The following is a 57,671-nucleotide window of genomic DNA, read 5'->3' on the forward strand; positions in this document are numbered from 1 at the left end:
GATAAAGTTGTTCCGCCTGCTCGTAGTTTTTGCACAGTAATACTTTCTCATGATCGATACCCATAATTGGTGGCACAATAACTGATGAACCAGTTGCCATAATCAGCTTATCATAAGTGTCATCAAAGACTTCGCCAGTCTGCATATTGGCGACCTGCACCGTTTTATGGCCCGTATCAATTCGTAAAACATTATGGCGGGTCTTAACTTGAGCGCCTAACTGCTTCAAGTCAGACGGCGAGGTGTAAAACATGTCTTCCAGGTGTTGGATGACACCCGTTAAGTACAAATAAATCCCACTCGAAACAAACGAAACGTTATCATTCCGCTCGTAAATCGTCACCGCCGTCTCCGGATGACGTGTTAAAATTTCGCGTGCCGCTGCCGTACCAGCGTGGGTACTACCGATGATCATTACTTTCATCTTACCGGATCTTCCATTCTTCCAGATTTGCCACGTAATTAGTAAGTGGGCTCAACATTAACCACTGTTCAATTAATTATATCGCGCACCAAATCATTTGTATATGTGTTGATGAAAACAAACCTAGTTGGCCCCTCGTTCAAACAGCCTAGCTTTACAACCACTGATTAGCTTTCGCCACACGAATCGCTTCTAATCGATTGTGAACCCCCAATTTGCTAAAAATGGCGGATAAGTAATTACGGGTCGTCCCCGCTGACAAGTATAAATTGGCCGCAATCGTCTTCGTGGGCAACCCCTTCTCAGCTTCGACCAAAACTGCTAGTTCCCGTTCGGTCAATGGATTGTTGTCTGCTGACAACATATTCGTGACTAGCTCGGGCGCATAGATGGTGCGGCCGGTCATCACAGCTCGAATTGCATCAATTAGGTCATCACTCGGACTATCTTTTAACAAATATCCCGCGACATTGGCTTTAACTGCTCGTTCAAAATAACGGCGTTGCGCAAAAGTCGTCAAAACTATTACTTTCGTGGCTAGCTGCGAACTGTCCAATAGATCAGCAACATCCAAGCCGGTTATCCCTGGCATTTCGATATCCAGAATTGCGACATCCGGTTGCAGTTCTTGCAACTCCTGCCAGGCGTTTATGCCGTCTACTGCGCTACCCACCACGTGTAGATCATCTTCTAATTCCAGTAATTGGGTCAAGGCAGAATTCAACATGCTTTGGTCTTCTGCTAAGTATAAAGTTATCATGCTGACTCACTACTCCTTTGGTAAAGTTAAGATCAACTGGGTGCCGCGCCGACTACTCGTGATGGCAAAGGTGCCCTGTTTAGCTTGCAAGCGGGTTCGCATCCCGGCAATCCCGTTGGCGCCCTGACGAATCAAGGTTCCACCTTTACCGTCATCTTTCAGCTTAATCTGATAAATTTTTGCCGTCTCGACAAAATCAATCCGCACCTCGTGCGCGTGTGCGTGGCGCATCACATTGGTCATGGCTTCAACTAACACCGCCGCAAAACAACTTTGGACCGTTGTCGGCCACTTGGTTGCCTGTGTCTCACCAGTGGTCGTCGTCCAGACACCAACCGCTGCTAGATTACGAGTTTGGGCCAATAGGACTTCTGTGAGCGATTGTTCATGCAAATTATTGACGATTTCGCGAACTAACTGTAAATTTTGGCGACTGGTTTGTTCGATTTCGTCCAATTCTGGTGCCACTTTCTCCGGTGCTTTGACGAGTAATTTTTTAGCTAATTCCGTTTTGAGTGTAATCATTGAAAAGCTTTGTCCAAGGGTATCGTGCAAGTCACGCGCGATTCGTTCACGCTCGTTACGTTCCACAATTGTTTTTAATCGGCGGTTAGTTTGGTTGAGTTGGCGCTGTCGTTCAACTGACCACGAAAAGGTATACGCGAGTATGGGTGATAACAATGGAAAAACTAAGCCCATCACGTCACCATTATGCCACCCAAACACACCAGGATATTGTAAATAGTCTCGTATACAGCCACCAATTAAAAAGGCATAATACCCTAAAGCAAAACCATAAAATTCTCGTTTAGGACGACGACCAAGTAAAAAGCTCACTTGCCAGCCGGGAAAGATGATCATAAAATTGTTAGCCGCAAATACCGCAAACAGTCCCGTCACAACTAACTCCGCTGGCATCGTCACTGCACGCCAATGTGGCTTCTCGACAACCAAGATGTACAACACAAGAAAACCACCAACAAGCAATAGCCAAAGCCAATCATGCCAAGATTTAACGGGTATGTAAGCCGCAATTGTATACGGCAAATAGGCGAGCCACACGTAGCTCGTCCATTCAATCGTCTTCAATTTATTTTTATGATGCGTCAACAACGCCATTCCCCCGTTTAAGTCCCCGCTGAATCACCCAACTAACAATCACTAATAGGCCGCACACCCACAGCCCGATACCAAGCAAATCGATTAATTTTAGTGTACCATGGGTGCCCCAGTTGACCAACAAATCGTTCACATAATATGTTGGCAGTCGTTTACCAATCACCTGTAGCCAGCTTGGTAATAGGCTAATGGGCCACCATAGACCACTAATAATGGCCATTGGAAAGGTAATTAAATTACTAGCGACACTCAACGTTTCGGCACGATTCAAAAATGAGAGTCCAACGCCCATAAGCAATGTCGGTAATTGACCAATCAGAGCAATTCCAAGTATCCCTAGCCATTGAACCACGGTTAAATCAACGTGGTTCACAACGACCGCAATCGCACCTAAAATAACGACCGTTAACGCATTCATTCCCAAACTCATCATGCCAATCGAACGATAGTACGGTACTACCCCGTGTGGCGTTAACCGTAGCCACCGTAATAGTCCCCGTTCCCGATCATGCATTAGAATCTGGGCAATACTGAACAGCGTACTGATCGTCCCACTATAAACGATCATACTGCCCATATAAGACCGATTAAAAAGTGCGATTTGAGCCGTTGTGCCACCGGTAACCATTACTTTTGTAAATAACAAGTAAAAAGCTGCTGGCATCACCAAGGCAAAAAACTGAAACGCTGCGTTTCGAATAATCAAACGCCGTGCATCAAATCTCAGTTGAGCCATTAAAATTTTCATGCTGAGACTCCCTTCGTCAGATGAACAAAAATATCCGTCAATGATTCACGACTAATTGAGACTTGATGCAACTCACTGATTATGGGCATCATCGCTTGCAGCGTAGCGTCACCGTCTTCACTACTCATGCGTAGTTCGTCGCCTTGCTTAGTAACCGCAGTTACTGCCGTTAAATTTGTAAACCGATCCGCTGGCAGTCTCGTTTGGCAACGAATCTCCACTTGTTGGTATTGTTTTTGCAACACGGCAAACGAGCCTTGAAAGACAAAGCGCCCGTCCTTCAGCAACATAATTCGATCAGCGATGGCTTCAATCTCCGGTAGGTAATGACTGGTAATGATAATGGTTTTACCAGCGGCCTTCAAGCGCCTAATCTGTTGCCAAAATGTCTGTTGCGCATTGGTATCCATGCCAACGGTCGGCTCGTCTAAAAATAACAAATCGGGATCACCTACCAGTGCCAAAGCAAAGGTGACTCGTCGTAACTGTCCTCCAGATAACGCCGTCAAGCGTTGCTGGGCTATGTCTTGTAGTTTCAAGGTGGCTAATAATGCTTGCCAATCAAATTCAGGCAGACGTTGTGCCGCAGCTAGCCTTAACATATCACGCACCGTCACGCCTTGAATTGTCATATCACCCTGCATCATTGACCCAATCTTTAATCGCGCCGCCAGGCTACCGGCCGCTTGCCCGAACACCTTGAGATGGCCCTGCTGAACTCGTTTGATTCCTAATAACAAATTTAACAACGTCGTTTTGCCGGCCCCATTTTCACCAATCAAGCCAACAATCTCGCCCGGCATGATCGTCATATTAATATCAGTCAAAACTGACTGTTGACCATAACTAAATGCGACCTTAGTTGCTTCAATCAACGGTGTCATTATCCCCGCCTCCTTTAATGACTATAGTGTACGCCAACGTAATCGGGTCGAGTAGTCGCGTTTGTCATAATGATCAGGTGACAAATGTCATTATTTCAACAGTATTGATAAGCTAGCATAATTCTTTAGAAAATAACCCAGACAAAAAGTGAGCTTCTGGATTTACATCAAAAGCTCATTTGAATCACAATTAATAACGCTAGTTACCGTGCTTTCAATACCCAATGTGCCAATTGCGAAACGATAATGATTCCAATAACACCAATGATACGCAAACTCAATGGCAGTGTTCGACCATAAATGAGCCAGGCAGCTAACACCAGTAATTCACCGCCAAAAATTACAAATTTCATTCCAACACATCCAATCCACTTTTCGCTAGTATACGAGCCAGCCAATACAATGTCGATTGATCTGCCATTCCTAACTGAGGGTGGTCGCTGATTAACTGTGATTTCACTTCGTTTAGTTGTTACTCGCCTACGTATGTATGTCTTTAATCCGCCATTCTCCAGTTGGAAAATGATTAGTCCATCAAAAGTTCAATACATTCAAAGGTCATTCCAACCGTTAAATTAGTTTTGGCACTGACACCGGCTCTTATGTTAAACTTAATCAATCACAACGAAAATAAGGAGGTCGACCATTGTTAATTAAGTCTTTCCCGCCTGCCGAGCGAACTCCGCAATTGATTAGCCAATTAACTCAACTCTGGCGACAGTCCGTCGACGCCAGTCACCACTTTCTAACGCCCGCTGAAATCACAACCATTGAGCACGAAGTCCCCACAGCATTACGAACCGTTCCACAACTGCTCGTTGCAGTGGATGATCAAAATACCCCAACTGGTTTCATCGGTATTGATGGTTCACTAGTAGCCATGCTTTTTATCGCCCCAGCCGCTAGTGGCGCTGGTATTGGAACCGCCTTACTGCAAACTAGTATTCAGGATTATGGTGCCACAACGCTTACAGTGAATGAACAAAACCCACGGGCGCGTCAATTTTATGAACACCGTGGTTTCCAAGTCACTAATCGCCAACCAACTGATGATCAGGGCCGTCCATATCCACTATTAACTATGACTTACAACTGTGACCCATTAAACGACTGACTTGACAAGGTCGTTTTTTTTATAAATAATAGACTTGTCCACTATTTATAAAAAAGGAGTGCTGACTATCGAATATTTTAGTCTAACTAAATATATTGCGGGTATTTACCGCGAATCCAAAAACAGCATCAACACCCAACTACAGGCGCTGAACATTCGGGCGACCGAAAGTGACTTATTACTGGTTGTTTACGATCACCCGGCCCAAACTCAAAAGGACTTGGCTGCCAGTCTGATGCTCGATCCTAGTTTATTAGCTCGAACTGTTCGTCAACTTGAGCAACGCCAACTCGTCATCCGGTTTCGTGATCCTGCCGATCAGCGTAGTCTACGAATTAACTTGACACCGGCTGGTGAACAAATTGCTATCGCCATTAAGAAAACATTGATTGACTGGTGGCATGACTTCTTCACTGCTCATCCAGAAGTCAACGAGCAAGTGTTTACGAACCAATTACAACAAGTTTACCTCGCCTTACAAGAGAAAAGAGATTGAAATCGTCATTGAAAAAATTCATTAAACACTTTGGAGTCCTCGTAATTGGTATCCTGTGCATGTCAGCTGGCGTCGCACTCTCTAAATTATCCTTATTAGGAACGTCCCCAATTTCAAGTATTCCGAATGTCATTAGCAATATTACGGCAATTCCAATTGGCCAGTTGACAATTGCTTTTATTTTCATTTTAGTTCTACTAGAAGCCATCGTTTTGCGCCGGCAGTTCTCCTGGCAAAACTTATTGCAATTAATTCCGGGTAGCCTGTTCGGTTGGTTCATCGATGCTTTTGTGCGGTTTTTCCATAGTCTTCCTAATCAAACATACATCGAGCAACTCGGACTTGTCTTAATGGGAACGGTGCTCTTATCGTTAGGTGTCTTTTTAGAAGTCAATTCACACGCCATTATCATGCCTGGTGAAGGACTTCCGAACGCCATCGCACTGATGCATCAACTCAAGTTTGCCAAAGTCAAAGTTTATAATGATTTCATTCTGATTGGCATTTCACTAGTCCTGGCACTCAGCTTTACTCATTCTTTAGCGGGGGTTCGGGAAGGTACCCTCATTGCAGCCTTTTTAACTGGGCGACTCGTAAATTTCTTTACCGAACATGCAAATCGATTTGTTGCTTGGATGACACCAGCCGCTGACGCGAACAACTAATTTCCAGAATTATCAAATAAAAACACGGTCACTGGCTAGTGATCGTGTTTTTTGGCTTGTGTTCACGCCAATTCGTTAGTCTGCCAGTGCCCGAATTCTTTCAGCCACTAATGCAGGTGAACATCGGCTATCCGTTAATTATTCTCCTAATTGATTTACTTTGGACCCACATGCTCGTTATTACATGTTGTAGTAATTGTCGATCATTTTCATCGCTACCAAACGCCACTTAGCGCTGGATCCCCAGTCGTTACAGGCGGACCATTTATTGACCCTAATAGCAATCAAATCAAGATTACCTTCTGTGGTATGCTGAACAGTCATCAACATCTCAGTTGCCAGCAGTTAAGTACTTAAGCGCATACTCTGCATCTTCATCAACCCTCAATAAGATAACTTTAATCACTTCATCCAATTTCGGCAGTCCAACTCTTTGTGGCAAGTGTCGAGAATCAAGCTGGTTGAAAATCGACTTGAGCCGCACAATCTCAGCAGCCATCCGCAATATAACTCAATCGCTAGCAACCATCTCAGTCACGAGCTGTAAATCATGCGACCGTATTGATGCAACTGGTTTGATTTGCCGATTATCTGCAATTAACGCCCCATTGGCACCAATCAGTAGTCCGTCCTCAAAGCCCGGAATCATTGGTATCAAATCTCGAAGCGGTTCAAAACTGATTGATTTTATTTTGATGCTGTCAAAAAACACTCACTTAACTAAAATTAGCTAAGTGAGTGTCTCGTCAACTAATGGCCACGATGTTGAGCACGATGTTTTGCCAACCGCTTTGCTCGTATCAACCGAGCATGGTCATGTCGGGCACGACGCTGCTGCCGCTTCTTCATTACCAAGTTACGCTGATGTTCTAACTTCAACATTTGCATTGCTCTAGTCGGTTTGAATCGAACGTGATGTTGACGACATTGTCGTGCCGCACGACGATACTCGCGAACCAATTGCTGCTGAGCAACCGCACTAGCCGTCGTCCATTGCAGCGTTGACCACCGATCTTGAATTAACAACCTAATCTGGGGTTCACTAGGATTCTGCGTCCCAAAGGTCACTCGGGCGACTTGATACCCGTCCGTCGACCAACGTTCAAAAACACCCTGATAAAATTGTTGATCAAAAAACACCGTTAATTTGCATCGGTTAATCAAATTAACCCCTCCTTAATTTCACTAACGAAATTCGGACAACCAAGGAAGGCAGGTTACTGACAGCCGTTGCTGCGTCTGGACTACCGACCAGACCGTGTTTTTAATTTCGCTAATAATTAGTATGTCAGATTAAGTCAGTTTGTCAAATTAGCACTTATGTATCAATGGAATAATTAATGCACTTAGTTAATCCGACATGAATCATGATTAAAACGTGACAGTCAATCAGACTCCTGCTCGTCAGCTTGGGCTACTGAGCACTGTCACCCTGCCGCTCCCATCGGTCAACCACTCGAATGGCTGATAATTATGCCTCCAGTTAGCGTGGTAAGAATCCACCGAAAATTGGTGCAAACTCAAACTGTTTCCGGTTGATCCAAGCTGGCAGTTGCTGAATTTTAAAATCAAGACGTTTTAACCATAGTTATTGCTAAATAATAACGAGTACAACAAGTAATAATTAAGATTATATTAAATAGCGTAATACTACACTATTACACTGTGATTAATAGTATACTTTGTTTGTAAAATACCTTGAAGTGGTTATTATTAGCCGCTTAAGGTTTAGGGGGATTCCAATATGAACACACCACTACTGACCGTCACGCAATTAAATCAATACTTCAGTCACCAGCACATTTTAAAAGCCCTGACCTTCACCATTCAAAAGGGGCATATCGTCGCCTTAGTTGGTGCAAATGGTGCCGGCAAAACGACACTGATGAAATCAATCTTAGGGCTCACTTCCTTTACTGGTCAGATTTATTTAAATGGTCAGTCAATTACGCCATGCCATCACCAAGCTTTAAGCGCTGTGGGCGCCCTAATTGAATATCCCGGACTCTACCCATTCTTGACTGGCCGGCAACAACTCTCACTGTTCGCAACCGGTGCCAATCGTACAGCACGCGTTACCAAAATCATTGAAGCACTTAGCATGCAAGCATTTGCCGATATACTAACGAAACACTACTCACTCGGTATGCGGCAAAAATTGGGTGTAGCCTTGGCTTTGCTCAATCAGCCCTCACTAGTCATCTTAGATGAACCCATGAATGGTCTTGATCCACAGGCCACAAAAGAATTACGCGATTTAATTTTATGGGCGCAAGCTCAAGGCACCACCTTTTTAATTTCAAGTCATCTCCTGAGTGAACTGCAACGGGTCGCCAATGACGTCTTAGTTCTTGATCACGGGCAACTGATCGCCAATATGAGCATGCCAGCGTTTCTTGCCCAACAGCGCCCCACTTATGAATTAGTAACTAATCAAGATCAACGGGCTTATCAGCTATTGCGTTCTGCTGGATACCACCTAGTTGCAGCAACACCAATTCGTGTCTTAATAACGCCCGGATTTCAGCTTAATCCATTACTGCAACTACTTTTGACCAATCAGATTCAGTTACAGCGGATTCAACCCCACACTGAAGACTTAGAATCATCCTTATTAACCATGCTGAAAACGGTCAACCACTAAGGAGGTCAATCTAATGTTCACATTGTTACGACAAGAAAATCGAAAATTAATGCACCATCGTGTGATTCAACTGTTTATTCCATTTATAATGATTTTTCAATTCATAATTGCGATATATGCCGCTCACTACCCACAGCTACTAACGCCATATGATGCATTTGTAAACAACGACTACGGCTTTATTCCGCTACTATTTTTGGCAATCACAATTGGCAGCACTTATTTAACGAATGAACGGCAAAATGGCACGTTACGAGCGCTACTTTATCGCAGTTATTCGCGGACCCAAGTCTTAGTCAGCAAATGGCTCACGATACTCGGTCTGATGATTGGCTTATCTGGCTTTAGCACCCTCATGAGTCTCGGACTGAAGTTGAGCTTCTTTCGGCGGTTACCTAATTACGGTACAATTTGGCACACTTGGGGTCTGAACATGCTATCAACAGGACTGACCCTACTATTTTTAATGAGTGTCGTCTTACTATTGGGCACCCTATTCACCAGTTCAACACCAGCCATTCTGACCGGCATCATTGGGTACTTTATTGTGACCATTTTCAATCAACTTTGTTTTTATTTATACGCCAAAGTCAGCTGGTTAAAGTGGAATCCGCTCAACATGATCAATCTAGGCGAGCAAATCCAAACACCACAACTACAACAATTAACCCGACTAAATCTATCCACGCTGGCGATTGGTTATATCGCCTATCTACTGTTATTCTTAACGCTTGCCAACTATTCTTTTCAAACCCGTAACGTTTAAAAGCATCCAGCCGGTCAAATAAGATTACTGACCGGCTGGATGCTTTATCGATTAATTGTTAATTTCATCATATTAGCGTAACTGTCGCACAACTTGCCAAAAGTAGCGACTCCAGCGCGGTTGATAAATCCAAGCAATCAGACCAATTAATGTTGCTGACCAAACTACTGCTACATATGACCAACTCGTCTGTGGTGCCAGCATAACGTCGGTAATCAATTTAGTCAGTATGATGCTCAACCCTATCAGCATTGGTACCCGCCAAGCCGGTAACAAAATCGCTTGGTGGTCACGCTCCGTGATTTGCTGGGCGCTCAAATACCGACCAAGTATCCCGCCCAAGCCCCAGACTAGACATCCAATTGCGATACCCAACAACCAGTGTTGATTGAGGAACGCCAACAAATAATTACCAGGTTGACCGAATGACCGTATCAATACAAACCAACTGATTGGTTTAACGACTGCATAGCCGACGAGCATTGCCATTACCAGGTTAGGCGTGACCAATAACACTAATGCAGAAGCGGTCATCAAAATCAGTGCAACGAGCGTGGTACTGATTACATTGCCGCCCCAGACCCACCAATTGAATTGCGCGAAATAAATTCCGGGAATATTCTGTACCAGCACCAGCAGAACCATTAATTTCGCCAAACTATACGCAATGATCGTCGTTAAACTATAGCTCAAAAACGTCGCACCAAAAATAGCTGCTCGGCGAAATCCTAAGCTCTGTAACCACTCATTCTGATGCCGGTAACGTGGAATGGCAATGAGTGCTATGCCCACTAAAATACTGATTCCCCATAGAAAATCATTTGGTTCAACATTACTCCCAACGCGCAAATTCGCCAATAATCCCCGCCGATCAGCATGATAAACTTGTAAATATTGATTCAAGTACTGCTGTTTCGAAGGTGCTACTAAGCCATCTACATCCTGATACTGTTGCCGCCGGTGGTCGTATTTAAGACCTGAAATTAGCATGTCATGATTCTGATCTAGCATTTGCCAGTGTTGATTCATTCTGAAGCCAGTCCACGCCCCCAGTGCTATAAACAAAATCAGCATACCAATGAGAAGTGGCGCATGCTGCCAAATAATCAAGTGCCCCAATTTTTTATTCATCTCACAACTTCCCCCAGTTGATGGTAACGACGGCCAACACGATAGACGAGCAGTGCCATCATAGTCAGCACGATTCCGACCAATTCATACCACGGCGCAATTGTTCCCATCAAAGGCAGTAGTAGGATGTCCCCAAGTGTTGAGCCAATACTCAAACTAATCAAAGCACTGGCGATAACCCCATTAAATAGCGATTGTTGCCGCAATGTGGTGATATCCGCTGACCATTGACGACAGGCCACCCAAGTTAATCCTAGTAGCATCAGCAAGCCCACTAATGCCATGATTGCCGCTACCCCGTAGTGAACATGTAACCAGATACTAGGCAACGACTGAATGTGAAACCACCGCAACCACATATTTGTCCGCGTTAACATTCCCGACGCCCAACGCCAGGTCAGAGTGCTGATCAGGATTGCTAACCATAACCGCTGATTAAAGCTCCCCACCAGCCAAGCAAGCATAATTAGGCACCCACTGACCATCGTCACTGCCACACTACTTCCCAAGAGGGCGGCCCCGTTACGGTATTGCTGATAAACTTGGGGGATTGCAGCCGTGATCCAGCCATAATAAATCACTTGACTTACAAAAACGGTGACCATTAATAGCAGCCCGAGCCGCAGCTGTTGCCACCAAATTTGCCAACGCGTAACACCTAAACCAGCCATAAACTCGAAGCGGTGTGTGCGACGACCCCAGAATGCAAGCAGCAAACCGCTGACGAGTCCCAAAACATAATACAAACGGTTGGGTTGTTGGGCCCGCACTGCCTGATTGGGATCCGTAGAAGTGTATTCGCCAGGCCAAAAAAAGCTGGTCAAGATGTTCATAATAAACATGCAGGCTAACCGCCGGACGACCGGCAACTTTATAGTCTTTCGGGTGTTTAACAAAATCCGCAGCGTTGATCCGTTCACCACGTACACTCCGGGCATGTTCCACCTGCCAAGTATGTGTCACATTAATTGCCATTAATAAGCTCACTAACAGACACGTTGCCGTCACAAGTCGCACCCAAGGCCGATTTTGTTGCCACCATAACCGTCTCAATTTTACAGTTGCCATTCTACACACCACCCCAAACAGCTTGCCGGTCGCCCAATTTAACTCGGAAAACATCTGTAATGGTCAACGGCTGGACGGCCATCATCAATGGTTGAGTTTGTTGGAGCGCTGTCTCAATTGTCGGCGTGTAGTCCGCAAAGTACACTTCTAAGACCCGACCGTAAACTTTAATCAGCTGCCCATGCTCTTTCACAACCGCTGGTATATGCTTATCTGCAAAAACAAGCTGAAACTTGCGGGCCGTTGCTCGTAAACTTTCTAGGTCGTAATCAGCAACTAATTCATGATGTTGCAAAAACAGCACTTGGTCGCATAAACCGTCAAGTTCATCAAGATTATGTGATGAAATCAAGAAACTGACGCCGTGTTCGGCGACCTCCTCAACCATATAGGCTACAATCCGCTCGCGCACGATGATATCCAAACCATCAAACGGCTCATCCAAAATAATATATGGCACGTGACTCGCTAACGCTAGCAAGATTTGAAATAACATCTGCTGACCCTTTGATAACCGCTGGTAGTAGCTTTTGGTTGATAAATGCTCGGCCACTAATAACGCTGTTAGTTGCGATTGGTCAAAGTCATCGTAAGCCAACGCGTATGTCGTTATGATCTGTCGCAACCGTTGACCACCAAAAAAGTGACGTTGTGTATCAATATAAAATAATTTTTGCCGACAGTATGGTTGCTGCAAAGTCGACTGCCCCTCAATCACTAATTCGCCTTCGTCCGCCAAATAGTGATCAGCCATCGTCCGAAAGAGCGTCGTCTTTCCAACGCCGTTCCGCCCGACCAACCCAACGATTCGACCTGGCTGCCAAGTAAAAGTAATCCCCCTTAATATTTCACGATTATCAATCCGCTTACTTAATGCTTTAACTTGGATACTCATCCCGTGACTCCCCCTTTTGATAAGCCGTGGTCACCCACGCCTGAACTTGCTGCGCACTGATTCCTAAAAATTGTGCTTCCGTTAACAGTGATTGTAAGCGCGTCTGAAGATCATCAACCGCATTCGAATCAGTTGCAATCTGACTCGATTCACTCACAAACGTCCCCCGACCTTTTACAGTATACACGGCTCGCTGATGCTCCAAGATTTGATAAGCCTTACTGACCGTGTTCGGATTAAGGTGCATTTCTGACGCCATTGCTCGAATTGAAGGCAATTGATCCCCTGGTCGTAAGACTTCCTGAACGATCTGCTGCTTAATCTGCATAACTAACTGTTCGTAATACGGTGCCCCATTAGTTGCAAACGGCATTTTATCACCTCGGTATTGTGTACTACGTGTATTACTACAATTAGTACACTAACATACTAATTTGAGTTTGACAACTCAACAATCATATTCCTGGCACAAAATGATTACCTCAAACGTGAGTGCGACATCATTACAGTATGCCAAATTACTGAAAAGAGTCTTAAATTTGGTTGCCAGTTCATCAGTGCTTGTTCATCCTATTCCGACCTCCGGGAACCCTGCTCGCATGACAGATGAACGGCCACTCAACTTAGTGCAATTGGTCGCCGAATTCAATTACTGCTTGGAACATTGAACAAACGTTAATGTGGTCTCAGTTGTTTGGAATCTCAGTCATAATATGGTGACTGAGAATTAATGAACGAATCACAGTTCGATTATCAAACTGACAGTTACTGATAAAATTGCTGTCTCTAAAATAGCAACGACCAAGCCAGCAAAAGTTGGGGACATCCCTGTCAGCCATTCGAATACCTTCCCAACTGGAAGGCATTTCGGCCAATGCTCAGCACTGCCAAAGTGTGTGGTTCAGACGGCTTGAGACTGAGGATTAGCCCAACTAAGGTGTTAAGCGGTAAACTCATCGCGTCGCTACCCGGAAGGCTCATCGGACCCGAACACGTTTCGTCAATATGGCATTAAGACGTGGGTTGCGGCTTAAATCAGTGTCCACCACGTTTTAACATCTACATAAGCAAAAAAAACGCCTGACCAATCAGCACCTTTAGCTGGTTAGTCAGACGTCATCATCTGGTGATTATTCCAAGAAATCTTTTAACTGTTTACTACGTGATGGGTGGCGTAACTTCCGTAGCGCCTTGGCTTCGATTTGGCGGATCCGTTCACGGGTCACACCGAAGACTTTTCCAACTTCTTCCAGTGTCCGGGTCCGACCATCATCAAGTCCGAACCGTAAGCGTAAGACGTTTTCTTCCCGGTCCGTCAAGGTATCAAGGACACCTTCCAGTTGTTCTTTCAACAATTCATAAGCCGCGGCATCCGCTGGTGAGGTTGCGTCTTGGTCTTCGATGAAGTCACCTAAGTGTGAATCGTCCTCTTCACCAATTGGCGTTTCCAATGAAACGGGTTCTTGTGCGATCTTCAAGATTTCACGAACCTTTTCCGTTGGCATGTCCATTTCAGCCCCAATTTCTTCAGGAGTTGGTTCGCGCCCTAAATCTTGTAACAGTTGCCGTTGAATTCGAATTAATTTGTTAATAGTTTCGACCATGTGCACTGGAATCCGAATGGTCCGCGCTTGGTCGGCAATTGCCCGCGTAATTGCTTGGCGAATCCACCAAGTCGCGTACGTTGAGAACTTGAATCCTTTACGGTAATCAAACTTTTCAACGGCCTTCATTAGCCCCATGTTACCTTCTTGAATCAAATCAAGGAATTGCATTCCCCGACCCACGTAACGTTTGGCAATCGAAACGACCAACCGTAAGTTGGCTTCGGCTAATTCTTGCTTGGCAGATTCATCACCTTGTTCGATTCGGAGTGCTAAAGCGACTTCTTCGTCAGCCGTTAACAAGTCGACACGACCAATTTCTTTCAAATACATCCGCACGGGATCATTGATTTTAATTCCAGAAGCCGAGCCAGCGTCACTAAGTTCCTTCTTAGAAACTTTTTTGACACTTTTGACCGCTCGAGCATCAGGATCACCTTTTTCATCAACAACACTAATCCCAGCATCTTCAACCTTTTGTAATAATTTATCAATGCCACTAGCATCTAGTTTGTAAGGCGCTGCTAATTTATCTGATAATTCATCATATTGAATGCTACCAGTTTTCTTATATTCCTTAATTAATGCTTTAACGGCTTTGTCGTATTCCGTCGTTGCTTTTGCCTTTGCCATGTAGTAGCCTCCTATTTAGTATGCATCTACCAGCTGATCGGTTGCAATACCGAGCCAACCTTAAGTATATCATTTTCACGCCTAGTTATCAGCTCGTTGGACCTGCTGTTGTTGCCGATATAGGTCAATTAATGCCAACGTTAACTGCTGAACCAAATCACGATTACCGATCTGCTTGGCTGCCATTAACTCGGCCTTCTTACTGTTGATTTGTTCTACCAGCGGCTGTTGATTCATGATCACGTTGACTAGATCAGCAATCTCTTCCTTGGAAGATTCATTGGCAACGTCCATAAATTCCAAACTCGTGACGACAGGCTGTAAATCTGAATCCGTCATAAAATCCGTAAAGTTGCCCAAATCAAATTGATTATGCGTTTTAAAATAAGCCTCCGCATACACCAAGATTTGTTGATACGAATCATGAACAAAATGAAAACCAGCAATCGCCATCACTCGTAACCAAACATCGTGGTCATTCAACAAACGGTACAGTAACAACCGCTCCGCTTTCTCTACCCGACTTAACGGGCCACTGTTCGTACTGCCATCCACCGTGGCTGGGGGTGGCCCTAGCGGCGCAGGTGCTGGTGGCGGAGCTACTTGCGTTTCATCCGAGTGACCACCACCACGTCGAACGGCCTGCTGACCGACCAGTGATCGTAACTGTTGCTTTAAATCATCCTTATCAAGATCAAACTCCGCCACTAATTGGTTTAAATATAAATCCTGTTCGACACTAGAGGACAGTTGTGCTAATTGTTGCAAAACCGCCTGTAAATAAGTCAATTGATCGGGCGTGTTTTGCAAGTTCAAATCATGTTTTAAATACTGCATTTCAAATGCAGTGGGCGTTTGCTTACCGTCTTCAAATACTTGGACAAACTTCTCCTGCCCCTGAGCACGCAAATACTCGTCGGGATCCATCCCATCAGGCATTTGGATCACACCCAGATTAAGGCGACTGTTACCACCTAGCAATTTCAGAGCACGATCAGTCGCCTTTTGCCCCGGCATATCGCTATCGTAACAGACATATAAGGTGTCGGTAACGCGCTCAAGCATGTAAATCTGCTCATCAGTTAAGCTCGTCCCCATTGATGCGACCCCGTTCTGAATACCAGAACGATAAGCCGCAATCACATCCATAAAGCCTTCAAACAGCACCACCGACTTTTGTTGTCGAATGGGGCCCCGTGCTAAGTCAAAGTTAAATAATACTGAACGCTTGTTGAACAGCTTCGTTTCCGGACTATTCAAATACTTAGGTTCATTAGGTGACTTTTTGAGGATTCGACCTGAGAAAGCAATCACCCGACCACTCGCGTCTTTAATCGGAAACAAGACCCGGTCAACGAAGCGATCACGTAAGTCACCCGCTTGATTTTCAATGAACAGTCCCGACTGCCGTAGTAGTTGGTAGTCGGTCTGGTGTTCTTTAAAAAAATCTAACAAGAGCTGATTAGCAGGTGCATAGCCGATACCAAACGTTTTAATCGTCTCATCATCCAGCCCGCGCTCGTGCAAGTACTTAAGCGCCGGTTCACCCAGTTCAGTATTCACTAAAATATGTTGATACATCTTAGCACTATCCGCGTACAACTTTAACAGATCGGCTTGTTGCTGATCCTTAGGTGCGGCCGGTTGTGACTGCGCCGTATAGCTCGCCGGCAAGTCAATGTGCCCAAAATCGGCCACCTTGACGACTGCTTCCGGAAAAGACAAGTTTTCGAGATCCATAATGAAGCTGAACACGTTGCCCCCACGGCCACAGCTAAAACAGTGAAAAATCTGCTTTTGCTCATTGACCGAAAAGGATGGCGTGCGCTCTTCGTGAAAGGGACACAGGCCAAATAAATTCTTACCAGCCTTCTTCAACTGAACGTATTTTCCAATAAAATCCGCAATGTTGACTGCTGAGCGGACTTGCTCAACCTTTTCCTCGGGAATTCGATTGGCCACTTTGCCACCCCATTTCTACTAACTAAAGTCTGACAAACCAACCAAATCATTGCCACAATCAAAAGCCGCATCACGAAATTTGGATGCGACTTTGTGCGTGCAAACTCTTACAGAATATATATTACCACAAGTTTGACAGCAGTGCAATAATAAGTTGCCCTTATTAGACACATTTGTCAAATTTGTTTGTCAGCAAGCTAAAAAAGAAGCTACAGCGCGCTTGCTGTAACTTCTTTTGATTATCCACAGTCCGTGCTTATTTAACGATTAATTGATTCAAGTCACCCATCACGTTGATCATTTGGGCGATCGTCAAGAGTTGCTTTAAGTGATTATCCCGCACCTTTTCATCCTTACTCATCACCATCGTCTGTTCAAAGTAATCGACGATCAATGGTCGTAAGGCGGCCAGGGCTTTGAAACGGTCCTCCATGCTCATCGCTGGGGTAAATTGCTTTTGCAATTCAAGAACAGCATCGTACAAGTGTTGTTCCGCTTCATTTTCAAATAAACTTGGATCAACAGTCAAATCACCGGCTGCCAGCTTAGCTTTCGCCGTGATCCGCAACAGACGAGTAAAGGCTTCAATTGTGTCCTTAAACTGCGGATCATCTTGATGCGCATTCAGCACATCGGCTGCTTTGAACATTTCACGGATATCCTGACGACTCCCTTTGATAACCGTATCGACGATATCGTAGCGAATCTTACGGTTGTTAAACCATTGTTTGACGCGATCCGTTAAGAAATCAGCAACTGGTGCCGTTTGCTTTTCGAAGTCTAAGTTGTACGTAGCATCATGGGCCACTAATTCCTTTTGAATATCGGCCTCGAGTTGACGAATTGGGAAATCCCAACCTTGTTCCCGTACGATCCGTACGATTCCAAACGCTTGACGACGCAAAGCAAACGGATCATTAGAGCCACTAGGAGTCAAGCCAACGGCAAAGAAGCTCGTAATGGAATCAACTTTGTCCGCAATAGCTAACACCGCGCCGACCTTGGACTTAGGTAAGTCGCCATCAGCGCTGATTGGCATGTAATGCTCACGAATAGCTTTACCGACTGCTGGATCTTCACCCTTCAAGACAGCATACTTGTCACCCATGACCCCTTGTAATTCAGGGAATTCGCCAACCATCCCTGTCACTAAATCAAATTTATAGATTTGCGCTGCCCGGTGGAGTTGGTTCTTTTCAGTCTCAGTCAAACCAAACCGATCAGCCAAAAAATCACTGATAACCATGACCCGCTGCATCTTCTCATACATCGTCCCGATTTTATCATGGAAGCTAACCTTTTTGAGTCGTTCCACATATTCTTGAATCGAGTGTTGTTGATCTTCATGATAGAAGAAAGCTGCATCTTCTAAGCGTGCCGTCAATACTTTTTGATTACCTAAAGCCACGTTTTCCAAGTGATCCGTGTTCCCGTTTCGAACGGAAACAAAGTGTGGTAATAAGTTATCCTCGGCATCCGTTACGTAGAAGAACCGTTGATGATCACGCATCGAAGTAATCAAGACTTCATCCGGGATCGTTAAGTATTTGGTATCAAAATCTCCCGCAAATGCAGTTGGATATTCCACCAAGTTATTAACTTCTTCCAACAAGTCTTCATTAACTTTGATTTGCCAGTCGCGTTCATTCGCCAAGGCCGCGATCTGTTCACGAATCGTTGCCTTACGCTTAGCGGCATCCGCAATAACTTGAACACTAGCTAAGTCAGCTTCATAGTCCGCAGCAGTAGCAATTTCAACGTCATGGCCCAAGAAACGGTGGCCCCGTGAAACACGGCCAGCCGCAACGTCCAGAATTTGAACCGGCACAACCTCGTCATCTAATAATGACACGATCCAACGAATCGGCCGAATATACTTGAAACTGTACGTCGACCACTTCATCATCGTTGGGAAATTCATCTTGGTGATGACATCCTTGATTCCGCCCGTCAATACTTCGGCCGCCGTTTTACCAGCCGTAAAGGTTTGTACAAAGACATACGGGGTACCCTTAACATCTTTAAAGACGATGTCATCAGTTGACGCCCCTTGGCCCTTAGAAAAACCAATCGCTGCCTTTGTCCAGTTGCCATCCGCATCCTGAGCAATCTTCTTAGCTGGACCCCGAACTTCTTTTTTCACATCAGCCTGCTTGTCAGCTAAGCCTAACACCTGAACCGTTAACCGGCGTGGTGTTGAGAAGGTTTTAACATCTTCAAAATCAAGCCGGGCATCCTTTAAGAACTTGATCATTCGTTCTTTAAGTTGTAACACACTCGGTGTAACGACGTGGGCCGGCATTTCTTCCAAACCAATTTCAAGTAAATAAGTTTTCGCCATTATTTCGTCTCCTCCTGTGCGTGTTTTAATAACGGGAAGCCACGTTTTTCACGTTGCGCCACGAATTCCTTGGCAATCGACTTCGCCATGTTTCGGATTCGATCTAAATAGCCGGCACGTTCCGTGACTGAAACCATACCGCGAGCATCCATCAAGTTGAAGGTATGACTACATTTAAGACAGTAGTCGTACGCGGGGTGAACTAAGCCGTTCTTAATTTGCCGCTTGGCTTCCTTTTCATATTCATCAAATAACATTAATAATAATTCTTCGTTGCTATCTTCAAAAGCGTACTTAGAATTTTCAAATTCTGGTTCCAAGAAGATGTCGCCATACTTCACGCCATCGCCCCATTCAAGGTCAAATACGGAATTTACATCCTGAATGTAAGATGAGAGTCGTTCCAAACCATAGGTGATTTCAGAAGTGACGGGATCAACTTCAAGACCACCAACTTGTTGGAAGTACGTGAATTGGCTGATTTCCATCCCGTCGAGCCAAACTTCCCAACCAACACCGGCACAACCCATTGATGGGTTTTCCCAGTTATCTTCCACGAAACGAATATCGTGTTCTAGCGGGTTAATGCCAAGTTTTTCCAAACTTTGTAAGTATAAATCCTGCACGTTTTCTGGTGAGGGTTTCATGACCACTTGGAATTGGTGGTGTTGGTACAACCGGTTGGGGTTCTCACCATACCGACCATCGGCAGGCCGACGTGAAGGTTCAACGTACGCCGCGTTCCATGGTTCGGGACCGATTGCCCGTAAGAACGTGTAGGGGCTCATCGTTCCGGCCCCTTTTTCTGTATCATATGATTGCATTAACATACAACCTTGATCCGACCAAAACTTTTGCAAGGTTAAGATAATCTCTTGCACTGATAACTTTTTGCTCATTAGTATCCTCCCAAAATTAGTGACTGAACGGCTGATGGCTTTGAAACGGGGGCATCGCTATTCCCAGACTTATGGCACAAAAAAAGTCCCCTGTCGTCGACAATAACGACATAGGGACGATTGGTTTCGCGGTTCCACCCTACTTCTGAGTAACCTCAGCAGCTTAATTACACGGTATTAAAGCTCCGAAAGCGCCAATTAACAACTTTGACTGACCGTTTTTCACCATCACGGTCTCACTGTAAGTCGAATCCGTTAACCTTCTCTCATCAACACTTAACTATTCAGTTCTTCATCATCATAGCTGATGGTCGTTCGTTTGTCAATCCTCATTCTTCCGGGGCGCCAACGGTTGGTACCAACTGCCCATCTGATCGATGAAGCGTTTAGATTTCAATCGAACGCCCACTGAGTTCTGATAGATTTCATCCAAAATCCGGCGTAACTCCGCCGCTGTCCGCGGTTTGACCTTGATCGAATGAACCTTAGCCAAATCCAACACGGAAAACTGACGTAGATAAAAGATCGCTGCTGGACTAGCATGCAAGCGGTGGGGATCCAAATGCCAGTGCTGTTGACAGAGCAAACCGCCGTAACTTTCAGAATAATCTAACGGTAAATCACTTCGACCGCAAACCGTACACCAACGCAACTCTGGGGCCACCCCAAACGGTTGCAGTAACTGAATTTCGACCACGTTAGCCACCAATGCGGGGGCCACATCTTGATCAATCAGTTGCAGCGCACTGGTCAACTGTTGGTACCACCGCCCCACCGGTTGATTATCTGGAAAAGCGACGTCCATTAAGTTCATAACGTACGTGGCATAAGCGTTCAAAGCAATGTCTTGACTAATATGTTCAAGATACTGTACTGACTTGACACTATTAATATACGAGAGACCTTGATCACGTAAATCACCAACGTATTCCCCCATCGTGAACGGCAATAACTCCGCCGCCATTTTGAAGCCACGCCGACGCGCACCGCGGATAAAAAACATCTTCTTGCCATACTCGGCAGTTAAAAACTTGATTAGCATATCGCGTTCCCGGTAGTCCCGGCGAAAGAGCAAAATGCCGTTAAAATTCGTGACCATTTGTTGGGCCATCCGGATCACCTAGCGATTCTAATAGTCATCTTGCCGATAGCCATAGCTGGCTAGCAAGTCTTGACGGTCCTTCCAGTTCTCTTGGACTTTTACCCAGAGCTCAAGGTAGACCTTATCCCCAAGTAAGTGTTCAATATCACGCCGAGCTAACGAGCCAATCTTCTTGAGCATGCTACCACCCTTACCGATGATGATGCCCTTTTGCGAAGACCGTTCAATAATAATCGTGGCCTGAACGTGAATTTTTTCTTCATCTTGACGTTTGATCGAATCAATCACGACCGCCGTTGAATGGGGAACTTCTTGACGAGTCAATTCAAGAACCTTTTCACGAATCAATTCAGAAATGATAAACCGCTCTGGATGATCCGTAATTTGGTCGGACGGATAATACTGCGGTCCTTCCGGCAATTGGCCCTTCAAGGTCGTCAGTAGTTCATCAACGTTATTTCCTTCAAGCGCGGAAATTGGATAAACTTCCTTCCACGGCAAAGCGTCTTTATACTGATCCATAATCTCCAAGAGATGATCTGGATGGACTTGATCAATTTTATTAATCACTAAATAAATCGGTTGTTTAACCGTTTTAAGACGATCGATAATAAAGTTATCCCCGGCACCACGCCGTTCGTCCGCATTAATCATGAATAGTACGGCATCCACTTCACCCAAAGTTGACAAGGCGGACTTGACCATAAAGTCACCTAATCGACTATGCGGTTTGTGAATCCCAGGGGTATCAATGAAGACCATCTGCGTATCCGCAGTGGTATAAATCCCCTGGATACGGTTCCGCGTCGTTTGGGCTTTGTCAGACATAATGGCGACTTTTTGCCCAACGACCCGATTCAATAGTGTTGATTTACCGACATTGGGACGACCAATAATCGCCACAAAGCCGGAATGAAATGCTTGTTGTTCTGCCATAATTAATTCCTTTCAATCTTGTCCAATCGTTAACCAATTACTAGTTTAACCAACTGACAATTAAGTTCCAAATTTTAGGTGCAAACAACACTAACCCAACTAAGACGGCAAAGGCCGCGGCAAACACTACCGCACCAGCCGCAATGTCCTTAATTTTTTTAGCTAGGGGACTGAAATTAGGCCCAGTGATCATATCGGACAGGTTTTCTGCAATCGTATTGTTAATTTCACATAAGATGACCAGAAAAATCGCTAATGCTAGCCACAGCCATTCGTTAACGCTCAAGTGAACCCACCAGCCAGCAAACAAGGCCACCGCCCCCAGTACAAGGTGTGTTCGCATATTACGTTCTTCAATCACAACCGTTTTAAGCCCAGTCCACGCGTGTAGCCAGGACTGCCAAAACGAGTGATTTTTGCCAACCTGTAGCCGATCTGGTCTATTTTTCGAGGCCATAAGCGTCCAAAATCTGGCGTTGCAATGTAAACATTTCGGTTTCATCCGCTGGCTGAAGATGATCATACCCATTTAAATGTAAAAAGCCGTGAACGACCAAGTAACCTAGCTCGCGCGCCTCCGAATGGTTCAAAAAAGCGGCTTGTTCGCTAACCTTATCAACTGATATCATAATATCCCCGAGATTTAGTGGCATTTCCGCCGCCATCTCCGGATCCATCACAATCAAATCATCCTCGTCATCGTCGTGCATCGCAAAACTAATAACATCAGTTGGACGATCGACACCCCGATACTGTTCATTGATTTTTTGAATAGCATCGTTATTCATCAGGGTCACCGAGACCTCGGTATCATCCCGTAACTTTAACGTCTGACCAGCAAGATCAATTAAATCCCGAATCAATTGCAACTGTTCTGGCTGCGCTCCCGTTGTTGTTTGGTCGTATAATTCTAAATCCATAAGTGCCCCCTAGCGTTGTTCCACACGATCGTACGCCGTAATAATCTTGGCAACGACCGGATTTCTGACCACATCATCCGCCGTAAACTTAACGAACGCGACATTGCTAATGCCGCCCAAAATCTGTTCGGCTTGAATCAAGCCACTCTTAGTATGGTGTGGTAGATCAATTTGTGAGATATCACCATTAACAATCATCTTGGCACCGAAACCTAGCCGCGTCAAAAACATCTTCATCTGGGCATTCGTCGTATTCTGTGCTTCATCCAAGATGACGAACGCATGGTCAAGCGTCCGTCCCCGCATATAAGCCAGCGGTGCGATTTCGATGATACCACGATCCATTAAGCGCTGCGTATGTTCAGCGCCATAAATATCGTACAACGCATCATAAATTGGCCGCAGGTACGGATCGACTTTTTCCTTTAAATCACCAGGTAGAAAGCCAAGACTCTCACCAGCTTCAACCGCTGGCCGCGTCAAAATCAGCTTCTCGACATCGCCCCGTTTTAAGGCTGCAATTGCCATCACAACGGCAAGATAGGTCTTCCCAGTCCCGGCTGGACCAATACCAAACGTAATATCACTTTTAGCAACGGCTTGCACATACTGCCGCTGACCAAAGTTTTTGACACGAATGGGCCGTCCACGATTGTCCTTAATTAAGGTCTCTGAATAGAGGTCTTTAAAGTAATCCAAAGTCCCCCGGTTGACCATCTTAATAGCGCTAATAACATCTGGCGCCCCAATCTGAATACCTTGTTTAATTAAACTCGTTAAATTATCTAGTACTGCTTGCGTATTATGAACAGCAACCTCGTCATCACTGCTGATCGTCATTTGATCCCCAAACACGTGCAATTGAACGTGTAACCCATCCTCAAGCAAAGCTAAGTGGGCGTCTTCTGGTCCTAATAGCGCGACTGACTGGGCCGGATCGGCAATGAGAAATTTTTGTTCATATTTTGAGTTTTCGGTCAAAAACATGGACTCCTTTATTGACAGATTTAATCACCATTATTTAATAATGGCACCCGCAGTTAGCGTGATAACCACGCTGATTTCAGCAGGTATTTGTTAGTTAATCATAGCATAAAAGCCCCCATCGAACCAGTACAAGGACGCCTCGGCATTCGACAACGATTTTCTGAACAGCATTTTTCTTTCGAGCGATTAAATTGGCACGCTATCAATCAACGTAAGCCCAGTTAGATCAGTCCCTGCACCCATTGCTGATACTTAATCTGAACAACCGGTACTGCATTTCTGATCAACCAGAAGAAACAAAAAAACCGGAGAAAAATTTCTCCGGTTAACCGTTAATTCAATAATGATTTAACTGTTTGGTTGATCAGCTTGCCATCCGCCTGACCTTTAAGTTTTGGCATCACTGCCCCCATCACCTTGCCAAAGTCACCTTTACCAGTAGCTCCGACTTGTTGAATGGTGTCAGCAACAATCTGTTGAACTTCTTCGTCCGACAATTGTTTTGGCATGTACTGCTCAACAATTGCAATTTCTGCTTTAACGCCGTCGACTAAATCTTGACGACCCGCATTTTCGAATTCACTTAATGATTCGCGCCGTTGTTTCAGTTCACGTGAGAGCACGCTTACTTCCTCATCAGCCGTTAAATCATGGCCAACATTAATTTGTTCATTCATCAATGCTGACTTAAGCATCCGTATAACGCTGAGGGCTTGCTTATCGCGTGCCTTCATCGCAGCTTTTAGATCACCATTGAGTGTATCGATTAAACTCATTGGTTTTCCCTCCTCGTTAGGTCATTAGTAATCAATACTAATTACTTGAAACGACGACGGTTCTTACGCTTACGTGCTGCTTCAGATTTTAACTTCTTCTTCACACTTGGTTTTTCGTAGAATTCCCGTTTGCGGTATTCTTGTAAAGTACCACTCTTTGAAACGGTACGCTTAAAGCGACGAAGAGCATCATCAAGAGATTCGTTTTTACGAACGACTGTTTTTGCCATGTTAAATTCCCTCCCTCCGAGCTCAAAAAGTAACCGTTAAATTATGCATACTTACACATAACGCAACTGTTCTAGTAAATTATACATAAATTGAAAAAGGCCGTCAACCAAAGTTTACAATTTCCTTAAAATAAATCGTTAAGAGCAACGTCAGTTCGGACAGTAAATCGTTTTCATCCCCCGCCAGCTATGCTACACTAAGACTATTATCGAACCGAAATGAGGTTATTCTATGTCAGCAATTAAAGTCTTTATTTTATCTGATTCCATCGGTGAAACAGCTCATAACGTGGCCTTAGCTGCCGCTGCACAATTCTCCGACTATGACATTCGCTATCAGCGTTTCCCATTTGTCCGCACCGACTCACTGCTCCAGACGGTTTTGTCGCAGGCACTGAAGGAACACGCCGCCATCTTTCATACGTTTGTCGATCGCCGGCTCAGCCAAATCGTTAACCAATTTTGCGAAGCGCACGAGTTGCCTTATTATGACGTCATTACACCAGCTTTAGATACTTTTTCACAGATTACGCACGTCCAACCGTCCAATCACCCCGGTACCGTACACGCGTTAAACACCAACTACTTCGACCGGATCAACGCGATCGAATTTGCGGTCACTTACGATGATGGTAAGAATCCGAGTGGCTTTTTAGAGGCCGACGTGGTCTTACTGGGTGTCTCCCGGACCTCTAAGACTCCCCTGTCACTCTACTTAGCTAATCGTAACCTGAAAGTCGCCAACTTGCCACTAGTTCCTCAGGCCCAAATTCCTGACGAAATTTGGAAAGTTGATCCGAAAAAGATTTTTGGCCTAACTAACGATCCTGAAAAGTTAAACGATATTCGCCGGCAGCGAATGGTCCAATATGGGCTTAATCCCGACACCATGTATTCCAACACGGATAAAATTAAAGCCGAGTTGGAATACGCCGACAAGATCTTCAAAAAGATTGGGTGTTTAGTTATCAATGTCGCTAATAAGTCAATCGAAGAAACCGCCACTTTAATTACCGAAAGCTTGAATACTGACGACACTAACAATGGCTAGTATCACTAATTGCCAACTCACCGATGCCGCCTAAGTTTTCCTGACAATCAGCGCGTGCCACCTTCTAACGGTCAGCGCGCGCTTTTTTGCATCATTTTTCTTATCATTAATTAGGTCAGCTACTAATCATCAGTCGTGTCACTCACACGAGCTCGACACCACCGTCAACGTGCAACACTTGCCCAGTCATAAACTCATTTTGCATCAAATAAACATACGCCGACGCGACTTCGGCGGGCGTTGCCACGCGTTTCAAGGGATTACCAGCACTGACGGTCGCAGCCTGGGCCGCCAATTGTGCGTCCGATAGTTGGCGCCAAAGACCAGTCGGCGTCCAAGTCGGTGCAACTGCATTGACGCGATAGTCAGTCGCCAACTCTACGGCAAGTCCAACGACCATCGTATTAATGGCTTGATTGCCAACAATCGCTCCGGAGGCATTATCTGGCCGCCCACCAGCACCCGAAGTAAAAATCAGCGAACCGTGTTGGTTAAGATGGTGGCTGGCTAATTGGGCCACTTGCAGATTTGCAAAAAATTTATCTTCAACCGTCTGCCGAATCGCTGCAATCGAATTGTCCAAGAACCCCCCACCCATTGCACCACCTAACATTGAGACGACGTGGTCAAATGCGGGCTGAACTGCAAAAAAAGTTTTTAGTTGCGCCAGATTTTGTGCGTCTAACGCCGTTCCAGTCAAATGGTCTGATGGGCCTAATTGGGTGATGGCAGCTGTTACGTGCGCCGCCGTATGACCGATAATATGGACATCGGCGCCTTCCTGTAAGGCTTGGCGAGCAATTGCCATGCCGAAACCCGAAGTACCACCAATCACTAATAGCCGCTGTTTTTTCAATTGCATCGTCATTTTCCTCCTTCTAAAACAAAAAACGACAACCGACTAGCGATTATCGTTCAATTCTCATTAACGTTGCTGTTCAATATCTTCAATCAAATGCGGATTAAACTCCCCGGCCCGAAGCATTGCAATCTCATACTTATAAGGTGGCAATTGATGTTTCTTATCTTCCCCGACATACGGCGTTTCTAAAATCTTGCTGATGTCTGGCAATTGTGGATGATGGGCGACCTTATTCAAAGTATCAAAGCCAATCGTTCCCATACCGATATTCGTGTGCCGGTCCTTGTGAGCACCTTGAGGATTCTTAGAATCATTGAGATGGATCACTTTCAAACGATCCAGCCCAATCACATGATCAAATTCATTCAGGACACCGTCGAAATCGTCCTTAATCGCGTAACCGGCATCACTAGTATGGCAAGTATCAAAGGTAACCGATAACTTTTCATTATAAGTCACCCCGTCGATCATCTGTGCGAGTTCTTCAAACGTCCGGCCAACTTCAGTTCCTTTGCCAGCCATCGTTTCTAGCGCGATTTGAACGTGCTGCTCTGGCCGAATAACCGCGTTCAGTCCCTTGATGATCTGCGCAATGGCAACATCCGCTCCGGCACCAATATGTGCTCCCGGATGGAGCGTTAATTGTGTTGCGCCAACGGCATCTGCACGCTGGATCTCTTGATAGAGAAAGTCCGTTGCAAACTCAAAATAACCCGGCTTTTTCGTATTACCTAAATTAATGATGTATGGGGCATGTACGACGATCTGCCGGAGGTCATGAGCCTCGATTATCGGCTGTGCTTCGTCAATTTTCAGTTCGTCAATTGGTTTACGCCGTGTATTTTGGGGTGCGCCCGTATAGATCATAAATGTGTTGGCGCCGTAACTTGCCGCCTCATTGGCAGATCCGAGCAACATGTCGGGTGCCTTCATCGAAACATGTGAACCTAATCTAAGCATTGTAGTCCCATCCTTTTCGCAAGTTTACTAATTCCTGTCATACCTTAAAGTTGCCGGATACATATGATACCGGCATGATCACTCATTATCCAAATAAATCTGTCAAGTTATTCTAAGCGGTTGTGGTCACCCGTGGATAAAAGTACGCCAAGGTCCGCTCAATCGCATGACCGTCATTACGCGTATTCCATAACTGATTAAACTGGGTTAACTGTAACGGCGCACCCGGCATTGCTAGGACATGATTCAAGTCCACCACCGTCCGGACTAATGGTCCCGGCGCCCAGTCCCTAAAATCAGCTTGCAGGCCCACTTCTTGCTCATAGTGGTCCCAGTCAAAGACATAAAAAACGATTTTTTGACAATTTGGTAACAACGCGTAGTCAAACACAACTGAGGAGTAGTCACTGACCAAAGTATTAGCGACCGTCAACAATTCATCGGTACTAAACTCAGGTACCAATGTCACTAGGTCCGGGTAACGGGCTTGCAAATCACGTTCCTGCTCGGCCAAATGGGGATGTAACTTAATAATCAAGTGTTGATCGGGCCGCAACTTTAATTGCTTAAAATCAGCCGGCAACGCAAATTGAACACCGGCTCGATAAGTCGGCGCATACAAAATAACTTCCTGTTGTTTAAACGCCGGATACTTCTGATAAATGGCCGTTGCGGTTTGCATCACCCAGTCGGACTTACAATACCGATCCGAACGAGGATATCCCAAGACCCGCATCCGCGTCTGTGGGACGTGATAACTCGCTGCAAAAATCGTTCCCATCTTCTCAGAACCAACCACGTAATCAGTAATCTGATCATACACGGTCTGAAACCGACGCCGATCATCTGCGGGCCGCTGTGCCGTCTGTGGATCACCCCAACCAAATGTTTTGACCGCGCCAGCAGCATGCCAGAGTTGAATCAGTCGTTGTGGGGCCTGCCGCGTCAAGCCAGCGGTAAAGCCATAATAATTATCAAGATAAACGTCCGCTGCCCGGGTAATGACGGGAATTCCCGTCAAGGCAAATCGAACTGAATCATGAAACGGCCGTGTCACAATTCCCGCCTGTGCCAGTTGTGCCGCCCCGGTGGCTGCACTCGGCAAGTAATAAACAGTCAAGCGCCCGGGAACGCGCTGGTTCAACTGCTGAATAAAATCCAAATTGTCCGCAAAGCTCATCAAATAAATCACCTGATCATTTTTGCTAAAGTGCGCTAGCCACGATACAACTCGCACCAGCCAGACATAAATTACTTTCTTCACACTGGCCATCCTTTCATTTCATCATTAATTATTGGTAAAGCGTGCCCTACGTGACAATCAAAAATGTGCCAGCTCAATTACGCTTAAAAAGTTCAGATTAGCGTCAACTTACTTGAGCCGTCTGCCTTAGTCCACTAAATATAAACAACTATTTTTCAAGTCTGTTCCCCGTTAGTTGTTCATTAGCTCTGGGTCTAACTGATATGCACTTATGATCCAGCAATAACACAATGCTTGTATTATATAACAGATGCCCACACTTCGGCTAGTCGGGTCACTATTAATAGTGGTGTAAAAGTCGTCCCCGAACGCCTAATTAAAAAGTGCTTGCAAACAAGTCCCGAAAGTCCTGTTTGCAAACACTTTTAATCTGATAAATTCATCAAGGCTTCGGTTCATAAAAGTGACCGAGAATCTTGACCGTATCTGAAATGCTAACGAAAGCGTGCGGGTCAGATTCGGCCATGGCCGCCTTCAACTCGCCCATTTCGTAACGCGTGATGACTGTAAATAAAATCGTTTTATCATCATGTTGATAAGCACCTTCAGCGTTGTGCACGATGGTAACGCCACGACGAATCCGATTTTGAACGCTATCAATCACCGTTTTAGGGCGACTCGTAATAATCATCACTTGCATCTTCTGTTGGCGCGTATACGTCATATCCATGACCCGACCATTTACAAACAACCCGAGTGCGGAATAAAAGGCATATGGCCACCCGTAAACAAAGCCAGCCGCAATGACAATGATCGAGTTGAACGCCATGTTGATCGTCCCAATACTGCGACCCGTTTTACGGCGTAACACGATACCGATAATATCGAGGCCACCGGTTGAAATCCCATTTTTGAGGGCCGTTCCGGTCCCGAAACCATTAACAGCACCCCCAAAAATCGCACAAATGATGGGGTCATGGGTCAAACCAACTGGGGCAATCAGTTTGATCATAATACTAGATAGCGTAACAGCTAAGAACGTATACAACGTAAACTTATGCCCAATCGATCGCCACGCAATAATAAACATTGGAACATTCAAAATAAACAGTAACGCCGCAGTTGAAATCTGAACGGGAAGAAACTTGCTCATCAAACTATTAATCAATTGTGCAAGCCCAGTGATTCCTGAAGAATAAATATGCCCCGGCGTCCAAAAGTAGTTCATGGCAATGGAAACTAAAATGGCGTATATAAAAGCAGTTGACGCTTTCACAACATCACGATGGTGTTTGGATAACTGCTGAAAATCATCCATGAATTAAGTGTGCTCCTTTACGTTTTTGCTTTCGTTATTGTAACACGCCGATTCGCAAACGGCCGGTCTTTTGCAGTATTCTGCTAAAAGTCTCACGTTTCTCAGCAAACTCCCATTAATCAATCCGACTAATTTCCAGAACGAGCCCCGCTACGATAGTTATTATTAGATCACACCTATCGCGATGACCAGCAACTCACGCTTAGTCCACTTTAGGTGCATCGGCCCACTGCTCGGCGATGAAATCAGCGCGGCCACCCGCTTCTTGTTCCGCAAATACCACTGGATTATTTTTATAAAAGCGTTGGTGGCGTGCCTCGGCTGGATAAAATGGTTTAGCATCCTCAATCGCCGTTACGATTGGTTTACTAAATCGTTCGCTCACCTGTAATGCCCGTTTAGACGCTTCCGCGATCCGCCGTTGTTCCGGACCATTCACAAAAATGACCGGCCGATAATTATCACCACGATCTTGAAATTGCCCCATTGCATCGGTAGGATCCGTTTGATGCCAATAAATATTGACTAATTCCGTGTAACTAATGATATCGGGATCAAACGTAATTTTGACAGCTTCAGTATGACCCGTCGTATGCGCTTTGACGTCTTCGTAAGTGGGATTTTTCGTGTGTCCACCAGTATAACCCGAGACAACACTGTCGATTCCGGGTTGACTATCAAAAGGCTGAACCATGCACCAAAAACATCCACCCGCAAAAATTGCTGTTTCCATGAGAATTCCTCCAATTAAATATTAATATAAATTTAACACTAATTAAAAAGAACGTCCATTTCTGGACGCTCTTAATATTTTTATTCGGTTGGTTCATCATCCGTTACGGGATTGGTAATATTCAAATCCAAATCAGCTAATTGCTGGTCAGAAACCCGCGATGGTGCATTGGTCATTGGTTCTGACGCCTTGGAATTCTTAGGGAAGGCGATCACTTCACGAATGTTGTCGTTACCTGATAATAACATCGCGAACCGGTCTAACCCGATTGCTAAGCCACCATGAGGCGGAAAGCCCATGTCAAGGGCATCCAGTAAGAACCCAAATTGTTCTTGGGCTCGTTCCTTAGTGAAGTCCAATGCCTTGAACATCTTTTCTTGTAATTCGCGGGTATGAATCCGGATCGACCCGCCCCCGAGTTCATAACCATTCAAGATGATATCATATGATTGTGCATGGGCTTTGTGTGGATCTTCGCCATCATTCAAGTAATGAACATCTTCTTCATTGGGCATTGTGAATGGATGGTGAGCTGGTACCCAGCGCTCGATGCCTTCATCATATTCAAACAATGGCCAGTCAACGATCCATAGGTAAGCGTATTGATCTTGATCAATCAAGTCAAGTTCCTTAGCAATCGCGGTCCGTAAGTAACCCAGCGTGTCAGAAACTACTTTGAAACTGTCGGCAGCAAACAATAATAAGTCGCCTGGTTTAGCAGCAGCAGCACTCGTAATGGCTTCAAAGTCACCATCGTTCTTGAAGAATTTCGCAACGGGACCACTAAAGCCGTCGTCAGTGACCTTCATCCAAGCTAAGCCCTTAGCCCCAAACCGTTTAACGTACTCCGTGTACGCATCGATTTGCTTTCTAGAATATTGATCAGCACCGCCAGGAACTGCAATCGCCTTGACCAGGCCACCATTAGCGAGTGCATTATCAAAGACTTTAAAACCGGCGTTAGAAACGGCCGCGCCCATGTCTTTGAGTTCCATACCAAAGCGCACATCCGGCTTTTCAGAACCAAAACGGTCCATAGCTTCTTGCCAAGTCATCCGCGTAAACGGCGTCTTGATGTCAACACCCTTGACGTCCTTCATGACTTGCTTAATCAAGCCTTCAGTATAGGACTGAATTTCCTCAGCCGTTAAGAAGGATGTCTCCATATCAATCTGGGTAAATTCAGGCTGACGGTCACCCCGCAAATCTTCATCACGGAAACAGCGTGCAATTTGATAGTAGCGATCAAAACCGGCCCCCATCAGCAATTGCTTAAAGAGTTGTGGTGATTGTGGTAACGCGTAAAAATGCCCTTGATAGACCCGCGAAGGCACTAAGTAATCCCGGGCCCCTTCTGGCGTCGACTTCGTTAAGAACGGCGTTTCAATATCATAGAACCCGTTGGCATCAAAATAGCTATGAACTGCTTGGGTGATGCCATTACGAATTTTCAATCCACGTTGCATTTCTGGCCGACGCAAGTCCAAGTAACGGTACTTCAAGCGCAATTCATCTGATACGTTAATATCATCTTGAATATAAAATGGCGGGGTTTTCGCCTTATTTAAGATTTTGGCATCGTGAATCTCAACTTCAACTTTACCAGTCTTCATGCGGTCATTAACAGCGTCAGCATTCCGATTAACAACGGTTCCTTGCACTTCAATGACGTATTCGCCCCGTAACTGATCTGCTACCGCCAAAGCATCCGCTGAAAATTCCTGACTAAAGACTAATTGCACAATTCCTTCACGGTCCCGTAAATCAATAAAAATCAAACTCCCAAGGTCGCGGCGTTTTTGTACCCAACCTTGTAAAGTGACCGTTTGGCCTAAATAATCCTCATTGATGAGACCCGCATATGTGGTCCGTTTCATAAACGCTTCCTCCTTATAAATCGGCAAACTTGCCGTTCACACTACTTATCTAAAACTTGATGAGCATCTTGATAGATGTCCGCCATCGCAACCTTGGTTTCCTCACCAGTAGCCATAGCCTTCAAGTTAACGACCTGATCAGCCAGCTCGGTTTCGCCCACCGTCATCGTGTAACGGGCATTCAAGCGATCAGCACTCTTGAACTGAGCTTTAGGCTTGCGATCCAAGTAATCCCGTTCGGCCTTATAACCGGCTGCCCGTAATGCCTGTACCAGCTTCAAAGTCGTAGCACTAGCAGTGTCGCCAATTCCCACAACATAGACGTCCAACTGATCATCAGTTGGTACCGCAATGTTTTCAGCATCCATCAACACTAATAGTCGTTCAACACCTAGGCCAAAGCCAACACCCGAAACTTCAGGGCCACCTAATTCCTTAACCAATCCGTTGTAACGACCCCCAGCACAGATCGTCGTGTAGCCCTTGCCTAACGCTTTTGAGTGGGTCATAATTTCAAAAATCGTATGGTTATAATAATCTAATCCCCGGACCATCGTGGCATCAATCTCGTACGGAATTGCTAATGCATCTAAATACGTCTTAGTTTGATCAAAATGCGCTTGAGCTTCCGGAGACAAGTAATCTAAAATCGATGGTGCATCGGCCACAAATTGTTGATCTTCCGGTGCCTTACTATCTAAAACCCGCAATGGATTCTTGTGTAACCGTTCCTTGGAGTCATCACTCAATTCATCAAAGTGTGGTTCCAAATAATCAATCAAGGCTTGTCGGTAATCATCACGCGTTTGTTGATCACCCAACGTGTTGATGACCAGTTTCAAATCAGTCAAGCCAAAGGTTTTAAGTAAGTTATAGCCCATTGCAATTACTTCAACGTCTAGGGCAGCACTTTCACTACCAAAAGCTTCCACGCCTAATTGGTGGAACTCACGTAACCGACCTGATTGGGGCCGTTCATAACGGAACATTGGTCCCATGTAATAAACCTTGTATGGTTTGAGAACTTGCGGACCGTACAACTTGTTTTCAACGAACGCCCGGACGACGCCGGCAGTTCCTTCTGGGCGGAGCGTAATGTGCCGGTCACCCTTGTCATGAAAATCGTACATTTCCTTCGTTACAATATCAGAAGTATCCCCCGCTGAACGTGAGAAGACCTCGAAGTTTTCAAACATCGGTGTCCGGATCTCTTTGAATTGATAAGTCTTGAAGACGGCACGAGCCGTTGCTTCAACGTATTGCCACTTTTCACTATCGCCAGGCAAAATGTCGGCGGTGCCTTTAGGCCGTTGATATCTCATTAATAGTTCCTCCCTTGATTGCAATCGACAAAAAAAGCGCCCTTGATTATTTACCAAGGGCGCTATTAGCGCGGTACCACCTTTTTGAGTACTAATTGATAACGTCTGTAATCACAGGCGGAACGCTGCCGTTCACCTCAAAAGCGTCTCCTCATTGCGCACTATCCGGAATTCTCAGCACTACCGGTCTCTGGTTATAGTGGCGTACAATGCTCTTACTTTCTCTGCGGTCGATTGATTAATATATGGTTAAAGTTACACGAAAATCACTTAAAAGTCAACGATTCTAGTTAAAATTATCTCAAGATTTCGTCGGTCAGCTGTTTTTTTGGTATACTATTTGCAGCACTTCAAATTGCAATTATCTTAAATCTAGTTGGTGACAGAGCATGCAAGTTTTAAAACAATTTTGGCGTCAAATCACAGTCACGGTTATTTTTATCGGCCTAGTGATTGGCTTTGTAGTGCTATTAGCGACTAATAACACTGCGACTGTTAACATTGCCAACGTCAATATTCGTAGCGGTCCAGGCATGAGTTATGCGATCGAGGACGCTACGTCTAAGGGCACCAAGGTCCACATTATGAAACGCAAAAATAATTGGCTATACGTCCGTTATGCGGATCATAAATTCGGCTGGATTGCTAGTTGGTTAGTCAACGAACATAACAGTCAGTTGACTAAAACCACCAAAATCTCTGAAGCCACCATCGTTTTAGATCCCGGACACGGCGGTTCTGATTCCGGGGCGCTCTCGAGCAAGGGCAAGATGGAAAAAACGTACACGTTACGGGTCGCTAAAGCTGTAGCTAAAAAGCTCCGGACTGCTGGCGCACACGTTGTTTTAACCCGTGATTCAGATGAATACGTCGGCCTGAGTGCGCGTCCCGCAATCGCAAACAAGCTTCATGCAGACGCCTTCATCAGCTTCCACTTTGACAGCTCACCAGAAAAAAACACGGCTTCTGGGATCACGACCTATTACTATCATAAGTCAACCTCACTAGCACTAGCCAAGGCGTTAAACAATAACGTCTCGACCTTGCCAATTCCTAGTAAAGGAACGGACTTCGGTGACTTTCTGGTCATTCGTGATAATTCACGACCATCCGTATTGATGGAACTGGGTTATATTAATGATAAGTCGGACTTCAAGACGATCAGTTCTAAAAAGTACCCTCAAGAAGTAGCGCACGCGGTTTACGCCGGATTGAGTACCTACTTCGCCAATCAATAATAATGCAGTCAGCATGAAGTCTTTGAAAGTGGCCGTTATTCCAGTGACTGGGATAACGGCCACTTTTCGCGACTACTCAATCGATGAATCGCATATCAACTGACGCGGTTTACCTAAATAACCGTCTATTTGCCTGCACTTTAGCTCCGTACCGGACGTCTAACCTCATTTCACACTCTTACGGATCAGCGCCACTAATTGTTAATAACAATTAATTGCGTTACAGTGATGGTAACCGTATTTAACATCGCAGCAAGGAGGAGTTAACATGCACTTAACAAAAGCTTGGCTCGCACAACTACCACTCACTGACATTCAGCAAGTGCAACCAGTGAGCGGTGGCGACATCAACGCGGCCTTTCAAATCATCACCCTTCATCACCAATATTTTTTAAAGGTCCAGCCGCACAACGACGTTACTTTCTTTGACCACGAAGTCGCTGGATTGCGACTACTTGGTGCAGTGACTAAGACACCGCGTGTCATCGCCAGTGGCACGATTGCCACGGACGGCTATCTCTTATTAGATTGGCTAGCGACCGGGACTGGCAGTCAATCCGCACTGGGAGCGGCTGTCGCCAAAGTTCATCATCAACACCACGCCCAATTTGGTCTTGACCACGACTTCACAGCTGGCAAGTTACCGAAAATTAATCATTGGCAGACTGATTGGGCAACTTTCTATACACAACAACGTTTAGATGTATTAGTCAATTTGGCTAAGGAGAACCATTTATGGTCAGAAACGCGTGAAATACATTATCACCGCTTACGACAACAACTGTTGCAAGATTCCCACATGCATACGGTAAAACCAAGCCTGTTACATGGCGATTTGTGGTCAGGTAATTACTTATTTGACACGACCGGTACACCCGTTTTGATCGATCCCGACGTGTTTTACGGTGACCGAGAGCTGGATCTGGCCATGACGACGATTTTTGGTGGTTTTGATGCTGATTTTTATCAGGCCTACCAAGCGGCCTACCCGGTTGCGCCCGGTATGCAAGACCGCCTACCAAGCTACCAACTCTATTATTTACTGGCCCACCTGAACCTGTTTGGTGAAACATACGGACCAGCCGTTGACCGAATCCTCATGCAATATTAATACAAGCCTCGTGACCGAATCCTCTCAATGAGCTGTACGGGTCGCGAGGCTTGTATATAATTTTTTAGCTACAATCATCAGTTATCACAATATTTCGAGTGTCTAGACTAGTCGACAAAGGTCAATAAGTCGTTTAAATCCGTAACTTGAACTTCCGGGGCACTAGTCACCGTAATCAGGCGGTCAATATCAAATAAATATCCGGTAATCCCAGCATTGTGACCGGCATCGATGTCCAAGTTGCGATCACCCACCATAACGGCGCGTTGACAGTCGACCTGGTGTTTATTCAATAAATAATTCAACGCAGCTGGATCAGGTTTACGTGGGAATGGCTGAGCAGCCGTAACCGCATCTGTGAAATATTGGGCTAAACCCGCTCGTTGTAAATAGGCTTGTGCGCTTTCGTCACGATGGGTCATCAAATAATTGTGACCACCAACTGCGATAACTTTTTCAAGCACCGCTTGAGCACCCGCAAAGGCGGCCGGTGCATGCTGTAATTGTGGCTCCCAACGTTGATAGCCCGCCCGTAAATCATGCCAATCCCAACCATACTGAGCCGCAACCATTCTTTCCGCATAACCAACTGACTGTTGCCGCATCAGCTGGTACGTTGTATCAGCCGGAATAGTCCCACCTAACTCGGCAACTGCTTTTTGGAAAGCTTGGACCATGGCTGGATAAGTATCTAACAAGGTTCCATCGAGGTCCCATAAAAACTCACGCATCTCATTCACTCCCGCTAATAATTGTAATAGCCAAAAAGCTGAAAGTACCGGATTGGTCTTTCAGCTTTTACTTCAACGTTGATCAGTATCATAACAAATCGTGACCGGCCCATCGTTAACCAAGGAAACTTGCATATCGGCACCAAATTCACCAGTCGCAACGGTCACGCCACTGGCAGCTAATTGCTGATTAAATGTATCATACAATTTGCTAGCCAATTCAGGATTACCCGCCGCTGTAAAACTTGGTCGATTACCATGGCGCGTCTCCGCGTATAACGTAAACTGCGATATCGACAAGATTGCTCCACCGACTTGTTGAATATTCAAATTCATTTTTCCATCTGCGTCACTAAAAACGCGGAGGTTTAAAATCTTATGCGCGATGTAATCCAATTCGGCTTGACCATCGCCATCTTGAAAACCAACCAATAGGACGAAACCGTGGTCAATCGTGCCCCGAACTTTCCCATCAATACTAACTTGTGCCTGCTGTGACCGCTGAACAATGACTCGCATAGAAGCCTCCTAAAACATTTTCCGTTCGACAACGTAAAGGTCCTGAACATTTTTCAGACTGTCAATGATTCGTTGGAGATGTTCCAAGTTGCGAACCCCCAACGAAACACTAATAATGACCATCTTGTTGTGATCGACCTTACCGTTGACATTGGTCAAAAATTTCGTGTGATTATTGATAACTTTCAACACATCGTTGAGCATGCCATTACGGTTATAACCTTGAATTTCCAAATCAGAATTGTAGTTCGTTCGGTCACCCTCGGGATTCTCCCACTGAACATCAATCAACCGTTCACCATTTGCTTCTGCGCTCTTAACGTTCGGACAATCAACACGGTGAACCGAAACACCGCGCCCCTTCGTAATATAACCAACAATCTCATCACCCGGAATTGGAGAACAGCAATGACTTAGACGTACGAGTAAGTTGTCGACGCCTTGAATAATCACCCCACCAGAAGATGAGACCTTTTGCCGCTTCCGATCCTGCTTCTCCTGATCCTCATTATGATGATCTTTCGATTTCTTCTTCGCTGGCGCTTCCGTAGAGTCTGCCAAAATGGCCTCCTCACGTTCACGCTGCCGATTAGCCTCGCGCTGTTTACGAACATCACTCGTTAACCGGTTAGCAATCCCTACCGGTTGGACGTCACCAAACCCCAAGGCCGCGAACAAATCATCCTCACTACCGTAGTGCATCTTTTGAGCGACCGCCGTCACCTTGTCCTTAGTCATGATTTCTTTTGGATTAAACTCTAAATCACGTAGCTGCTTCTCAAGCAAATCACGACCCGTAATGATGTTTTCCTCACGGTCAGCATTGCGGAAGAACTGTTTGATTTTATTACGGGCCCGCCGCGTATAGACTAATTTCTGCCAATCACGGCTAGGACCAGTTGAACTAGTGGACGTTAAAATATCCACGATATCACCATTTTTGATTTGGTAATCCAATGGAACGATCTTGCCATTGACTTTCGCACCAGTCGTATGGTTACCCACTTCCGTATGGATCGAATATGCCATATCCAGTGGTCCAGCGCCCTTTGGTAATTCTGTCACGTCACCCTTGGGCGTAAAAGCATAGACCCGGTCACTAAAGAGGTCGCCCTTGACGCCCTCCATAAAGTCGGCAGCGTCCTTACTTTCATCCTGTAGCTCAATGATTTCTTTGACTAAGTTCAACTTGTTGCCCGACTGAGTCTCTTGGACCTCGTCGCGTTTACCTTCCTTATACGCCCAGTGTGCTGCGACCCCGTATTCAGCGACCCGGTGCATTTCAAACGTCCGGATCTGTATTTCGAGGGGCTTACCTTCAGGACCGACCACCGTGGTATGCAAAGATTGATACATATTGGCCTTGGGCATCGCAATATAATCTTTAAAACGCCCCGGCATGGGCTTCCATTGTGTGTGAATCGCACCTAAAACTGCATAACAGTCCTTGATTGAATCCACGACTACCCGAATTGCCAGCAGATCGTAAAGTTGGCTAAACTGTTTGTGTTTGTCCCGCATCTTCTTATAAATTGAATAGATATGCTTCGGACGACCATAAATTTCAGCTTCTGGTAGTTCCAGATCATGGAGCGCCTTTTGAATGTCTTGAATGGCAATCTCGATGTACTTTTCACGGTCCTCACGCCGCGAATTCATCAAGTGGACAATGCGATAATACTGTTGAGGATTCAAATAACGTAGTGAAATATCTTCTAGTTCCCATTTAATCGTGCTGATCCCTAATCGATCGGCAATGGGGGCGTAAATTTCCAACGTTTCATTTGCAATTCGCCGCTGTTTATCGGGCCGCAGATGCTGCAATGTCCGCATATTATGCAAGCGATCAGCTAATTTGACAATCATGACTCGAATATCTTTAGACATCGCCAACAGTAATTTACGGTGATTTTCAGCAAGCTGTTCTTTGTTGGACTTGTACCGAATCTTACCCAGCTTGGTGACCCCGTCAACAATAACGGCCACGTCATGACCAAACAGTTCTTCAACGTCTCCTAAAGTAACACCAGTATCTTCCACAACGTCGTGTAAGAAACCCGAAGCGACGGTTTCAGGGTCCATCTTCAATTCAGCTAAGATACCAGCAACTTGAATCGGATGCATAATATACGGCTCACCAGATTGGCGATACTGATCCTTATGCACATAAGTTGCAAAATCACACGCCCGTTTAACTAACGCGACGTGATCACTATTCATATACTTTTGAACCATGTCCAGGACATCCTGGGCAGTCCAGGTAGGTTGTTTGGGCATTTTATCACCACGACTTCCACAAAGATTCTATTTAATAAAAGGCACGTGAGGTTCCCACCCAACGTGCCTTGACAACCGTTTTAACGCAAACTCGCGCGGGGACCAGTTAACCCATATGCTAAGTAGGATATGCCTAAATCAACTAACGCTAAGTAATAGACATACGTTGGGAAAAATAGATAGAGCCCGACAAAACAGCCCACTGGGAATAGCCAGACTAACCAGCCCGTCCGTTCAGTCCGACGAATCCACCAGCCAACGACTGCTGCCAGCACAAAGTCAACTACAAAGAGTAGCCATACAATCTGATGAAACCGGCTAATACTCGTAAATCGTAGCAACCATGGTATCATCACCCCAACGACAAGCGCAATCAGCCAATACTGGCCATTAAACTTACGAATTTTTTCCGTCAAACTAACTCCCTCGCTTACGCTTTATTGCTAAATGACTATGATTATTTATTGTACACCACCGACCGCAAAATTACACTAGTTCGCACCAAAAAGAAACGCTACTTAGTAAGTAGAGGGGTGCCGTTTCGGCCCGCATGATTCGTGGACCCAGGCCCACTGCCGCGATACCAGCAGTTTGTAATGTCGCCACTTCTTGTGGTGCCAAGCCCCCTTCAGGACCAAAAATCGCCAGCAGTCGTTGTGGTGCGGTCATCGTTTTTAACGTCTGCACCAGTTGGCTGCTCTCACCTTGTTTGGCTGATTCCTCCCACGCTACGACCCCGGTATCATATGACACGTGTGCTAACAACTGGTTTAAATCCGTTGCGTAGCTCACACTAGGAATCATCGTCCGGTGTGACTGTTCAGCCGCGCCCTGCGCAATTTTCGCCAAGCGGGCCAACTTGCGGGCCCGCTTATTCGCTGCCCATTTAGCCACTGCCCACTGACTATCGAAAAACACGAAGGCGCTCGCACCTAATTCAGTACCACGTTGTACGATCTGTTCGGGTTTATCGCCTTTAGACAACCCACAAGCAATAGTCACTGGCAACGGCAATTCAACATGGGGCGTCGTAACGGCCGTGATTGTCGCTGTAGCTGTTCGACCATCGCTTTTCACCAAATCCGCCAGCACGACTTGATGTGTCGTCGTAACAAATTCCGCAGTGTCCCCCGGTTGTGCGCGCATCACCTTGACCCAGTGTTTGACCGTCTCACCCGTGATAGTGAACGTTTGCCCAATCGTTGTCGTAATCGGTGTTGATAAAAAGTATCGTTGCATTTCAGTCCCCCACTAATCTTCAGCTGTTGGTAGATAAGCCACAATACCGTGCCAGTCACCCATTTGCGTATGTTGTGTAATTTGGAAGCCCGCTTCCTTAATTGTCGTCATGACGACCTGGAACTTATCATCGATGATGCCAGAGGTAATGAAATAGCCGCCCCGTTTTAAGTTTTGACGGGCTTGTGGTACCAACGGAATAATAATTTCAGCCAAAATGTTGGCAACGATAATATCAGCCTGCGTGTCAATCCCAGCTAGTAAATCATTGGCAGCCACGTGAACATCTTTGGCAACTGGATTCAAGTCCAAATTCGTTTGAGCTGATGCCACAGCGACATCGTCAAGATCGTAAGCTTCTACTGCACCGACGCCCATCGCTTTGGCCGCAATACTCAATACCCCGGACCCAGTACCCACATCGATCAAGTGTTCACCACCATTGATCACAGTTTCAAGCGCCTGCAAACAGAGCTTGGTTGTCGGATGCGTTCCGGTACCAAAAGCCTGACCAGGATCTAGTCGCAACACAAGCTCACCTGATTGCACTGGTTGGTACTGTTCCCAACTTGGCACAATCGTCAAATAGCGCGTAACCCGGACGGGGTGATAGTATTTTTTCCAGGCCGTCGCCCAGTCTTCATCCGATAAAGCCGTCATACTGACTTCATTAGGTGCTGGATTCAACCCAAAATCAGTCAGCTGACTAACCCGCTGCTTGATCGTTGGAATGACTTCCGGTACAAACACCGTCTCAGGATAATAAGCAGAAATCTTCGCCCCACTGGTAACGTGTGGAATCGTCGCCAAATCGATGATCTCACCATACCGATCAGGCTTTAAATTCTGATAATCCAAGGCATCATCAATTTTGACGCCACTGGCCCCGGCTTCCATTAAAATGTTTGCCACCGCTTCGACAGCTTCATTAGAAGTACTGACCGTTACTTCAGTCCATTTCATATCTTTATATTTTCCTCCCATCGAAAGCTAGAGCGCCAAGCGCCATCGCTTAAGACTATCACGTTTTTCTTAGTAACAATTATATAACAAGCCTGATTAACTTGACAATCACCTGGTCATCCAACCATGATGTTCATGATCGATAGTCCGGCGAGAAATCTTGGATACGAATGGATTGCCGGCCACAAAGTACCGCAATGGTGCCGTTGTCCATTCACCCTTGTTGACAATTCCAATTCGCGGAGTCGCCATAACTTGTTCCGGTTGGCGATAATGACTCAAATCCAATGATAAGGTCGCCGGTTGCAGCGTTTGTCCATTTAACGTTTTATCTAACCCAAGCGCCTGCATTAGCTTGCCCGGTCCGTTGGTCAAGTTCGCAATGGGCACTGGCCGCTGCTGTTGCATTCGTTCAAGCCCCACATCTGGTTCAATTCCGCGAATCAAGACACATTCTGGCGTACCGGCAGCTTGTGTCACAATATTCAGTAAGCACCAGGCCCTCATTTGATAAATATAAATCGTTCCCGCTGATTGCCAGAGTGCGCGATTGCGCGGCGTTTGGTGGTTCTGGTACGCGTGAGCTCCTGCATCACGGGCGCCAAGATACGCTTCTGTTTCTGTGATCCAGGCGGTCAATACACCGCTAGATGTCTGTAGGTGCAACTGTTTACCCAGTAGGCTCGCCGCAATTTCAGGTGTCGTACGTGTGCTTAAAAATCGTTCGATTGCTGTCATAACTTGTTTTACTCGCCCCTAATAGAAAACGGACTAGCCACCTTGCTAGTCCGTCCTCATGTTCATTTAATCATTATTTGCGGTCTTTTTGGTTAGATGCTTATTCAAATACTTAATCATGTCGGCTTCATGCTTAAAGATCCGCGGGTGCTTTTGCTTGTGCAACCGAACCGCGATCTCATTGATTTTGATTCGCCCGGTCCAAGTATGACTGTACTTAACGACCACCCGATTGTTGCGATGGTCCTTACCGAATTTCAACACGTAAACGCTGTCGGGCACCATCAGCGGTCTAATATATGTTTTATCGTAGTCATAATGTATTGATCGCAGAAACTGTTTCGTGCGTTTTAACATGTCGTTGATCTCTCCTTCACAATGTGAAATTGATTAAATAATAAATTAATTTATCGTTAGTATATTTTCATATCTAGCTATTATTATAGCAGACTTTAAACAAGTAGTGTACCAATTTGCCATTGGTTTAGCAAGTATCGAACTTTAATTCTTATAAATTTGCTAACCATTTCAGAATTGTTTTTGCCGCATATCCGGGTATGGTAAAATATGATTAAATTAGTAAGGTTATCAATATTAGGGGGAATTTACTGATGATACTCATCGAAAGAATTTATCGTCGTGGTCATGAACAGTTGACAACGGTCGACCAAATCGAAAAATTTCAAACCAATGACGGTTATGTCACATCCAACGAAGTCCTCGCCCGCGAAATCGGTGCGGATAGTGAAAACTGCTTCTACAAAAATCAAGAGGGCAAACGCAAAAAAGTCGTTGCGACCAAGGACGATCAGGGCACTTGGCATTTAAAGACCATCGGCACAACTGACCCGACTAGCGATGGCTTATTGCAACTACCGCATATGGATGATGTTTGGGGTTAATTGGTGCTTCGTTTAGAAGAACTGATAATTAGTGTTCGTCAGTTAGAACTACCATCAAAGACTCAGGTTTCTGATGGTAGTTTTTTTATATACATATCGTACGGTATACAAGCAACGTAATTAATAGCAATTAGTATTTTTATTGAATTCTAATCTATCAATGATACTTGCATTGATATAATCTAATAAGCATGCTCTTTTTTATTGTTGGCACAGTCTGACTTCAATGTCTTTGGAGCCAACACTCATAACAAGCTAGAAGTCATTAAAAGTCAACTTGAAAAACACCTTATTTGGAGGAGTCTTATATGAAAAAAGTAGTCACTGGGGCTGCCATTGTTGCGTCATTATTTATATTAAGCGGTTGTGGTAATAGTTCAAAAACATCTACTCAATCAAGCTCACATCACAAAGAAACTGCGACCAATGTCAAAAAGGAAAAAACTATTACGGTTAATCATTCGAGCATTGTCACTTCTGACAATAGCAAGTTCTCAGTTCAAGGAAGAACGGAAGAAAATATCGGTGTTTATCTTCTCAATAAGAGTGGTCAAGTTAAGGATACGGTTACAAGTGATTCTAAAGGCCTATTTCATTTTAATGAAGACAACGATGATGCAAAGACTGTCCCATATTACCTTACAATCGATGATATTGACGCAGATACTGATCCTATTTCCAACGAACCTAATAAAAATAACGTTAACAAGCTTAAGGTTTATAAAAAAATAATTGTTAAACCTTCTTCTGAGGCCGTTAATTCTTATAAATCTTCATCTAGTTCGGCTATGGATTCTATGGTTGCTGCCAATTCTTCATTTGACGAATCGGTATCCAAAAATAATTCTAGTGATAGTTCGTCGTCTGCTGCTAAATCTACTACTCGTAGTATCCATTATGATAAAGTTGACTTAGAAACATTTGCAACTGAAACTGATAAATACATCGGTAAAAACGTCGAAACTAGTGGAGAAGTTGCCTACATTCAAAAGAATCCAGATAATACAGATATCTATTATGTTGTTATCCTCCCTAAAGATGACCATGCATCTTCAGGCTACTCATACGGGACTGTTACAGAGATCAATGTGGATACCTTTGATGAAACTAACATTAATGAAGGCGATAATATTACTGTAAAAGGTGGCGCACTCACATCTACCATAAAATTAAATGGTAAGACCTTAAAATCTGATATTGTTGTTGATTCAGTATCTGTAAATTAGAAAATTGGCCCCCAACACGGGCTTTTATTTAAAAGTAAAAAAGAACATACGTTTGGACATTAGGAGGATATTATCATGATTATTCAAAAAATTACCGGAAAAGAACAAAAACAATTGGAGCTGCAGGACAAGTTTTATCCCGGACCAGGACGCTCAAAAACTACCGGCTACATCGTCGATGATAAATGGTCCGTGTACATCACCTACGTACCATTTACAGGCTATCACGTTTCTATTGGGGATCATCGCTATGGACTTGTCCGACCCAACTATATCACCGTTGACGCTATTGCACGGTTGGACCTATTCCCCTATCGCAAGAACTACATGCTTTATTCTGCTGGTAGTGAAGTTGTTCATTTTGACATTAAAGACTGAAAGGAAGTATAAAAATGCGAGGATCAATTAGAAGACGTGGCAACCGCTGGTATTATGCATATGAAGGCCCCACCATAGACGGTAAACGGCAGCGAATCGAGCACGTTGGTGGTCGGACCCGTGAAGAAGCAGAACGGGCCCTGCGCAAAGCAATTGATGAGTTTGAGCGCGGCGGTGTTGTCATCAAGTTGACAGAGATGAGTGTAGCAGACTACTTCGATTATTGGCACGAGAATTTTGTTGTAAAGACTCTTAAATATAACACGCAAACGAATTATCGTAATATTATCAACAATTACATTAAGCCCGATATCGGCATGTACCGAATGAAATCAATTGGTCCAGCATCAATTCAAAAGTTCGTAAATGACCTACCCACAGACAAACTCTCAAAGCACACTATTGAGATCATTGTTTCAGTCTTACGTAAGGGCTTTAAGATGGCCGTCTTCCCTTACCAATTAATCAAAGAAAATCCAGCAAACTACATTGTAAAGCCCACTAATAATAATGATGATGAAATAACCCAGCAAGCTGCTCGAGATAAGCTCAAAATCATCAATATGGGCCAGTTCAAGCAGATACTAGCACTTGTTCCTGAATCTAACCCCTTGTATCTCCCACTTATTATCAGCTTCAACACTGGCTTGCGCCGTGGTGAGGTTTCAGGACTCACATGGGACAACATCGATTTTGATAACAAAACCTTGACCGTGAACAAGCAAATGATTATGAAGAAAAAAGAATTTGACGTTACGTCACCCAAAACTAAGGCAAGCTATCGTACAATTGCAGTCGGAAATTCACTGCTAACTGTTTTAAAGCGTTTCAGAACTTACCAGAAGGAAAATAAAGTGCGTTACGGACAATTTTACTTTGATAGCCCATTTGTTTGTACCAAACAAAATGGTAAGCCGATTACCCCTAGCGTAATTAAATACTACACAACTAAACTATCACAGGAATTAGACTTTCCATTTAATTTTCACTCATTACGGCACACACACGCAACGATGCTGCTAGAAAATGGAGCCAAGTACAAAGAAATACAGCAACGCCTTGGTCACTCACGTATTTCAACAACGCTAGATATCTATTCCCACGTAACCAATAAGATGAAACGTGATACTGTTGATATCTTCGAAAATATGTTAAAAAACAACAGTTAAAAAGATGATAGACACTTTTTCGATATATGTATATTTTGCCAACATCACAGTTTCAATGTTGGCAAAATGTTGGCAAAACGGAAAAATAAAAGAGCTCCGCTTACGCGGAACCCTATCAGTTCGGCTTTTCGTCTTCGTCGGTTTTCAGAACAGCCATGAACGCTTCTTGCGGGATTTCGACTTTACCGACAGCCTTCATACGCTTCTTACCAGCTTTTTGCTTTTCAAGTAGCTTCATCCGCCGCGTCCGGTCACCACCGTACAGATGGGCCGTCACGTCCTTACGGTAAGCTTTAATATTCGTCCGAGCAATGACTTTAGAACCAATCGTTGCCTGTACCGGAATTTCAAAGTTTTGCCGGGGGATAATCGTCTTGAGCTTGGCGGCAATCTCGCGTCCACGCGCAGGTGCAAAGTCGCGATGTGCGATAAAACTCAGAGCATCAACTTGGTCACCGTTTAATAAGATATCGATCTTAACGAGGTCACTGGCACGGTAGCCGTCTAAATCATAATCTAACGAGGCATAGCCGCGCGTGTTCGACTTTAATTTATCAAAGAAGTCAAAAATGATTTCGGACAACGGAATGTGATAAACCACGTTGACCCGATTACTATCCAAGTACTCCATCGTATCAAACTCGCCCCGTTTACGCTGGGCTAATTCCATGACCGCACCAACGTAATCATTAGGCACCATAATCTGAGCTTTCACATACGGTTCACGAATTTCCTTGATTGCAGACGCCTCAGGCATTTCAGCCGGGTTTTCCACCTTTTTCTCCGTGCCATCAGTCATCCGCACATGATACGTTACGGACGGCGCCGTGGTAATTAGTTCAAGATTAAATTCCCGTTCGAGGCGCTCCTGAATGACGTCCATGTGTAGCAGTCCCAGGAATCCACACCGGAACCCAAAGCCCAGTGCTTGTGATGATTCCGCTTCAAATTCCAATGCGGCATCGTTCAATTTTAATTTTTCCAACGCTTCCCGTAAATCGGTGAATTTGGCATTATCAGTCGGATAAATCCCAGCGTAGACCATCGGATTCATTTCACGGTAACCCGCCAATGGCTTTTCGGCCGGATTTTTCGCGTTCGTGACCGTATCACCTACTCGGGTATCCTGAATATCCTTGATGCTAGCCGTAATGTAACCAACATCCCCCGCCATCAAATAATCCCGTGCTAACGGTTTCGGTGAATTAACGCCGACTTCCGTCACTTCATATTCACTACCACTGTTCATCAACCGGATCCGATCTCCTGGACGAACGATGCCTTCATGAATCCGAACACTCAGCACCACGCCCCGATAATCATCATAGACGGAATCAAACACTAGGGCCTTGAGTGGCGCATCAAGATCCCCCTGAGGAGCCGGAATCTTATGCACGATTTGCTCGAGCAGATCTTCGATACCAATACCGGCTTTCGCTGAAGCTAGAACAGCATCTTCCGCATCAATCCCAATGTCATCTTCAATTTCTTTGCGCACCTTTTCAGGTTCAGCCGATGGCAAGTCAATCTTGTTGATCACCGGGACAATTTCCAAGTCATCATCAATGGCTAAATACACGTTGGCTAGCGTCTGGGCTTCGACCCCTTGCGCCGCATCCACGACTAAAACCGCCCCTTCACAGGCTGCGAGGCTCCGTGAGACTTCATACGTGAAGTCAACATGTCCAGGTGTATCGATCAAGTGGAAGATATAAGTCTCCCCATCCTTTGCTTGATAGTGTAACTCTACCGCATTCAATTTGATCGTAATCCCACGTTCACGTTCCAAGTCCATTGAGTCCAACACTTGGTCTTGCATCTCACGTTTGGAAATCGTATCAGTTAGTTCCAGAATACGATCCGCCAACGTCGATTTGCCGTGATCAATATGGGCGACGATTGAAAAATTCCGAATATGTTGTTGTCGGTCTTGCATTGTCGCTTTATCCATTGATTTTCCTACTTTCTTCCTAAATCCTAATCCCTACAATTATACCAAGTTAGTGGCACAAGCACAATTTTTCTATCAGACCGCTCCAGACACCCCGCTGCGCCACTGAATAAATGACGTAACAAAAAAGTACAAGCCAATATGGCCTGTACTTTTTAGTAGGTTATTCAAAATCCTTGATTTCACTGGGTTTGAGTAATTGCCATTCTTTTGAATAGAAGTCGTCATTAATCTGATAATGAACCGGCTTCGTCTTCTTAGTCAAGAATGGATCAACCTTTTGATCCACGGCTAACCAACCACGCCAGCCAAGATGAATCGTATCAGTCATGAAGTAGTCCTTACCACCGTCCTGGGTCAGGTCCAAGACGTTATTAAACCCTTGACTCTTCAACTGGTACTGAATCTTCTTGTCAAACTGAGCAATCATCTTCATTGACAGTCCGGTATAAGCAGACCAGCGCTGATTGATTGGTGGAATGATGAACAAGACATCGGTGTGTGTCTTTGCAAACTGATTCAAAACCAGTTGAAAATCGGCAAATTCTGGTGACTTCGTGTAATTCAAGTGTCGCTGTGAATCTTTGAGTCGCTTGTAATTACGTTTTAACTTCGTGTTCCAAAATTGATTGCTGATTTCAAGACTGTTCGAGTCCGTTTGCGCCGCACCGATTTTACCGGCTAATTGGTTTAACTGATTAAAGTTATATGTCGCTGGTAACTTGTTAGCTTGCGCATTGACAGTCCGTAAATTTTTGCCCGCAATTCCAAAACGTGAGAAGAACTCATCCTCACTGCCAAGGACACGTGCCTTATAGTTAATATACGTCATTTGTGCGCTCGTTGGTTTAAACCCAGCTGCCACACGTGCCAGGGCGCCTTCCAAAATGCGATCAGAAGAACCCGATGGCATCTGTAACAAACGTTGAGCGGCATACCGGTCCATTGCCGTATTCTGCTCATCCTGTAACCAATCAATAGTCTGCAGTGGTGAGTAATAGTACGAAAACGCATCTTTCCGCGTTCCTTGTGGCACAAACCATTGTGGCGAAATTACAAAGACGGCCTTCTTATTTGTAATCTGCTTTTTCACCGATTGCATCGCGAAATACTGCGTCAACGACTGGGTCCCCCGCGCACCGAGTAGAAATGGTCGGTAATTGCGGTGATATTTTGTTGCCAGTACGGACGGATGCATTGGATCAAATCGTGACCATTCTGAAGAACCAAAGAACGGGACATAGCCATCATCCAGCGCCTGTCGTTTAACTAACCGACCTTTTAATACGTTGGCTGACAAGGAAACGGCCGCTTTTTTCTCAGTATCCTTAGAAATATGGTTTAATCCAAATGAGAACGGTGAAAGCAGTACGGCCAATAATAAGACGGCTGCCAAAATAATTGGCCCAAAAATCTTAAAAAGGCGTTTGGCAACGTTCATTGCAAGTTCTCAACCTTTGCAACAATCTTAGCCGGTGTATCCCATTCTGACCGTTGAAATTCAGAGACCGGCACTTCGATTCCTAATTGATTTTGAAGTTCCAATAAAAGTTGGACGGAACCCATTGAATCTAAGATTCCTTCATCAAACAGGTTAACGTCCATGTTACTGGAAACATCTTCCCCCGTTAAGTCTGCTAAAATTGATAAAACCGTTGCTTTTGTATCATCCATTGTCATTACGCTCCCTTATTGTAATTATATTATGGCCGGGCTCCAAAGAATAACGTGTTCAAGAATCCTGAGAAGATCAAGAAACTGAAACAAACGACGTTAAACGTTAGGAAAATCGCAAAGTATTCCGTAAATTTATTAGACGGCAACTGCGCTTGATGTTTCTTCTTGTACCGTAACCAAGCATCGTTGACAACCATTGCTAAACCATGGAATAGCCCATAAACGATGTAATACCATGTTTCCCCGTGCCAAAACCCCATGATCAACATATTAATAACGTATGCCACGTTGGCCGTTGTGATCCGGCTCTTAAAGACCTTGTGTTTCATCATAAAGAATACCAACCGCATGTAGATGAAATCACGGAACCAGAAGGACAACGTCATGTGCCAACGATTCCAGAAGTCTTTGATGTTCTTTGACTTAAACGGTTGATTGAAGTTCATCGGAGTTTCAACACCCATCAGGTAACTGATACCGACGGCAAACAAACTGTAACCCGCAAAATCAAAGAATAAATCCATACTATAGACGTACATCACACCGACTAACGCCCATGACATGCCGTGAGCTTGCAAGGCCGCGTGTTCAACGACAGGTAGCATCCGCGTACCAAAGATATAAGCCAAAATGAACTTATATAAGAATCCCAAGAAAATGTAGCGGACCCCTTTTTCAACTAACCCGAGATACTTTTCACGGGTCGGGACACTATCGTAATCCTTAACGAACCGCCGATACCGGTCAATCGGCCCAGACGAGATCGTTGGGAAAAACAGCAAGAACTGGCCAAACAGTACCGGATGGAATTCTTTAATCACCCCATCACGGGTCTCCATGATCATCTGGACCACTTTGAAAGTCAGGTAGGAAATTCCTAAGAAACCAATAATTGAATTAGCACCATGTGCCACGGCTGGTGTGATCTTAACGACAGCTAGTGGAATAATCGCTAAAATCACACTGACAACGAAAACCCAGCCCTTATTAGGTGAATCTGGTCGTTGTCGATACTTTGAGTACAACCAAACTAGTGTGATCTGATAGACCAAATAGATAATTAACGCGATCCCAGTGCGCCACTTAACACCGCCAAAGGTCAGCATTAAGAAGATAAACGATATCAATGATTCATACCAATGGGATCGCCGACCATATAACAGACCAATCATTAACGGTAACAACGCGATAAAGAGCAGCACAAAGTACGTTGGGTTACCATATGGGTCAAAAGAAATCATTCTGGGTTAACCTCTTTAATGATCGACTTGACATCAATCTTACCGTTAGGCGTTAATGGCAAGCTCGTTTGATAGACGAACCGTTGTGGAATCATGTATTCCATCATCATTCCTTGTAGGTCCTTTTTAATTGCAGTGGTCAAAGCAAAGTCACTTTCGAAGTCATTCGGCTTTGGTACCACGTACGCAATCATTTGCGTTACTTTGTGCTCTTTATCGTATTTTGGAACGGCAACGGCTTGTTTAATATGCTGTTGCTGTGCTAAGAAGTGATCCACTTCTTCTAGTTCGATGCGGTAACCATGCATTTTAATTTGAAAATCAACGCGGCCACGATAACGGAACAGACCGTCCGCATCCATCGTGCCAATATCACCAGAATGATAGGCGGGTTGCCCGTCTAATTCAAAGAAAGCCTTGGCAGTTTTTTCAGAGTTGTTCAAATACCCCTTCGAAACGGATGGTCCGGCGATAATCAGTTCACCTTCCGTGCCATTTGGAACCGCCTCACCATTTTCATCAACCACAAGTATCCGCGTATCAGCTTTGGCATAACCAATTGGTAGCCGATCATACTGCGCTAATGCGGCATCCGTAATTTCAATTTGAGTTACCGCGACGCAGGTTTCAGTTGGCCCGTACGTATTGAAGATCCGGGCATCTGGGAACCGTTTCTTGAGTGTCGCCGCCGTCTTATGTGTGAGTTCCTCACCACAGAACAAGAAGTGCGTCAAAGTTGGCAAGTTTTCAGCATTAAACTTTGGTTCTAGCAAACAAATGTCCATAAATGATGGTGTTGAGACCCAAACGTTGATTGGTAACGTCGGCAACGCAGCAAATAATTGTTTGAAATCATCTGTCACGGCCTTCGGTAATGCGTATAGTGTCCCACCTAACGCTAAGGTTGGGTAAACGTCCATCACGGATAGGTCAAATGAATATGGTGGTTGCGACAGCGAGTTCGGCTGGTCAGGCAATCCGAAGTCATCACTCAACATCCAGTCAACGTAACTGACCAAGTTATCATGACTAATTTGGACCCCCTTTGGCATCCCAGTGGTACCAGAAGTAAAGATAATATAGTAATTATCATCGCCACTAACGACATGATCCGCTTGATAATCAACGGGAGTCGCAAAGATAGCCGCCAATTGATCTGGTGTAATCACGGGGGTTGTCCCGACACCGGTTGGCAAATCAGCAACAGCAATAACGGCAGCTGGCTTAGCAATCTCATTAATCATTGTTAACCGCTCATTTGGTGAATGTGTATCGATTGGAATATACGCCCGACCTGACTTAACAACTCCTAAGAAAGTCGCAATCATTTCAAACGTCTGACCACCAAACACAATAATTGGATCCTTGGCTGGTAAATCGAGCGTGTCAAGATGCGCCGCCAAGGCATCTGAATAAGCTTTTAATTCCGCATAAGTGTGCGTTACACCTTGCACATCATAAACCACGTTATTGGGTTGCGTCCGTGCATAATCATCAATCGTTGTAATGATGTTCTTAATCATAATTAAAACTCCCCCCAAACAATAGTGTTACTGCATCCATTTTTAAAATTCGTTGTAAATAAACTTCGCTTGGTTGATCCCACTATAACCGTAAAGATAAACCAAGGCGAGCATGACAGCAAAGTAAAATACTGTAAGTGCAATGAATTGAACGACCGGACGTTGAAACCAGCTTTTCAACTTTGCAAACATGCCATCACCTCCTCCACTAACCCAATGTCAGTTACTTAATATCACCCTTCATTAATTCCGTAAAAATCTTGTTGGCTGTTGCTTGAATACCAGCAGCTTTGCGATAGTAGTTACTCATTAATACAACACCAGTCTTCCCATCCGGTGAGAGGAAGATGCTGGATTCATAGCCATAACCAAGTCCGTGTGACCGAATACCATTACTCATGTTATAAACACCACCGCCATATTCACCTGTGGCTGTGCGCGTGTGCAAAATTGCAACGTTCTTTTTTGACAGCAACTGCCCTTTAAGAATGGCACTTTCAACGGTAAATAAATCCGCGGTACTCATATAAACTTGCCCAGTACCTAACTCATTGGCCATTTGTGATTTGCTTTCTGGCATTGTTTGATCATAATTCGGAAGTGTTTGGTCTGCAAGCGCTCGGTAACCAGTTGTCGCATCTTGACCTTGACCATGAATCAAAAAGCCCGTTTCATTCAGATTCAACTTGTCAATAAAATGTGTTGTAAAGAAGTGCTGATATGATTGACCAGTTACCTTGCGAATAATGCCAGCTAGCAACAGAAAATTAACGGATGAATAATTATAAATTCCATTTTTATCTGGGTAGTAAAAAACATTGTGAGCCGCAAAATCAATCACTTGATTTTCTGGTAAGAATTCTTTTGAACCGCTCTTCAAACGGAACCCTGTTGTCATATCTAACATTTGGCGAAGCGTTGTCTGACGCCCATGCTTTAAAGTTGGATAATACTTCGAAATCGGATCAGTCAGCTTAACTTTCCCCGCCTGCACCAACTGCATAATGCCAACCGCCGTCATTGACTTTTGAATCGATAAAATTTGATACTTTGAATTGACTTTATTACGTTGATTTTTAGCCTTGTTTGCGTAACCAAAGGCACGATTATAAATGACATGGTCATTCTTAACAACTAATGCTGACCCCACAAAATGGCTTAGGTTTAAAGCCTTAGTCACTTGCTCATCCGTGTTCTTATTATTCGAAAACGTTGTCTGGTTAATCTTACGACTAAGCTGGCTATTTTTTAATGCCGCTTTCTTATTCAATGCTTTGTCAGTTTGACGCTTTTTAGCAATCGCTGCTTGCCGCTCTGTATGATAAACATAGTAGCCGCCACCAGCACCCACAATCAGCAGTCCAAGCAAAACTGTTACTAAAAGTTTGCTTTGCTTCACAATGATTGACCTCCCCATTAGCTATCAATTACGAACCGATTGGTGATATTAGCTACGCCGCCAATAGGACGTAAGTTCAAGTTATAGTGTAACAACCTACCGACCAATAACGGTTAGGCCGGCTCAAAAAGATCAAAATCCTGCATTTTCGTTCGCTGATACGACATATTTGTAACGGTTTTGTAACATCAACGTTACGTCCCCCGTAAGCTAGCAGCGTATTACTTCACCTCCTTGACTAATTCTAGCACTCACTAATCCCCGGACGACAGGATAACGAAACAGTTTGCACAAAAACCGTGTTACTGAAAGGTCACTTAATAAACAGGCCGGAGTGCTTGATTGACACTAAAAAAAGCTGAACAATCCTCATCACATTTTTGTGATGGGCATCGCCCAGCTTTTTGTATATTTCTGGAATTAGTTCGCTCGGTTAAACACCCCGAAGCTTGTCAAATAACGAACTCTTGCCATTGCCAGCAACTGATTTGCCGCTAGCTTTAGCAAAGGTCTTCAAAGCTTCTTTTTGACCCTTGTTCAAGTGCGTTGGCGTTTCAATATTAACGGTAACGCGTTCATCGCCGTTGCCATTGCCACGTAATCGTGGTGCACCTTTACCACGTAACCGGAAAGTTGTCCCCGTCTGAGTACCAGCTGGGATCTTCAACTTAACGTCCCCGTGAACCGTTTTAACTTGAACTTCATCACCAAGAGCGGCCTGAACGAAGTCGATCGGCAACTTGAAGTAAATCGTCGCGCCATCCCGTTCAAAGTCCTTACTTGGCTCAACTCTGAAGATAATGAATAAATCACCATAAGGGCCACCATTCGTTCCCGCTTCACCTTGATTTTGAAGCCGCATTTGTTGGCCTTCTTCAACTCCAGCAGGAACCGTCACTTTGATGGAATGACTTTGTTCAGTATGACCAGAGCCACCACAAGTGGCACACTTGTCCTTGATTTCTTTACCAGTTCCATGACAAACGTCACAAACTTGTTGGCTCATCATTCGACCGAGTGGCGTATTAGTCTGTACCTGAATATAGCCAGCACCATGACATTTCGAACAGGTCACTGGTGACGTTCCTGGCTTGGCACCAGAGCCACCACAAGTCTCACACTGTTCCTCACGATTGTAGGTGATGGTCGTCTTCTTACCAAAGATCGCATCTTCAAACTTCAGTGTCATCTCATACTGTAAGTCTCGGCCTTGTTGCGGGGCCGTTGGGTTAGAACGCCGTGAACCACCAGCGCCACCACCGAAGAAGGAACTGAAAATATCTTCAAAGCCGCCACCGCCGCCGAAGCCACCAAAGTCTTGACCGCCGAAACCGCCGGCGCCACCGAAGCCTTGTTGGCCACCAGTCGATCCGAATTGATCATACTGTGCCCGCTTCTGGGCATCGCCTAACGTTTCGTACGCTTCATTGACAGCTTTAAACTTTTCTTCCGCGCCAGGTTCATGATTCAAATCAGGATGATACTTCTTCGAAAGCTTGCGGTACGCCTTCTTGATTTCGTCCTGACTGGCATCCTTTTCAACACCCAGAACCTTATATAAGTCTTGCTCTGCCATTGTAACCTCCTAATGAACCTTAATTAAGTCTCATTAATACTAGCATATTTAAAGCAAAAAGGCCAAAGCCACGTGGCCTTGGCCTTTTTGTTCTGCCGGTGCTACTTCTTATCCTTGTCTTTATCCAAGTCTTCGAAATCACCGTCAACCGTGTTGTCATCACTGCCCTTGGCTGAGTCGGCATTGCCAGCAGCATTACTGTCGGCACCGCCTTGTGCACCCTGAGCTTCTTGAGCTTGTTGATACAACTTAACTGATAAGTCCTGAACGATCTTGTTCAAATCGTCCTTCTTGGCCTTCATTTCGTCAATGTTGTTATCATCTTGAGCTTTCTTCAAAGCATCACGAGCATCTTTGGCTTTCTTAACTTCATCTTCTGAAACCTTGCCTTCAAGATCTTTCAAAGTCTTGTCGGTAGTAAAGATCAATTGGTCAACTTCGTTCTTCAAGTCAACTTCTTCTTTACGTTTCTTATCGGCTTCTTCGTTTTCCTTGGCTTCCTTGACCATTTGATCAATTTCGTCGTCAGAAAGACCCGATGAACTCTTGATGGTAATCTTTTGTTCTTTATTAGTTCCCATATCCTTAGCAGATACGTTAACGATCCCGTTCTTATCGATGTCAAACTTAACTTCGATTTGAGGAACACCACGAGGTGCAGCCGGAATATCCGTTAATTGGAAGCGACCTAACGTCTTGTTATCCGCTGCCATTGGCCGTTCACCTTGGAGCACGTGAATGTCAACAGCTGGTTGGTTATCAGCCGCCGTACTAAATACTTGCGACTTGCTGGTTGGAATCGTCGTGTTACGGTCAATCAACTTAGTGAAGACCCCACCCATGGTTTCAATACCAAGTGAAAGTGGCGTAACATCGAGCAAAACAACGTCTTTAACATCACCAGTGATCACACCACCTTGAACAGCGGCCCCTAAAGCAACCGCTTCGTCAGGGTTGATAGAATGGTTAGATTCTTTGCCAGTCCACTTTTCAACAGCTTCTTGAACAGCTGGAATCCGAGTTGACCCACCATTCAAGATGACAACGTCTAAGTCACTAGCCGATAAATCAGCATCCTTCAAGGCATTTTCAACAGGAATGCGCGTCTTTTCAACTAGGTCAGCAGTTAATTCATTGAACTTAGCACGTGTTAACGTGGTTTCCAAGTGCAATGGGCCACTAGCACCAGCGGAAATAAATGGCAAACTAATTTGAGCTTCAGAAACACCTGAAAGGTCCTTCTTAGCCTTTTCAGCAGCATCCTTTAACCGTTGTAAGGCCATCTTGTCTTTTGATAAATCAACACCGTTGTCAGCTTTAAAGCCATCAACTAACCAGTCGATAATCTTTTGGTCAAAGTCATCACCACCAAGGTGGGTATC

The 57,671-nt window shown here is 44.9% G+C and carries 59 protein-coding genes (2 of these 59 cut by a window edge); 12 read left to right on the plus strand and 47 right to left on the minus strand.

Translation table 11 applies throughout. From position 1 onward, the window contains the following. The 6 genes from ACOV1R_RS03340 to ACOV1R_RS03365 form a co-directional block, all read right to left on the minus strand. Positions 1 to 424 carry the beginning of an FAD-dependent oxidoreductase gene (locus ACOV1R_RS03340; RefSeq protein WP_003645997.1) on the minus strand. Its footprint begins 983 nt before the window's first position, so the window shows 424 of its 1,407 coding nt (coding positions 1-424); it begins with the start codon at positions 422 to 424; the stop codon falls past the left edge of the window. A 154-nt stretch (positions 425 to 578) separates the two neighbouring features. After that, the gene (locus tag ACOV1R_RS03345) at positions 579 to 1,184 is read right to left on the minus strand and encodes a response regulator transcription factor (RefSeq protein WP_003645996.1); all 606 of its coding nucleotides are present in this window, start codon (positions 1,182 to 1,184) and stop codon (positions 579 to 581) included. 9 nt (positions 1,185 to 1,193) lie between these two features. After that, entirely contained in the window at positions 1,194 to 2,303 is a 1,110-nt protein-coding gene (locus tag ACOV1R_RS03350; protein WP_015380422.1) for a sensor histidine kinase, read from the minus strand. Further along, positions 2,281 to 3,051 carry an ABC transporter permease gene (locus ACOV1R_RS03355; protein WP_003640655.1) on the minus strand — a complete coding sequence of 257 codons (771 nt, stop codon included), beginning with the start codon at positions 3,049 to 3,051 and terminating at the stop codon, positions 2,281 to 2,283. Before ACOV1R_RS03355 ends, ACOV1R_RS03350 begins: the two co-directional genes overlap by 23 nt. Continuing rightward, a complete protein-coding gene (locus ACOV1R_RS03360; RefSeq protein ID WP_003645994.1) occupies positions 3,048 to 3,935 on the minus strand; it encodes an ABC transporter ATP-binding protein in 888 nt (295 codons plus the stop codon). The genes ACOV1R_RS03355 and ACOV1R_RS03360 overlap by 4 nt, the downstream gene beginning before the upstream one ends. 203 nt (positions 3,936 to 4,138) lie before the next feature. Continuing rightward, complete coding sequence (locus ACOV1R_RS03365) at positions 4,139 to 4,288, minus strand: hypothetical protein (RefSeq protein WP_003645993.1); 150 nt, start codon at positions 4,286 to 4,288, stop codon at positions 4,139 to 4,141. Positions 4,289 to 4,581: 293 nt separating this feature from the next. On the opposite strand from ACOV1R_RS03365, the gene ACOV1R_RS03370 reads away from it, so the two are divergent. From ACOV1R_RS03370 to ACOV1R_RS03380, 3 genes are read left to right on the plus strand one after another with little or no spacing between them, the layout of a single operon-like run. Then, positions 4,582 to 5,049: a GNAT family N-acetyltransferase gene (locus ACOV1R_RS03370; protein ID WP_003640658.1), complete on the plus strand. Its 468-nt coding sequence runs from the start codon at positions 4,582 to 4,584 to the stop codon at positions 5,047 to 5,049. Between the two features lie 58 nt (positions 5,050 to 5,107). Continuing rightward, on the plus strand, positions 5,108 to 5,545 hold the full coding sequence (locus ACOV1R_RS03375) for a MarR family winged helix-turn-helix transcriptional regulator (protein WP_015380423.1): 438 nt from the start codon (positions 5,108 to 5,110) through the stop codon (positions 5,543 to 5,545). Continuing rightward, complete coding sequence (locus ACOV1R_RS03380) at positions 5,542 to 6,210, plus strand: YczE/YyaS/YitT family protein (RefSeq protein ID WP_003640660.1); 669 nt, start codon at positions 5,542 to 5,544, stop codon at positions 6,208 to 6,210. Before ACOV1R_RS03375 ends, ACOV1R_RS03380 begins: the two co-directional genes overlap by 4 nt. A gap of 511 nt (positions 6,211 to 6,721) precedes the next feature. On the opposite strand, the gene ACOV1R_RS03385 is transcribed toward ACOV1R_RS03380, so the two are convergent. Then, positions 6,722 to 6,859, minus strand: coding sequence for a hypothetical protein (locus tag ACOV1R_RS03385; RefSeq protein WP_015380425.1), 138 nt, complete (start codon positions 6,857 to 6,859; stop codon positions 6,722 to 6,724). A 101-nt stretch (positions 6,860 to 6,960) separates the two neighbouring features. Next, positions 6,961 to 7,374, minus strand: coding sequence for a YjdF family protein (locus tag ACOV1R_RS03390; RefSeq protein WP_217203166.1), 414 nt, complete (start codon positions 7,372 to 7,374; stop codon positions 6,961 to 6,963). 580 nt (positions 7,375 to 7,954) lie between these two features. On the opposite strand from ACOV1R_RS03390, the gene ACOV1R_RS03395 reads away from it, so the two are divergent. Both ACOV1R_RS03395 and ACOV1R_RS03400 read left to right on the plus strand, forming a co-directional pair. Then, a complete protein-coding gene (locus ACOV1R_RS03395) occupies positions 7,955 to 8,854 on the plus strand; it encodes an ABC transporter ATP-binding protein (RefSeq protein WP_021356964.1) in 900 nt (299 codons plus the stop codon). 13 nt (positions 8,855 to 8,867) lie between these two features. Next, positions 8,868 to 9,620 carry an ABC transporter permease gene (locus ACOV1R_RS03400; protein WP_003640666.1) on the plus strand — a complete coding sequence of 251 codons (753 nt, stop codon included), beginning with the start codon at positions 8,868 to 8,870 and terminating at the stop codon, positions 9,618 to 9,620. A 72-nt stretch (positions 9,621 to 9,692) separates the two neighbouring features. On the opposite strand, the gene ACOV1R_RS03405 is transcribed toward ACOV1R_RS03400, so the two are convergent. The 15 genes from ACOV1R_RS03405 to rpsU all read right to left on the minus strand — a co-directional run bounded on the left by ACOV1R_RS03405 (position 9,693) and on the right by rpsU (position 25,104). Then, the gene (locus ACOV1R_RS03405) at positions 9,693 to 10,751 is read right to left on the minus strand and encodes an ABC transporter permease (RefSeq protein ID WP_021356965.1); all 1,059 of its coding nucleotides are present in this window, start codon (positions 10,749 to 10,751) and stop codon (positions 9,693 to 9,695) included. Then, positions 10,748 to 11,593 carry an ABC transporter permease gene (locus ACOV1R_RS03410; RefSeq protein WP_225914081.1) on the minus strand — a complete coding sequence of 282 codons (846 nt, stop codon included), beginning with the start codon at positions 11,591 to 11,593 and terminating at the stop codon, positions 10,748 to 10,750. Before ACOV1R_RS03410 ends, ACOV1R_RS03405 begins: the two co-directional genes overlap by 4 nt. A gap of 227 nt (positions 11,594 to 11,820) precedes the next feature. Continuing rightward, on the minus strand, positions 11,821 to 12,714 hold the full coding sequence (locus ACOV1R_RS03415; protein WP_015380429.1) for an ABC transporter ATP-binding protein: 894 nt from the start codon (positions 12,712 to 12,714) through the stop codon (positions 11,821 to 11,823). After that, complete coding sequence (locus ACOV1R_RS03420; RefSeq protein ID WP_003645984.1) at positions 12,698 to 13,087, minus strand: GntR family transcriptional regulator; 390 nt, start codon at positions 13,085 to 13,087, stop codon at positions 12,698 to 12,700. Before ACOV1R_RS03420 ends, ACOV1R_RS03415 begins: the two co-directional genes overlap by 17 nt. Before the next feature lie 757 nt (positions 13,088 to 13,844). Continuing rightward, positions 13,845 to 14,951 carry an RNA polymerase sigma factor RpoD gene (gene rpoD, locus ACOV1R_RS03425; RefSeq protein WP_003640674.1) on the minus strand — a complete coding sequence of 369 codons (1,107 nt, stop codon included), beginning with the start codon at positions 14,949 to 14,951 and terminating at the stop codon, positions 13,845 to 13,847. Between the two features lie 81 nt (positions 14,952 to 15,032). Then, positions 15,033 to 16,913: a DNA primase gene (gene dnaG, locus ACOV1R_RS03430; protein ID WP_015380430.1), complete on the minus strand. Its 1,881-nt coding sequence runs from the start codon at positions 16,911 to 16,913 to the stop codon at positions 15,033 to 15,035. 256 nt (positions 16,914 to 17,169) lie between these two features. After that, positions 17,170 to 19,254: a glycine--tRNA ligase subunit beta gene (gene glyS / locus ACOV1R_RS03435; protein WP_015380431.1), complete on the minus strand. Its 2,085-nt coding sequence runs from the start codon at positions 19,252 to 19,254 to the stop codon at positions 17,170 to 17,172. Then, the gene (gene glyQ, locus ACOV1R_RS03440; protein WP_003640677.1) at positions 19,254 to 20,153 is read right to left on the minus strand and encodes a glycine--tRNA ligase subunit alpha; all 900 of its coding nucleotides are present in this window, start codon (positions 20,151 to 20,153) and stop codon (positions 19,254 to 19,256) included. The genes glyS and glyQ overlap by 1 nt, the downstream gene beginning before the upstream one ends. Positions 20,154 to 20,475: 322 nt before the next feature. Further along, positions 20,476 to 21,252: a DNA repair protein RecO gene (gene recO, locus ACOV1R_RS03445; RefSeq protein ID WP_003644472.1), complete on the minus strand. Its 777-nt coding sequence runs from the start codon at positions 21,250 to 21,252 to the stop codon at positions 20,476 to 20,478. 30 nt (positions 21,253 to 21,282) lie between these two features. Then, a complete protein-coding gene (era, locus tag ACOV1R_RS03450; RefSeq protein WP_003640679.1) occupies positions 21,283 to 22,191 on the minus strand; it encodes a GTPase Era in 909 nt (302 codons plus the stop codon). 40 nt (positions 22,192 to 22,231) lie between these two features. Continuing rightward, positions 22,232 to 22,648, minus strand: coding sequence for a diacylglycerol kinase family protein (locus ACOV1R_RS03455; RefSeq protein WP_003640680.1), 417 nt, complete (start codon positions 22,646 to 22,648; stop codon positions 22,232 to 22,234). Further along, positions 22,632 to 23,111 (minus strand): rRNA maturation RNase YbeY, encoded by a 480-nt coding sequence (gene ybeY, locus ACOV1R_RS03460; protein WP_003640681.1) that lies wholly within the window; start codon positions 23,109 to 23,111, stop codon positions 22,632 to 22,634. The genes ACOV1R_RS03455 and ybeY overlap by 17 nt, the downstream gene beginning before the upstream one ends. Before the next feature lie 9 nt (positions 23,112 to 23,120). Further along, complete coding sequence (locus ACOV1R_RS03465; protein WP_003644473.1) at positions 23,121 to 24,098, minus strand: PhoH family protein; 978 nt, start codon at positions 24,096 to 24,098, stop codon at positions 23,121 to 23,123. Between the two features lie 332 nt (positions 24,099 to 24,430). Beyond that, complete coding sequence (locus tag ACOV1R_RS03470) at positions 24,431 to 24,874, minus strand: GatB/YqeY domain-containing protein (RefSeq protein WP_003640683.1); 444 nt, start codon at positions 24,872 to 24,874, stop codon at positions 24,431 to 24,433. A gap of 41 nt (positions 24,875 to 24,915) precedes the next feature. Continuing rightward, positions 24,916 to 25,104 (minus strand): 30S ribosomal protein S21, encoded by a 189-nt coding sequence (rpsU, locus tag ACOV1R_RS03475; RefSeq protein WP_003638914.1) that lies wholly within the window; start codon positions 25,102 to 25,104, stop codon positions 24,916 to 24,918. Positions 25,105 to 25,336: 232 nt separating this feature from the next. On the opposite strand from rpsU, the gene ACOV1R_RS03480 reads away from it, so the two are divergent. Further along, positions 25,337 to 26,155: a pyruvate, water dikinase regulatory protein gene (locus tag ACOV1R_RS03480; RefSeq protein WP_003640684.1), complete on the plus strand. Its 819-nt coding sequence runs from the start codon at positions 25,337 to 25,339 to the stop codon at positions 26,153 to 26,155. 142 nt (positions 26,156 to 26,297) lie between these two features. Here the strand turns inward: ACOV1R_RS03480 and ACOV1R_RS03485 are convergent, their stop codons facing one another. From ACOV1R_RS03485 to hisS, 7 genes are all read right to left on the minus strand, one after another. Next, entirely contained in the window at positions 26,298 to 27,023 is a 726-nt protein-coding gene (locus ACOV1R_RS03485; protein WP_054519011.1) for an SDR family oxidoreductase, read from the minus strand. A 57-nt stretch (positions 27,024 to 27,080) separates the two neighbouring features. Then, on the minus strand, positions 27,081 to 27,977 hold the full coding sequence (locus tag ACOV1R_RS03490) for a deoxyribonuclease IV (RefSeq protein ID WP_003640686.1): 897 nt from the start codon (positions 27,975 to 27,977) through the stop codon (positions 27,081 to 27,083). A gap of 112 nt (positions 27,978 to 28,089) precedes the next feature. After that, a complete protein-coding gene (locus tag ACOV1R_RS03495; RefSeq protein WP_003645978.1) occupies positions 28,090 to 29,250 on the minus strand; it encodes a CDP-glycerol glycerophosphotransferase family protein in 1,161 nt (386 codons plus the stop codon). A gap of 373 nt (positions 29,251 to 29,623) precedes the next feature. After that, a complete protein-coding gene (locus ACOV1R_RS03500; RefSeq protein ID WP_003640688.1) occupies positions 29,624 to 30,499 on the minus strand; it encodes a YitT family protein in 876 nt (291 codons plus the stop codon). Positions 30,500 to 30,701: 202 nt separating this feature from the next. Further along, positions 30,702 to 31,232, minus strand: a complete 531-nt coding sequence (msrA, locus tag ACOV1R_RS03505) for a peptide-methionine (S)-S-oxide reductase MsrA (RefSeq protein WP_003644477.1) — start codon at positions 31,230 to 31,232, stop codon at positions 30,702 to 30,704. A gap of 80 nt (positions 31,233 to 31,312) precedes the next feature. Next, positions 31,313 to 33,109 (minus strand): aspartate--tRNA ligase, encoded by a 1,797-nt coding sequence (gene aspS, locus ACOV1R_RS03510; protein WP_015380436.1) that lies wholly within the window; start codon positions 33,107 to 33,109, stop codon positions 31,313 to 31,315. Positions 33,110 to 33,150: 41 nt separating this feature from the next. Further along, positions 33,151 to 34,431 carry a histidine--tRNA ligase gene (hisS, locus tag ACOV1R_RS03515; protein WP_003640691.1) on the minus strand — a complete coding sequence of 427 codons (1,281 nt, stop codon included), beginning with the start codon at positions 34,429 to 34,431 and terminating at the stop codon, positions 33,151 to 33,153. Between the two features lie 389 nt (positions 34,432 to 34,820). Here hisS and ACOV1R_RS03520 point away from each other — a divergent pair, with 389 nt between their 5' ends. Together ACOV1R_RS03520 and ACOV1R_RS03525 are read left to right on the plus strand one after the other, a co-directional pair. Beyond that, entirely contained in the window at positions 34,821 to 35,669 is an 849-nt protein-coding gene (locus ACOV1R_RS03520) for an N-acetylmuramoyl-L-alanine amidase (RefSeq protein ID WP_003645977.1), read from the plus strand. Positions 35,670 to 35,937: 268 nt separating this feature from the next. Next, positions 35,938 to 36,780 carry a fructosamine kinase family protein gene (locus ACOV1R_RS03525; protein ID WP_097557983.1) on the plus strand — a complete coding sequence of 281 codons (843 nt, stop codon included), beginning with the start codon at positions 35,938 to 35,940 and terminating at the stop codon, positions 36,778 to 36,780. Positions 36,781 to 36,887: 107 nt separating this feature from the next. Here the strand turns inward: ACOV1R_RS03525 and ACOV1R_RS03530 are convergent, their stop codons facing one another. The 8 genes from ACOV1R_RS03530 to ACOV1R_RS03565 all read right to left on the minus strand — a co-directional run bounded on the left by ACOV1R_RS03530 (position 36,888) and on the right by ACOV1R_RS03565 (position 43,604). Further along, entirely contained in the window at positions 36,888 to 37,511 is a 624-nt protein-coding gene (locus ACOV1R_RS03530; RefSeq protein ID WP_003645975.1) for an HAD family hydrolase, read from the minus strand. Between the two features lie 72 nt (positions 37,512 to 37,583). After that, entirely contained in the window at positions 37,584 to 38,030 is a 447-nt protein-coding gene (gene dtd / locus ACOV1R_RS03535) for a D-aminoacyl-tRNA deacylase (protein ID WP_003640695.1), read from the minus strand. A 9-nt stretch (positions 38,031 to 38,039) separates the two neighbouring features. Beyond that, positions 38,040 to 40,307: a RelA/SpoT family protein gene (locus tag ACOV1R_RS03540; protein WP_003640696.1), complete on the minus strand. Its 2,268-nt coding sequence runs from the start codon at positions 40,305 to 40,307 to the stop codon at positions 38,040 to 38,042. A gap of 80 nt (positions 40,308 to 40,387) precedes the next feature. Further along, positions 40,388 to 40,723, minus strand: a complete 336-nt coding sequence (locus ACOV1R_RS03545; protein WP_003640697.1) for a hypothetical protein — start codon at positions 40,721 to 40,723, stop codon at positions 40,388 to 40,390. Between the two features lie 70 nt (positions 40,724 to 40,793). Continuing rightward, the gene (locus tag ACOV1R_RS03550) at positions 40,794 to 41,546 is read right to left on the minus strand and encodes a 16S rRNA (uracil(1498)-N(3))-methyltransferase (RefSeq protein WP_003640698.1); all 753 of its coding nucleotides are present in this window, start codon (positions 41,544 to 41,546) and stop codon (positions 40,794 to 40,796) included. A 12-nt stretch (positions 41,547 to 41,558) separates the two neighbouring features. Beyond that, positions 41,559 to 42,509 (minus strand): 50S ribosomal protein L11 methyltransferase, encoded by a 951-nt coding sequence (gene prmA, locus ACOV1R_RS03555; RefSeq protein WP_003644481.1) that lies wholly within the window; start codon positions 42,507 to 42,509, stop codon positions 41,559 to 41,561. A 108-nt stretch (positions 42,510 to 42,617) separates the two neighbouring features. Next, a complete protein-coding gene (locus tag ACOV1R_RS03560; protein ID WP_003645974.1) occupies positions 42,618 to 43,247 on the minus strand; it encodes a DNA-3-methyladenine glycosylase in 630 nt (209 codons plus the stop codon). 66 nt (positions 43,248 to 43,313) lie between these two features. Further along, complete coding sequence (locus tag ACOV1R_RS03565) at positions 43,314 to 43,604, minus strand: hypothetical protein (protein WP_003640701.1); 291 nt, start codon at positions 43,602 to 43,604, stop codon at positions 43,314 to 43,316. Between the two features lie 254 nt (positions 43,605 to 43,858). Here ACOV1R_RS03565 and ACOV1R_RS03570 point away from each other — a divergent pair, with 254 nt between their 5' ends. The 4 genes from ACOV1R_RS03570 (at position 43,859) to ACOV1R_RS03585 (ending at position 46,922) form a co-directional block, all read left to right on the plus strand. After that, on the plus strand, positions 43,859 to 44,149 hold the full coding sequence (locus ACOV1R_RS03570; protein WP_003640702.1) for a hypothetical protein: 291 nt from the start codon (positions 43,859 to 43,861) through the stop codon (positions 44,147 to 44,149). A 308-nt stretch (positions 44,150 to 44,457) separates the two neighbouring features. Beyond that, positions 44,458 to 45,375, plus strand: a complete 918-nt coding sequence (locus tag ACOV1R_RS03575) for a hypothetical protein (RefSeq protein WP_003644483.1) — start codon at positions 44,458 to 44,460, stop codon at positions 45,373 to 45,375. A 75-nt stretch (positions 45,376 to 45,450) separates the two neighbouring features. Further along, positions 45,451 to 45,753: a hypothetical protein gene (locus ACOV1R_RS03580; RefSeq protein WP_003645973.1), complete on the plus strand. Its 303-nt coding sequence runs from the start codon at positions 45,451 to 45,453 to the stop codon at positions 45,751 to 45,753. A 14-nt stretch (positions 45,754 to 45,767) separates the two neighbouring features. After that, positions 45,768 to 46,922, plus strand: a complete 1,155-nt coding sequence (locus ACOV1R_RS03585; protein WP_003644485.1) for a tyrosine-type recombinase/integrase — start codon at positions 45,768 to 45,770, stop codon at positions 46,920 to 46,922. 115 nt (positions 46,923 to 47,037) lie between these two features. Here ACOV1R_RS03585 and lepA read toward each other — a convergent pair whose 3' ends face one another. The 9 genes from lepA to dnaK all read right to left on the minus strand — a co-directional run. Beyond that, positions 47,038 to 48,873: a translation elongation factor 4 gene (gene lepA / locus ACOV1R_RS03590; protein ID WP_003640703.1), complete on the minus strand. Its 1,836-nt coding sequence runs from the start codon at positions 48,871 to 48,873 to the stop codon at positions 47,038 to 47,040. Between the two features lie 163 nt (positions 48,874 to 49,036). Beyond that, complete coding sequence (gene dltD / locus ACOV1R_RS03595; RefSeq protein ID WP_003640704.1) at positions 49,037 to 50,314, minus strand: D-alanyl-lipoteichoic acid biosynthesis protein DltD; 1,278 nt, start codon at positions 50,312 to 50,314, stop codon at positions 49,037 to 49,039. Continuing rightward, on the minus strand, positions 50,311 to 50,553 hold the full coding sequence (gene dltC / locus ACOV1R_RS03600) for a D-alanine--poly(phosphoribitol) ligase subunit DltC (RefSeq protein ID WP_003640705.1): 243 nt from the start codon (positions 50,551 to 50,553) through the stop codon (positions 50,311 to 50,313). The genes dltD and dltC overlap by 4 nt, the downstream gene beginning before the upstream one ends. A 23-nt stretch (positions 50,554 to 50,576) precedes the next feature. After that, entirely contained in the window at positions 50,577 to 51,791 is a 1,215-nt protein-coding gene (dltB, locus tag ACOV1R_RS03605; protein WP_003640706.1) for a D-alanyl-lipoteichoic acid biosynthesis protein DltB, read from the minus strand. Beyond that, on the minus strand, positions 51,788 to 53,314 hold the full coding sequence (dltA, locus tag ACOV1R_RS03610) for a D-alanine--poly(phosphoribitol) ligase subunit DltA (RefSeq protein ID WP_003640707.1): 1,527 nt from the start codon (positions 53,312 to 53,314) through the stop codon (positions 51,788 to 51,790). The genes dltB and dltA overlap by 4 nt, the downstream gene beginning before the upstream one ends. A gap of 42 nt (positions 53,315 to 53,356) precedes the next feature. Further along, complete coding sequence (locus ACOV1R_RS03615) at positions 53,357 to 53,506, minus strand: teichoic acid D-Ala incorporation-associated protein DltX (protein ID WP_003640708.1); 150 nt, start codon at positions 53,504 to 53,506, stop codon at positions 53,357 to 53,359. 31 nt (positions 53,507 to 53,537) lie between these two features. Continuing rightward, positions 53,538 to 54,731, minus strand: coding sequence for a serine hydrolase domain-containing protein (locus tag ACOV1R_RS03620; RefSeq protein WP_003640709.1), 1,194 nt, complete (start codon positions 54,729 to 54,731; stop codon positions 53,538 to 53,540). 415 nt (positions 54,732 to 55,146) lie between these two features. Then, the gene (gene dnaJ / locus ACOV1R_RS03625) at positions 55,147 to 56,289 is read right to left on the minus strand and encodes a molecular chaperone DnaJ (RefSeq protein ID WP_003640710.1); all 1,143 of its coding nucleotides are present in this window, start codon (positions 56,287 to 56,289) and stop codon (positions 55,147 to 55,149) included. A gap of 101 nt (positions 56,290 to 56,390) precedes the next feature. Beyond that, positions 56,391 to 57,671: the 3' portion of a molecular chaperone DnaK gene (dnaK, locus tag ACOV1R_RS03630; protein WP_003640711.1), read on the minus strand. The gene runs 588 nt beyond the window's last position; only the last 1,281 of its 1,869 coding nucleotides appear in the window; its start codon lies off the right edge, out of view; its stop codon occupies positions 56,391 to 56,393.

The sequence above is a fragment of the Lactiplantibacillus sp. YT640 genome (genome assembly GCF_049745435.1).
Classification (GTDB): domain Bacteria; phylum Bacillota; class Bacilli; order Lactobacillales; family Lactobacillaceae; genus Lactiplantibacillus; species Lactiplantibacillus plantarum.

Bases quoted from the DNA above. Each gene is read 5' to 3' on its own strand.
- ACOV1R_RS03540 (WP_003640696.1), bottom strand. From the start codon at position 40,307: ATGCCCAAACAACCTACCTGGACTGCCCAGGATGTCCTGGACATGGTT.
- glyS (WP_015380431.1), bottom strand. From the start codon at position 19,254: ATGGCGAAAACTTATTTACTTGAAATTGGTTTGGAAGAAATGCCGGCC.
- ACOV1R_RS03560 (WP_003645974.1), bottom strand. From the start codon at position 43,247: ATGACAGCAATCGAACGATTTTTAAGCACACGTACGACACCTGAAATT.
- ACOV1R_RS03365 (WP_003645993.1), bottom strand. From the start codon at position 4,288: ATGAAATTTGTAATTTTTGGCGGTGAATTACTGGTGTTAGCTGCCTGG.
- ACOV1R_RS03420 (WP_003645984.1), bottom strand. From the start codon at position 13,087: ATGCCGTTTGCAACTAATGGGGCACCGTATTACGAACAGTTAGTTATG.
- ACOV1R_RS03585 (WP_003644485.1), top strand. From the start codon at position 45,768: ATGCGAGGATCAATTAGAAGACGTGGCAACCGCTGGTATTATGCATAT.
- msrA (WP_003644477.1), bottom strand. From the start codon at position 31,232: ATGGAAACAGCAATTTTTGCGGGTGGATGTTTTTGGTGCATGGTTCAG.
- ACOV1R_RS03410 (WP_225914081.1), bottom strand. From the start codon at position 11,593: ATGTTTATTATGAACATCTTGACCAGCTTTTTTTGGCCTGGCGAATAC.
- lepA (WP_003640703.1), bottom strand. From the start codon at position 48,873: ATGGATAAAGCGACAATGCAAGACCGACAACAACATATTCGGAATTTT.
- ACOV1R_RS03350 (WP_015380422.1), bottom strand. From the start codon at position 2,303: ATGGCGTTGTTGACGCATCATAAAAATAAATTGAAGACGATTGAATGG.
- dltB (WP_003640706.1), bottom strand. From the start codon at position 51,791: ATGATTTCTTTTGACCCATATGGTAACCCAACGTACTTTGTGCTGCTC.
- hisS (WP_003640691.1), bottom strand. From the start codon at position 34,431: ATGAGATATCAACGGCCTAAAGGCACCGCCGACATTTTGCCTGGCGAT.
- ACOV1R_RS03405 (WP_021356965.1), bottom strand. From the start codon at position 10,751: ATGAATAAAAAATTGGGGCACTTGATTATTTGGCAGCATGCGCCACTT.
- ACOV1R_RS03415 (WP_015380429.1), bottom strand. From the start codon at position 12,714: ATGAGTATCCAAGTTAAAGCATTAAGTAAGCGGATTGATAATCGTGAA.
- ACOV1R_RS03575 (WP_003644483.1), top strand. From the start codon at position 44,458: ATGAAAAAAGTAGTCACTGGGGCTGCCATTGTTGCGTCATTATTTATA.
- dltA (WP_003640707.1), bottom strand. From the start codon at position 53,314: ATGATTAAGAACATCATTACAACGATTGATGATTATGCACGGACGCAA.
- era (WP_003640679.1), bottom strand. From the start codon at position 22,191: ATGGCAGAACAACAAGCATTTCATTCCGGCTTTGTGGCGATTATTGGT.
- ACOV1R_RS03530 (WP_003645975.1), bottom strand. From the start codon at position 37,511: ATGCGTGAGTTTTTATGGGACCTCGATGGAACCTTGTTAGATACTTAT.
- ACOV1R_RS03355 (WP_003640655.1), bottom strand. From the start codon at position 3,051: ATGAAAATTTTAATGGCTCAACTGAGATTTGATGCACGGCGTTTGATT.
- dnaJ (WP_003640710.1), bottom strand. From the start codon at position 56,289: ATGGCAGAGCAAGACTTATATAAGGTTCTGGGTGTTGAAAAGGATGCC.
- ACOV1R_RS03470 (WP_003640683.1), bottom strand. From the start codon at position 24,874: ATGAGTTTAATCGATACACTCAATGGTGATCTAAAAGCTGCGATGAAG.
- ACOV1R_RS03580 (WP_003645973.1), top strand. From the start codon at position 45,451: ATGATTATTCAAAAAATTACCGGAAAAGAACAAAAACAATTGGAGCTG.
- ACOV1R_RS03465 (WP_003644473.1), bottom strand. From the start codon at position 24,098: ATGTTTTTGACCGAAAACTCAAAATATGAACAAAAATTTCTCATTGCC.
- ACOV1R_RS03565 (WP_003640701.1), bottom strand. From the start codon at position 43,604: ATGTTAAAACGCACGAAACAGTTTCTGCGATCAATACATTATGACTAC.
- ACOV1R_RS03525 (WP_097557983.1), top strand. From the start codon at position 35,938: ATGCACTTAACAAAAGCTTGGCTCGCACAACTACCACTCACTGACATT.
- ACOV1R_RS03385 (WP_015380425.1), bottom strand. From the start codon at position 6,859: ATGATTCCGGGCTTTGAGGACGGACTACTGATTGGTGCCAATGGGGCG.
- ACOV1R_RS03520 (WP_003645977.1), top strand. From the start codon at position 34,821: ATGCAAGTTTTAAAACAATTTTGGCGTCAAATCACAGTCACGGTTATT.
- ACOV1R_RS03480 (WP_003640684.1), top strand. From the start codon at position 25,337: ATGTCAGCAATTAAAGTCTTTATTTTATCTGATTCCATCGGTGAAACA.
- recO (WP_003644472.1), bottom strand. From the start codon at position 21,252: ATGGTCACGAATTTTAACGGCATTTTGCTCTTTCGCCGGGACTACCGG.
- ACOV1R_RS03620 (WP_003640709.1), bottom strand. From the start codon at position 54,731: ATGGGGAGGTCAATCATTGTGAAGCAAAGCAAACTTTTAGTAACAGTT.
- aspS (WP_015380436.1), bottom strand. From the start codon at position 33,109: ATGAAACGGACCACATATGCGGGTCTCATCAATGAGGATTATTTAGGC.
- ACOV1R_RS03615 (WP_003640708.1), bottom strand. From the start codon at position 53,506: ATGTTTGCAAAGTTGAAAAGCTGGTTTCAACGTCCGGTCGTTCAATTC.
- dltD (WP_003640704.1), bottom strand. From the start codon at position 50,314: ATGAACGTTGCCAAACGCCTTTTTAAGATTTTTGGGCCAATTATTTTG.
- ACOV1R_RS03395 (WP_021356964.1), top strand. From the start codon at position 7,955: ATGAACACACCACTACTGACCGTCACGCAATTAAATCAATACTTCAGT.
- ACOV1R_RS03485 (WP_054519011.1), bottom strand. From the start codon at position 27,023: ATGACGATGCAATTGAAAAAACAGCGGCTATTAGTGATTGGTGGTACT.
- ACOV1R_RS03400 (WP_003640666.1), top strand. From the start codon at position 8,868: ATGTTCACATTGTTACGACAAGAAAATCGAAAATTAATGCACCATCGT.
- ACOV1R_RS03345 (WP_003645996.1), bottom strand. From the start codon at position 1,184: ATGATAACTTTATACTTAGCAGAAGACCAAAGCATGTTGAATTCTGCC.
- glyQ (WP_003640677.1), bottom strand. From the start codon at position 20,153: ATGAGCAAAAAGTTATCAGTGCAAGAGATTATCTTAACCTTGCAAAAG.
- dltC (WP_003640705.1), bottom strand. From the start codon at position 50,553: ATGACAATGGATGATACAAAAGCAACGGTTTTATCAATTTTAGCAGAC.
- rpsU (WP_003638914.1), bottom strand. From the start codon at position 25,104: ATGGCAAAAACAGTCGTTCGTAAAAACGAATCTCTTGATGATGCTCTT.
- ACOV1R_RS03490 (WP_003640686.1), bottom strand. From the start codon at position 27,977: ATGCTTAGATTAGGTTCACATGTTTCGATGAAGGCACCCGACATGTTG.
- rpoD (WP_003640674.1), bottom strand. From the start codon at position 14,951: ATGGCAAAGGCAAAAGCAACGACGGAATACGACAAAGCCGTTAAAGCA.
- ACOV1R_RS03455 (WP_003640680.1), bottom strand. From the start codon at position 22,648: ATGGCCTCGAAAAATAGACCAGATCGGCTACAGGTTGGCAAAAATCAC.
- ACOV1R_RS03570 (WP_003640702.1), top strand. From the start codon at position 43,859: ATGATACTCATCGAAAGAATTTATCGTCGTGGTCATGAACAGTTGACA.
- ACOV1R_RS03500 (WP_003640688.1), bottom strand. From the start codon at position 30,499: ATGGATGATTTTCAGCAGTTATCCAAACACCATCGTGATGTTGTGAAA.
- ACOV1R_RS03360 (WP_003645994.1), bottom strand. From the start codon at position 3,935: ATGACACCGTTGATTGAAGCAACTAAGGTCGCATTTAGTTATGGTCAA.
- ACOV1R_RS03550 (WP_003640698.1), bottom strand. From the start codon at position 41,546: ATGCAACGATACTTTTTATCAACACCGATTACGACAACGATTGGGCAA.
- dtd (WP_003640695.1), bottom strand. From the start codon at position 38,030: ATGCGAGTCATTGTTCAGCGGTCACAGCAGGCACAAGTTAGTATTGAT.
- ACOV1R_RS03495 (WP_003645978.1), bottom strand. From the start codon at position 29,250: ATGGCCAGTGTGAAGAAAGTAATTTATGTCTGGCTGGTGCGAGTTGTA.
- ybeY (WP_003640681.1), bottom strand. From the start codon at position 23,111: ATGGATTTAGAATTATACGACCAAACAACAACGGGAGCGCAGCCAGAA.
- prmA (WP_003644481.1), bottom strand. From the start codon at position 42,509: ATGAAATGGACTGAAGTAACGGTCAGTACTTCTAATGAAGCTGTCGAA.